The 57,671-nt window shown below is 36.4% G+C and carries 53 protein-coding genes and 1 tRNA gene (2 of these 54 cut by a window edge); 18 read left to right on the forward strand and 36 right to left on the reverse strand.

Annotated elements, in window-relative coordinates:
- The 4 genes from ACMAYS_RS07370 to ACMAYS_RS07385 form a co-directional block, all read right to left on the reverse strand.
- Positions 1 to 634, reverse strand: the 5' end (the start) of a protein-coding gene (locus tag ACMAYS_RS07370; protein WP_412463024.1) for a hypothetical protein. The gene continues 845 nt to the left of window position 1, outside the view; 634 of the gene's 1,479 nt are visible here — the first part of the coding sequence; the start codon lies at positions 632 to 634; its stop codon lies beyond the left edge, outside the window.
- A 93-nt stretch (positions 635 to 727) separates the two neighbouring features.
- Positions 728 to 1,618 carry a hypothetical protein gene (locus ACMAYS_RS07375; protein WP_412463025.1) on the reverse strand — a complete coding sequence of 297 codons (891 nt, stop codon included), beginning with the start codon at positions 1,616 to 1,618 and terminating at the stop codon, positions 728 to 730.
- Positions 1,615 to 2,442, reverse strand: coding sequence for a DUF455 family protein (locus tag ACMAYS_RS07380; RefSeq protein ID WP_103218856.1), 828 nt, complete (start codon positions 2,440 to 2,442; stop codon positions 1,615 to 1,617). Before ACMAYS_RS07380 ends, ACMAYS_RS07375 begins: the two co-directional genes overlap by 4 nt.
- Before the next feature lie 6 nt (positions 2,443 to 2,448).
- Positions 2,449 to 5,115 carry a helicase-related protein gene (locus tag ACMAYS_RS07385; protein ID WP_103218855.1) on the reverse strand — a complete coding sequence of 889 codons (2,667 nt, stop codon included), beginning with the start codon at positions 5,113 to 5,115 and terminating at the stop codon, positions 2,449 to 2,451.
- A 111-nt stretch (positions 5,116 to 5,226) separates the two neighbouring features.
- Between ACMAYS_RS07385 and ACMAYS_RS07390 the strand changes: the two genes are divergently transcribed.
- From ACMAYS_RS07390 to ACMAYS_RS07400, 3 genes are read left to right on the forward strand one after another with little or no spacing between them, the layout of a single operon-like run.
- On the forward strand, positions 5,227 to 6,213 hold the full coding sequence (locus ACMAYS_RS07390) for an NAD(P)H-dependent flavin oxidoreductase (RefSeq protein WP_412463026.1): 987 nt from the start codon (positions 5,227 to 5,229) through the stop codon (positions 6,211 to 6,213).
- Between the two features lie 2 nt (positions 6,214 to 6,215).
- Positions 6,216 to 7,463: an MFS transporter gene (locus tag ACMAYS_RS07395; RefSeq protein WP_103218854.1), complete on the forward strand. Its 1,248-nt coding sequence runs from the start codon at positions 6,216 to 6,218 to the stop codon at positions 7,461 to 7,463.
- A gap of 22 nt (positions 7,464 to 7,485) precedes the next feature.
- A complete protein-coding gene (locus ACMAYS_RS07400; RefSeq protein ID WP_103218853.1) occupies positions 7,486 to 8,541 on the forward strand; it encodes a saccharopine dehydrogenase in 1,056 nt (351 codons plus the stop codon).
- Positions 8,542 to 8,570: 29 nt separating this feature from the next.
- On the opposite strand, the gene ACMAYS_RS07405 is transcribed toward ACMAYS_RS07400, so the two are convergent.
- The 4 genes from ACMAYS_RS07405 to ACMAYS_RS07420 are packed head-to-tail and all read right to left on the reverse strand — an operon-like array spanning position 8,571 to position 12,975.
- Entirely contained in the window at positions 8,571 to 10,604 is a 2,034-nt protein-coding gene (locus ACMAYS_RS07405) for a M3 family metallopeptidase (protein WP_412463027.1), read from the reverse strand.
- A 31-nt stretch (positions 10,605 to 10,635) separates the two neighbouring features.
- Positions 10,636 to 11,853, reverse strand: coding sequence for an Npt1/Npt2 family nucleotide transporter (locus ACMAYS_RS07410; RefSeq protein WP_412463028.1), 1,218 nt, complete (start codon positions 11,851 to 11,853; stop codon positions 10,636 to 10,638).
- Positions 11,853 to 12,440 (reverse strand): hypothetical protein, encoded by a 588-nt coding sequence (locus tag ACMAYS_RS07415; protein ID WP_412463029.1) that lies wholly within the window; start codon positions 12,438 to 12,440, stop codon positions 11,853 to 11,855. The genes ACMAYS_RS07410 and ACMAYS_RS07415 overlap by 1 nt, the downstream gene beginning before the upstream one ends.
- Complete coding sequence (locus ACMAYS_RS07420; protein ID WP_103218849.1) at positions 12,406 to 12,975, reverse strand: metal-dependent transcriptional regulator; 570 nt, start codon at positions 12,973 to 12,975, stop codon at positions 12,406 to 12,408. The genes ACMAYS_RS07415 and ACMAYS_RS07420 overlap by 35 nt, the downstream gene beginning before the upstream one ends.
- Before the next feature lie 274 nt (positions 12,976 to 13,249).
- Between ACMAYS_RS07420 and ACMAYS_RS07425 the strand changes: the two genes are divergently transcribed.
- Both ACMAYS_RS07425 and ACMAYS_RS07430 read left to right on the forward strand, forming a co-directional pair.
- Positions 13,250 to 14,959 (forward strand): hypothetical protein, encoded by a 1,710-nt coding sequence (locus ACMAYS_RS07425; RefSeq protein WP_146037902.1) that lies wholly within the window; start codon positions 13,250 to 13,252, stop codon positions 14,957 to 14,959.
- 16 nt (positions 14,960 to 14,975) lie between these two features.
- Entirely contained in the window at positions 14,976 to 15,362 is a 387-nt protein-coding gene (locus tag ACMAYS_RS07430; protein WP_103218847.1) for a thiol-disulfide oxidoreductase DCC family protein, read from the forward strand.
- Positions 15,363 to 15,374: 12 nt separating this feature from the next.
- On the opposite strand, the gene ACMAYS_RS07435 is transcribed toward ACMAYS_RS07430, so the two are convergent.
- From ACMAYS_RS07435 to ahcY, 3 genes are read right to left on the reverse strand one after another with little or no spacing between them, the layout of a single operon-like run.
- Complete coding sequence (locus tag ACMAYS_RS07435; RefSeq protein WP_146037901.1) at positions 15,375 to 16,055, reverse strand: hypothetical protein; 681 nt, start codon at positions 16,053 to 16,055, stop codon at positions 15,375 to 15,377.
- Between the two features lie 4 nt (positions 16,056 to 16,059).
- Positions 16,060 to 16,500 (reverse strand): ribose 5-phosphate isomerase B, encoded by a 441-nt coding sequence (rpiB, locus tag ACMAYS_RS07440; RefSeq protein WP_103218845.1) that lies wholly within the window; start codon positions 16,498 to 16,500, stop codon positions 16,060 to 16,062.
- Positions 16,501 to 16,555: 55 nt separating this feature from the next.
- Positions 16,556 to 17,851 (reverse strand): adenosylhomocysteinase, encoded by a 1,296-nt coding sequence (gene ahcY / locus ACMAYS_RS07445; RefSeq protein ID WP_103218844.1) that lies wholly within the window; start codon positions 17,849 to 17,851, stop codon positions 16,556 to 16,558.
- 183 nt (positions 17,852 to 18,034) lie between these two features.
- On the opposite strand from ahcY, the gene ACMAYS_RS07450 reads away from it, so the two are divergent.
- Positions 18,035 to 19,270: a THUMP domain-containing class I SAM-dependent RNA methyltransferase gene (locus tag ACMAYS_RS07450; protein ID WP_103218843.1), complete on the forward strand. Its 1,236-nt coding sequence runs from the start codon at positions 18,035 to 18,037 to the stop codon at positions 19,268 to 19,270.
- Between the two features lie 2 nt (positions 19,271 to 19,272).
- On the opposite strand, the gene ACMAYS_RS07455 is transcribed toward ACMAYS_RS07450, so the two are convergent.
- The 3 genes from ACMAYS_RS07455 to ACMAYS_RS07465 all read right to left on the reverse strand — a co-directional run bounded on the left by ACMAYS_RS07455 (position 19,273) and on the right by ACMAYS_RS07465 (position 22,763).
- Positions 19,273 to 20,076, reverse strand: a complete 804-nt coding sequence (locus tag ACMAYS_RS07455) for a hypothetical protein (protein WP_146037900.1) — start codon at positions 20,074 to 20,076, stop codon at positions 19,273 to 19,275.
- A gap of 39 nt (positions 20,077 to 20,115) precedes the next feature.
- A complete protein-coding gene (locus ACMAYS_RS07460; protein ID WP_412463030.1) occupies positions 20,116 to 21,840 on the reverse strand; it encodes an acyl-CoA dehydrogenase in 1,725 nt (574 codons plus the stop codon).
- 167 nt (positions 21,841 to 22,007) lie between these two features.
- Positions 22,008 to 22,763, reverse strand: coding sequence for a hypothetical protein (locus tag ACMAYS_RS07465; protein WP_103218840.1), 756 nt, complete (start codon positions 22,761 to 22,763; stop codon positions 22,008 to 22,010).
- A gap of 202 nt (positions 22,764 to 22,965) precedes the next feature.
- Here ACMAYS_RS07465 and gpmI point away from each other — a divergent pair, with 202 nt between their 5' ends.
- From gpmI to ACMAYS_RS07480, 3 genes are read left to right on the forward strand one after another with little or no spacing between them, the layout of a single operon-like run.
- Positions 22,966 to 24,489 carry a 2,3-bisphosphoglycerate-independent phosphoglycerate mutase gene (gene gpmI / locus ACMAYS_RS07470; protein ID WP_412463031.1) on the forward strand — a complete coding sequence of 508 codons (1,524 nt, stop codon included), beginning with the start codon at positions 22,966 to 22,968 and terminating at the stop codon, positions 24,487 to 24,489.
- Between the two features lie 8 nt (positions 24,490 to 24,497).
- Positions 24,498 to 25,505 (forward strand): 6-phosphofructokinase, encoded by a 1,008-nt coding sequence (gene pfkA, locus ACMAYS_RS07475; protein WP_199177567.1) that lies wholly within the window; start codon positions 24,498 to 24,500, stop codon positions 25,503 to 25,505.
- A gap of 16 nt (positions 25,506 to 25,521) precedes the next feature.
- Positions 25,522 to 27,093, forward strand: coding sequence for an ArnT family glycosyltransferase (locus tag ACMAYS_RS07480; protein WP_392990689.1), 1,572 nt, complete (start codon positions 25,522 to 25,524; stop codon positions 27,091 to 27,093).
- On the opposite strand, the gene ACMAYS_RS07485 is transcribed toward ACMAYS_RS07480, so the two are convergent.
- The 11 genes from ACMAYS_RS07485 to ACMAYS_RS07535 all read right to left on the reverse strand — a co-directional run bounded on the left by ACMAYS_RS07485 (position 27,075) and on the right by ACMAYS_RS07535 (position 36,440).
- Positions 27,075 to 27,827, reverse strand: a complete 753-nt coding sequence (locus ACMAYS_RS07485) for an alpha/beta fold hydrolase (RefSeq protein ID WP_103218837.1) — start codon at positions 27,825 to 27,827, stop codon at positions 27,075 to 27,077. The genes ACMAYS_RS07480 and ACMAYS_RS07485 overlap by 19 nt on opposite strands.
- Positions 27,828 to 27,830: 3 nt before the next feature.
- A complete protein-coding gene (locus tag ACMAYS_RS07490) occupies positions 27,831 to 28,787 on the reverse strand; it encodes a DUF2817 domain-containing protein (RefSeq protein WP_392990685.1) in 957 nt (318 codons plus the stop codon).
- Positions 28,788 to 29,468 carry a hypothetical protein gene (locus ACMAYS_RS07495; RefSeq protein WP_103218835.1) on the reverse strand — a complete coding sequence of 227 codons (681 nt, stop codon included), beginning with the start codon at positions 29,466 to 29,468 and terminating at the stop codon, positions 28,788 to 28,790.
- A 53-nt stretch (positions 29,469 to 29,521) separates the two neighbouring features.
- Positions 29,522 to 30,793 carry a Y-family DNA polymerase gene (locus tag ACMAYS_RS07500; RefSeq protein WP_412463032.1) on the reverse strand — a complete coding sequence of 424 codons (1,272 nt, stop codon included), beginning with the start codon at positions 30,791 to 30,793 and terminating at the stop codon, positions 29,522 to 29,524.
- 9 nt (positions 30,794 to 30,802) lie between these two features.
- Positions 30,803 to 31,198 carry a LexA family protein gene (locus tag ACMAYS_RS07505; RefSeq protein ID WP_103218833.1) on the reverse strand — a complete coding sequence of 132 codons (396 nt, stop codon included), beginning with the start codon at positions 31,196 to 31,198 and terminating at the stop codon, positions 30,803 to 30,805.
- Positions 31,199 to 31,276: 78 nt separating this feature from the next.
- A complete protein-coding gene (locus ACMAYS_RS07510; RefSeq protein ID WP_103218832.1) occupies positions 31,277 to 31,792 on the reverse strand; it encodes a hypothetical protein in 516 nt (171 codons plus the stop codon).
- Between the two features lie 47 nt (positions 31,793 to 31,839).
- Positions 31,840 to 32,325 (reverse strand): hypothetical protein, encoded by a 486-nt coding sequence (locus ACMAYS_RS07515; protein ID WP_103218831.1) that lies wholly within the window; start codon positions 32,323 to 32,325, stop codon positions 31,840 to 31,842.
- A 53-nt stretch (positions 32,326 to 32,378) separates the two neighbouring features.
- Positions 32,379 to 33,641, reverse strand: a complete 1,263-nt coding sequence (locus tag ACMAYS_RS07520; RefSeq protein ID WP_103218830.1) for a Glu/Leu/Phe/Val family dehydrogenase — start codon at positions 33,639 to 33,641, stop codon at positions 32,379 to 32,381.
- A 109-nt stretch (positions 33,642 to 33,750) separates the two neighbouring features.
- Positions 33,751 to 34,497, reverse strand: a complete 747-nt coding sequence (locus ACMAYS_RS07525; RefSeq protein ID WP_146037899.1) for a hypothetical protein — start codon at positions 34,495 to 34,497, stop codon at positions 33,751 to 33,753.
- Positions 34,498 to 34,674: 177 nt separating this feature from the next.
- On the reverse strand, positions 34,675 to 35,556 hold the full coding sequence (locus tag ACMAYS_RS07530; protein WP_103218828.1) for a ParB/RepB/Spo0J family partition protein: 882 nt from the start codon (positions 35,554 to 35,556) through the stop codon (positions 34,675 to 34,677).
- Positions 35,557 to 35,663: 107 nt separating this feature from the next.
- Positions 35,664 to 36,440, reverse strand: coding sequence for a ParA family protein (locus tag ACMAYS_RS07535; RefSeq protein WP_158246927.1), 777 nt, complete (start codon positions 36,438 to 36,440; stop codon positions 35,664 to 35,666).
- A 209-nt stretch (positions 36,441 to 36,649) separates the two neighbouring features.
- Here ACMAYS_RS07535 and ACMAYS_RS07540 point away from each other — a divergent pair, with 209 nt between their 5' ends.
- The 4 genes from ACMAYS_RS07540 to ACMAYS_RS07555 all read left to right on the forward strand — a co-directional run bounded on the left by ACMAYS_RS07540 (position 36,650) and on the right by ACMAYS_RS07555 (position 40,349).
- The gene (locus ACMAYS_RS07540; RefSeq protein WP_103218826.1) at positions 36,650 to 36,967 is read left to right on the forward strand and encodes a rhodanese-like domain-containing protein; all 318 of its coding nucleotides are present in this window, start codon (positions 36,650 to 36,652) and stop codon (positions 36,965 to 36,967) included.
- 28 nt (positions 36,968 to 36,995) lie between these two features.
- Entirely contained in the window at positions 36,996 to 38,102 is a 1,107-nt protein-coding gene (gene nadA, locus ACMAYS_RS07545; RefSeq protein WP_103218825.1) for a quinolinate synthase NadA, read from the forward strand.
- Between the two features lie 36 nt (positions 38,103 to 38,138).
- Complete coding sequence (locus ACMAYS_RS07550; protein ID WP_103218824.1) at positions 38,139 to 39,287, forward strand: cysteine desulfurase family protein; 1,149 nt, start codon at positions 38,139 to 38,141, stop codon at positions 39,285 to 39,287.
- 90 nt (positions 39,288 to 39,377) lie between these two features.
- Positions 39,378 to 40,349, forward strand: a complete 972-nt coding sequence (locus ACMAYS_RS07555; protein WP_412463033.1) for a hypothetical protein — start codon at positions 39,378 to 39,380, stop codon at positions 40,347 to 40,349.
- Here ACMAYS_RS07555 and ACMAYS_RS07560 read toward each other — a convergent pair.
- Positions 40,344 to 41,135 carry a hypothetical protein gene (locus tag ACMAYS_RS07560; protein WP_412463034.1) on the reverse strand — a complete coding sequence of 264 codons (792 nt, stop codon included), beginning with the start codon at positions 41,133 to 41,135 and terminating at the stop codon, positions 40,344 to 40,346. The genes ACMAYS_RS07555 and ACMAYS_RS07560 overlap by 6 nt on opposite strands.
- Positions 41,135 to 42,304, reverse strand: a complete 1,170-nt coding sequence (locus tag ACMAYS_RS07565) for a hypothetical protein (protein ID WP_392990673.1) — start codon at positions 42,302 to 42,304, stop codon at positions 41,135 to 41,137. The genes ACMAYS_RS07560 and ACMAYS_RS07565 overlap by 1 nt, the downstream gene beginning before the upstream one ends.
- 81 nt (positions 42,305 to 42,385) lie before the next feature.
- Here ACMAYS_RS07565 and ACMAYS_RS07570 point away from each other — a divergent pair, with 81 nt between their 5' ends.
- Both ACMAYS_RS07570 and ACMAYS_RS07575 read left to right on the forward strand, forming a co-directional pair.
- Positions 42,386 to 44,584, forward strand: a complete 2,199-nt coding sequence (locus tag ACMAYS_RS07570; RefSeq protein ID WP_103218820.1) for a hypothetical protein — start codon at positions 42,386 to 42,388, stop codon at positions 44,582 to 44,584.
- A gap of 14 nt (positions 44,585 to 44,598) precedes the next feature.
- Positions 44,599 to 45,684: an RluA family pseudouridine synthase gene (locus ACMAYS_RS07575; protein WP_392990671.1), complete on the forward strand. Its 1,086-nt coding sequence runs from the start codon at positions 44,599 to 44,601 to the stop codon at positions 45,682 to 45,684.
- Here ACMAYS_RS07575 and ACMAYS_RS07580 read toward each other — a convergent pair.
- Together ACMAYS_RS07580 and ACMAYS_RS07585 are read right to left on the reverse strand one after the other, a co-directional pair.
- The gene (locus ACMAYS_RS07580) at positions 45,647 to 46,375 is read right to left on the reverse strand and encodes an HAD family hydrolase (RefSeq protein ID WP_412463035.1); all 729 of its coding nucleotides are present in this window, start codon (positions 46,373 to 46,375) and stop codon (positions 45,647 to 45,649) included. The two genes, ACMAYS_RS07575 and ACMAYS_RS07580, sit on opposite strands and share 38 nt — an antisense overlap.
- Before the next feature lie 70 nt (positions 46,376 to 46,445).
- Positions 46,446 to 47,048, reverse strand: coding sequence for a hypothetical protein (locus ACMAYS_RS07585; protein ID WP_103218817.1), 603 nt, complete (start codon positions 47,046 to 47,048; stop codon positions 46,446 to 46,448).
- A 162-nt stretch (positions 47,049 to 47,210) separates the two neighbouring features.
- On the opposite strand from ACMAYS_RS07585, the gene ACMAYS_RS07590 reads away from it, so the two are divergent.
- A tRNA-His gene (locus ACMAYS_RS07590) sits at positions 47,211 to 47,286 on the forward strand.
- 239 nt (positions 47,287 to 47,525) lie between these two features.
- Here ACMAYS_RS07590 and ACMAYS_RS07595 read toward each other — a convergent pair.
- Together ACMAYS_RS07595 and ACMAYS_RS07600 are read right to left on the reverse strand one after the other, a co-directional pair.
- Positions 47,526 to 49,106, reverse strand: coding sequence for a hypothetical protein (locus ACMAYS_RS07595; protein WP_412463036.1), 1,581 nt, complete (start codon positions 49,104 to 49,106; stop codon positions 47,526 to 47,528).
- The gene (locus ACMAYS_RS07600; RefSeq protein WP_412463037.1) at positions 49,099 to 49,845 is read right to left on the reverse strand and encodes a TIGR02147 family protein; all 747 of its coding nucleotides are present in this window, start codon (positions 49,843 to 49,845) and stop codon (positions 49,099 to 49,101) included. Before ACMAYS_RS07600 ends, ACMAYS_RS07595 begins: the two co-directional genes overlap by 8 nt.
- A gap of 616 nt (positions 49,846 to 50,461) precedes the next feature.
- Between ACMAYS_RS07600 and ACMAYS_RS07605 the strand changes: the two genes are divergently transcribed.
- Both ACMAYS_RS07605 and ACMAYS_RS07610 read left to right on the forward strand, forming a co-directional pair.
- Positions 50,462 to 51,022 carry a hypothetical protein gene (locus tag ACMAYS_RS07605; protein WP_412463038.1) on the forward strand — a complete coding sequence of 187 codons (561 nt, stop codon included), beginning with the start codon at positions 50,462 to 50,464 and terminating at the stop codon, positions 51,020 to 51,022.
- A gap of 19 nt (positions 51,023 to 51,041) precedes the next feature.
- Positions 51,042 to 52,613, forward strand: coding sequence for a flotillin family protein (locus ACMAYS_RS07610; protein WP_392990642.1), 1,572 nt, complete (start codon positions 51,042 to 51,044; stop codon positions 52,611 to 52,613).
- Positions 52,614 to 52,671: 58 nt separating this feature from the next.
- On the opposite strand, the gene ACMAYS_RS07615 is transcribed toward ACMAYS_RS07610, so the two are convergent.
- The 5 genes from ACMAYS_RS07615 to ACMAYS_RS07635 all read right to left on the reverse strand — a co-directional run.
- Positions 52,672 to 53,604: a hypothetical protein gene (locus tag ACMAYS_RS07615; protein WP_412463039.1), complete on the reverse strand. Its 933-nt coding sequence runs from the start codon at positions 53,602 to 53,604 to the stop codon at positions 52,672 to 52,674.
- 160 nt (positions 53,605 to 53,764) lie between these two features.
- Complete coding sequence (locus ACMAYS_RS07620) at positions 53,765 to 55,381, reverse strand: methyl-accepting chemotaxis protein (RefSeq protein WP_392990638.1); 1,617 nt, start codon at positions 55,379 to 55,381, stop codon at positions 53,765 to 53,767.
- Between the two features lie 222 nt (positions 55,382 to 55,603).
- On the reverse strand, positions 55,604 to 56,563 hold the full coding sequence (locus ACMAYS_RS07625; RefSeq protein ID WP_412463040.1) for an FAD:protein FMN transferase: 960 nt from the start codon (positions 56,561 to 56,563) through the stop codon (positions 55,604 to 55,606).
- On the reverse strand, positions 56,560 to 56,964 hold the full coding sequence (locus ACMAYS_RS07630) for a TlpA family protein disulfide reductase (protein ID WP_392990633.1): 405 nt from the start codon (positions 56,962 to 56,964) through the stop codon (positions 56,560 to 56,562). Before ACMAYS_RS07630 ends, ACMAYS_RS07625 begins: the two co-directional genes overlap by 4 nt.
- Before the next feature lie 49 nt (positions 56,965 to 57,013).
- Positions 57,014 to 57,671 carry the 3' portion of a DUF3570 domain-containing protein gene (locus tag ACMAYS_RS07635; protein WP_412463041.1) on the reverse strand. 506 nt of this gene lie beyond the right edge of the window, so only the last 658 of its 1,164 coding nucleotides appear in the window; its start codon lies beyond the right edge, outside the window; the stop codon is at positions 57,014 to 57,016.

Here is a 57,671-nt window from a genome sequence, read left to right on the forward strand (position 1 = left end):
CATCTTCATCATCCTCGTCTTCGTCTTCATCTTCATCATCTTCGTCGGCATCATCATCTTCTTCATCGTTATCTTTTTTTGAAGACTTTTTCTTAAGCATTTTAGCCAGGAATGGAAGTTGCTTTTCTAAAAACGACTTTTCTTCTTCATCGTCTTCATCTTCATCTTCATCCTCATCTTCGTCATCACGATCTTCTTCCTCATCTTCTTCCTCATCTTCATCAGAAGATTTTTTCTTAAAGAGCTTTGCTATTGACGGAAAGTTTTTGGATAGAAATGATTCCTCGTCGTCTTCATCATCTTCATCATCTTCATCTTCGTCGTCATCTTCGTCGTCATCTTCGTCGTCGTCATCATCATCATCTTCTTCATCCTCATCAACATTTTGAGGCTCAGACATAACGACTTCATCATCTGATCCAGACTCATACTCATCTTCTTCTAATTCAGTATCGGCCAACTCTTTTGCGCCAGGAATTTTAACATCTGTTGATGTCGCATCATCAAAATCCGAATCATCCTCATCTTCATCAGATTCGAATTCATCTTCTTCAAATTCTTCAAGTAGCTCTTCGTCTTCCTCCGACTTTTTAAGCTTACCTTTCATCTTGTCAAAAAATCCCTTCTTGGCCACAAGTACTCCTAATCTAAACCAAAGAACTCTTCCATTTTACTGTATAATTGAAGATCTACGAAGGAATATTATCTATTTAGCATTCTTGCCCAACTACTTAAGTCGGTTATAGTAGCAAATATTTTTTACGAATGAAGGAGAAAGGATAAGTGAATCTTTATTCAAATACTGTTTATCACCAAAATGAAGAGTTCCCTCTCCAAGTATTTTAGTAACATTGAATATTACTTCACCCATCGTGCGACGATAATTTAATTCAACAAGGGGGCAAAGTTTTAACGTCCCCTCTTCATCTTCATAAATCATATTGTCGAATTGGATCTTAGAAATCTCTGAATTTGGTAGATTAGACTGAATTAAGTCTATCGTTGAATTTAGGTTGAACTTAACATCTAAATCAGAAAGAGATATTAAACGTCCACCTTTAAATTGACCTTTTGAATTCGTAAAATTTTCTACGATGTAATATTCTCTAGTTTTTAGATTATAGGTAACGCCAAAAGTTTTTTTTACATTAACATATTTAGACAACACACCAGGATAACTTACACGCGAAAGATCTTCTTTATTCTGGATTAACCTATTACCTATCCCTGAAAATGTTTGATCCGGCCGATAAAATTTAATCTCATTTAAAACCACATCATCTTTTGAATTAATGATCATATCCTCAAGAGGCCTATGCCAACTGGCAAGCCAACATTTTGAATTTAGAGTTTTTGCTAAATCAAAGTTAGTAAGATCTCCCCACCAATTTTGGTACTCTTTAAGATCATTCGTTATTTCCGATTTAATAAATCCTAGTTTCGATAAATGACTGAGATATTCAGCAGTATAGGCCAATTTTGTACATAATATATTTTCACAGGAATCATTAACGAGAAAAAAAATATATTCTAATTCACTTAGGTATTTATCATTTTTTAGATTAGGATTATTGGCAGCGAGAGCAGCATCAAAGTCGAGATTAACACGATATTTCACTTCCATTCCTTGCGGTTAGTTACAATGAATTCGTCTTTAAAATTTTCAATACGAGAAATGAAGTCATTATCCATTCCTGTTCTCACACGCCCTTCTCTATCAAAGATCATTCCTTTAGCTCGGGCTGGAGATAAAAGATCAGGAAGAGACTGGACGTAAAATTCCCAAAGATTACTTTGATCACGCCATTTGTTTAGCCAATGAACTCCAAAACCAACATGTGAAATCTCATCCTCGTAAACTACATTAAGAATAGCTGCTGATTTCTTATCATCAACACCTTGAAAAATATCTCGATAAAACTTAGCAAAGTCTAAATTGGCCGCTTCAAATGTCAGGGCCATTACCGCAAAGTATTCTTCAAAGCTTGTAATCTTTTGCATCTGTCGCCAAAAGAAGTCATTTACAGGTAGATCGCCAAAGTCGATACCAAAGTCATTCATTCTCTTGCGATAGAGATTGAAATGTTTAATTTCGTCATCAATTGTTTGAAGTAAGCCTGAAGCAATTCTTTTATATTGAGATTTATCTTCGATAGGGATGTACATGAGTGCTGTCGCCATCATTTCAATGGCCAATAGTTCATGATTAGCAAAGAAGTGCAACGCCATGGCCTTCTTTTCATCCAAGTGAAAGCTTCCTCTTTTTGGAAACTTAATCTGCTCAGCAGAAAATGAAATCTTCCCCTCTCTAGATGGATGAAGATCTTTTATACCATCTTTAGTTTTAAAATAATTGAGATCCGTAACAACATCAGAAGTTGTTAACTTATCTTCAAGAAATGGAGATTCCAGCAATAACTTTGCGTATTCGTAAGTATTCATTAAACTCTAACGTTTAGGACTAGTATTTTTTCTCTTACGACTTACATTTCTTTTTCGACTCTGTCCAGGACGCCCATTTCCTTTGAAATTTCTTCCTGTAGACCCCTTAGAAGCTCCTTGCTTACTGCCAGGTTTACCTTTGAATCGCCCACCACCTGGTTTGCGACGGTTAGTCTTGCGTTTCTCAAAGCATTCTTCACAAATTGGAAAGCGTGAGTCTTCAGGTAACTTAACACTACAAGAAGAACATCTAGCAATAATCTTTTGTGAAAGAAGTTCATTTAGTTGGTCGATTGCAAGTTGCTTATTATTAAGAAGTTCAACTTCTGAATAAACGAAGTTCTTATTGTTGAAGTGCCTTGATAACCATTGATAAAGCTCAACACACTTGATTGATGTCTCTAGATAATCAATATCATTAGAGCCATATTCAATTGGCTCACATGGAATTCCTTCCATATTAACGTACTTATGAAGAATCCAGTTGTAGAATTGAACATGATCCATTAACCCAAGGTTTACTGGAGCACAAGCAAATCCGAAGATTTCAGCATCCGTAAGTATTCCATTCGAATCAGCGTCTTCTACCATTTCAGCAAGCTCAATCATCTCCTTCATATCTACGCAGTAGAAAGGAGCCTGGAAAGTCATCGTGTTAAACAGACGAAGAAATTCCGAAAGCTTAAGCTTTGGTAAGTTATTATCGATTAGGGCCTTATTAACCTGATTAAAGATATCAAGGTCAGGTCCAACCATACACTGATCACTTTGTTCAAGAGTCGCACTCAAGGCTTCATTGATTGACTCAATTCCATCTTCTACTTTTCTCAGACAAGTAACTGTTCCGCGTGGGAACCTTTGAAAACGTCCTGCTCGTCCACCAATTTGTTTAATCTCACTAATCGAAATATCATGTTGGTGACCATCAAAGAACTTAGAAAGTGTTGAGAACACTACCCTTTTAATTGGAAGGTTCATTCCCATTGCAATTGCATCAGTTGACACGATTACATCAGTTTCACCTTGATCAAACTTACGTGCTTGTTCACGACGAACTTCTGGAGAAAGCCTTCCATAAACAATCGAAACCTTATAACCTAAGCGTTCAAGATCTCTTTTATGTCTTAGAGCATTCTTTCTAGAAAATACAATAAGAGCGTCATTTTTTTGCATATCAGCTAAAACAATTGGATGTCTTTCTACTGATAACTCAGTCATACGAGTATATTCATTGATGATTAGTTCATCACCACATAGATCAACAATCACTTTAACAAGGTCAAGTGCTGAAGCATCACCACAAAGGTGTACCTCATCGGCCATAATATTAACAAGTGCTCTTGTCCATGCCCAACCACGTGAAGGATCAGTGATCATTTGAATTTCATCAATTACACAACAATCGAAAACCTCTTGTAATCGTGCCATTTCAATTGTCGAAGAGTAATGTGTCGCACCCTCTCTCTCAATAACCTCTTCACCAGTAAGAAGTGTTGTTACAGCACCTTTTGCATTAAGTGTATCGTAAAGTTCTGCAGCTAGAAGTCTAAGAGGTGCTAGATAGCAACCTTTAGGAACTGTCGATAGCTTTTCAATTGCGTGATAAGTTTTCCCCGAGTTAGTCGGCCCCATATGATAGACAATCTTTCTCTTCATCTGTCTTGCTGAAGAGTGAACCCAGAATTCCCCAAGATACTCTTGAAGAATTGTCGAAGAAACGTCTTTCTTTTTTAAAATGATAATTGATTTAACAAATTTCTTAAATTCTCGTTCTAGATATCTTTCATTTCTCCAGTAGTGAGTTGAAAGAGAACGATAAAATTTATCATATTCCGCATTAGTAATAAGATCAGTACTAAGCTCATTGGCTTCAAGGTATTGATCGAATAGCATGCTTACATTTCGACGATGTAATGAAGCGAGCTCTGACGGATAAGCAAATTCCGATTTAAAGTATTGTTTAACCTGATTCTCTAAACGATTTAGAGAAGATCTTTTTATTGTATTTCTTAGTTTATAGAAATTCTTATCTAGTGTTTTTTGTAGATTAAAGACTAGATCTGAAACAACATGGATTCCATTATCAATCTCTTCTTTAATTTGTTCTTTAGTTGATTCAATCAACTCAACACAGCTTTCATAAACTGAGTCTCGTAATAGTGCTCTAAAATCATTAACACATTTAATACACTGACACTTAAGCTCACTGATTTTGTGTTTTGTTAAATCAATATCTGAGCGAATGAAAGTTTGCGTTGCCTCGTGATGATTTAATACTTTCTGTCCCCACTCATAAAATGTCTTTTCATGAAGTGAAAGAATATTTTGCGAGAGTCCACCATCTTGACCAAAGAAGATTGCTTCATTCTCAGGAATCATACAGTCGTCAATAAAAATAAGATCGAGGATATTATCTTGTTTGATTAATAAATTAAAATTAGTGAAGTCTTTGTTAAAGAAATAAACTAAAGATGGATTCTCATCAAAAATAGTCCATAATTTTGTTAACGTTGACTCTAAAAAGCCAAGAACGACGAGTGCATCTTCACTGGCCCTTACATAACTATCGTCATCGGAAAAATTATTGACCTTAATAATTGTTTTACGTTCTGTTTCTATGTTTTCTCGAATTGCTGAGAAGTCAGGTAGCTTATTTATTTCTTGTGAGCTCATTCTCTTAGAGTACGTTGAGGGAAGAAATTGTGCAAGTAATCTTAGGTGTTAAATACAAAAAAATGCATTATAATTGAGCTATAAAAATATATACAGAAAAATGGATTGCATATGATGAAAACATGGCTAACAGAAACTTTTAATATCAAATACCCAATTATTATGGCCCCAATGTTCCTTGTAACTAGTATCGATATGCTGGTTGAGGCTTCTAAGGCAGGTATTATGGGTTGTATCCCTGCTCTTAACTGGCGTACTCCAGAAGAGTTTGAAGAAGGACTAAAAGAATTAAAAGAAAGATGTGAAGGTCCTTTTGGAATCAATATCATTGCAAATCAGTCAAACATCCATATGCACAAGCAAATTGAGCTTTGCGCGAAGTATGCTCCAGACTTCATTATCACATCACTTGGAAATCCAAAAGAAGTTATCGAAAAGTGTCGTCCACAAGGAACTAAGATAATTTGTGATGTCGTTGATCTTAAATATGCACAAAAAGTTCAAGACCAAGGAGCTGATGCAGTAATTGCAGTAAACTCTGGTGCCGGGGGACACGCGGGACCAACACCAGCAAGTATTCTCGTTCCACTACTTAAAAAGAACTTAAATATACCAGTTATTTCAGCTGGAGGTATTGCAACAGGATCGGGCCTCTTTAGTATTATGGCCCTAGGATGCGAAGGTGTTTCAATCGGTTCTCCATTCATTGCGACGAAAGAATCAATCGTATCTGATGCTTATAAAGAAGCAGTCGTTCAATATGGTGCTAAAGATATTGTCATGTCGAATAAAATTTCAGGGACGCCTTGTACAGTTATCAACACTCCTTACGTGCAAAAGATTGGAACTGAACAAAATGTTATTGAAAAGGCCATGAGCAAAAATAAGAAGCTTAAAAAGTATGCGAAAATGCTTACTGGTTACAAAGGAATGAAAGCTGTTGAGAATGCAGCTTTTGGTGCCACATACAAAACAGTTTGGGTTGCCGGACCTTCAATTGAGTTCATTACAAAGATTGAAACTGTTAAAGAAATTGTTGACCGAATTGTTTCTGAATTTGAAACATCTGTTGACGAATTTTTAGCTAAAAGATCCTAATTATGTTCAAGCTTCCTAAGGTTTTACGCTATCAAAATTTTAGAAGGCTTTATATTGCAGGACTAACATCCGAGCTAGGCTCGTTTGTGTCAGAGACTGCACTAATGCTTTTAGTATTTGAATTATCAAATCATAACAAAAGTTATCTTGGTGCAGCTCGAGCAGTATTTCTCTTCTTTTTAACAATCGGAAATTTAATTGGTGGTGTTATTGGAGAAAAATACAATCGAAAGAATGTTCTCCTTTTCACAAATTACATTAGAATTCCAATAATTTTTACGATCATCTTCGCTAAGACTCCAGAAGTTGTCATCCTTTGCGATGGCCTCATTGCTCTCTTCACTGGAATGTATAATCCAACAAGACAAGCTATGGTTAACGACATTGTCCCTCAAAAAGACATGAATCGAGCGAATGCCCTATTCGGTTCTGCCTTTGCAGTACTTCACATGATTGGCCCATTTCTTGGTGCCACTATGTTTACGGCCTTTGGTGGAATCAAGGAAGTTATTGCTCTAGATTTCCTAACATATATTGTTGGTATTTATTTTATTATGAGCCTTACCTATAACCCTCCAAGACAGGAAGGAAATAGTGAAAACTTTCTGTCTGAAATAAAAAATGGAATTAAATATGCCAGAACGCAAAAGGAACTTTTTGCTGTCATTTCAAATGTTATCATCGAAGGACTTGTTCTTGGTTTTATGTTTCCACTAATACTACCTTACCTAACAGAAACACTTGGAGCTACGAAACAAGACTATGGGATAGGGCTTGCTCTCTTTGGTCTAGGCGGACTATTTGGGGGATGGGCAAGCTCGACTATTCTAAAAGAGAAACCAGTTGGAAAGATTATTATTGCGGCCCTCTACATTGAACCACTTCTCATGGCGCTTTGGTTATATGCTGCTTCATATACAGCAACACTGGCAATTTTCTTTGTTTGGGGATTTGTTGTCTTTGTACGTATTACAAATCAACTAAATTATGTTTCATTAAAAGTAGAAACAAAATATCTTGCAAGAATTTTTGCCTTACTAGATTTAGGCTTTGTTGTTCCAAATATTTTAGGAGGGATTATCCTAACATTTATTGGAAATCAATTTGCAACTGAAGAGATTTTAATCGTCGTTTGTATCGCTTTCTGTGCTCTCATTTTTCCTCGAATGCTATTTTCTGATATGAAAGCTCTATTTAACTTAAATAACGAAACTGTCGATAGGGATACATCAATACAAGATCAAATCTAATTTAAAGACAAGGTTATATAGTATGACAACAATATGGTTAAGAGATGAGGATAAAGCATTTGAAAAAAGAACTCCTCTAACACCAGAAAATGCAAAAAAGCTGATCGATGCCGGCTATAAAGTTATCGTTGAGAAATCACAGGATAGAATCTTTCCAATAGAAGAATATGAAAAGCTAGGTTGTGAAATTAAAGAAAGTCACGCATGGATAACAGATGCTCCAATAAGCGATGACGTCTTTATTCTAGGTTTAAAAGAATTGAAAGAAACGGATGAGTTTCCACTAAAGCACAATCATATCTACTTTGCCCATATCTATAAAGGTCAGCATGGAGCTGAGCAAGTTTTTGATCGCTACAGTAAAGGCGGTGGAACATTATTTGATCTTGAATTCTTGCTTAATGAAGACAATAGACGTGTTGCGGCCTTCGGTTACTGGGCCGGATATGTAGGAGCAGCACTTAGTGTTGAAAACTTTTTTTCAGACTCACCTGCACCCTTAAAGCACTATTCCTCTAAAGAAGAGTGGCTTAAAATTATTAACAATAAAAGACAGGGTAAGCGCAACCCTTGTACTTTTATTATTGGCGCCCAAGGGCGTTGTGGAAGCGGAGCAAGAGAGCTACTTTCAGATCTTGAACTAGAGTCAATTAATTGGGACGTAGAAGAAACTAAAGTAGGTGGACCATTCGATGAAATCATTAACGCTGATATTTTCATCAACACAGTTCTTATGACAAAGAAGATTGCTCCTTTTCTTGATAAAGCGATTATGGAGAGGAATGAGAAGCTTTCACTTATTTGTGATGTTAGTTGTGATCCAAATAGTGATCTAAATCCAATCCCAGTTTATAATGTCCATACAACTTGGGATAAACCACTTCACCGTATAGAAAGTTCAATTGATCACGAGTGTAATATTATTGCAATTGATAACCTTCCTTCGGCCTTACCTAAAGAGAGTTCAATTGACTATTCAGATCAATTGATTCCTCACCTCTTAGAGCTTAAGAATGCGAAGGATTACTATACTTGGTATCATGCTAAAGAAATTTTCGAAAATAAAAAAGGCTCCTAAAAAGGAGCCTTTGCTTTATTCGTTAAGGGCTAGATAAGACCACCACGTCTAAGTAGTGCATCAACCTCTGGCTCACGTCCACGGAATCTCTTATAAAGATCCATTGGGTGCTCTGAACCACCTTTTTCTAGGATATTTTCTCTAAAGCGATCAGCAATCGTTGTGTTAAAGATCCCTTCTTCAAGGAATAATTCAAACGCATCTGCATCAAGAACTTCTGCCCATTTGTACGAGTAGTAACCTGCAGAATATCCACCAGCAAAGATGTGCCCAAATGATGTTGAAGTCATCACACCTGGTACTCTTGGAAGAAGATCAACATCTTGAGTTGCAAGTTTTTCAAATTCCTCAACACTTGTAATCGTTGATGGATCACCTGAGTGCCATGCCATATCAAGTAGTCCAAGGCTTAATTGACGAACAGTGTGACGTCCTTCTCCAAAGTTTGAACTATCTTTTAGTTTTTGTACTAATTCTGCTGGAATTAACTCTCCAGTTTCATAGTGCTTAGCAAATAGATCAAGACATTCTTTTTCAAATGCCCAGTTTTCCATAATTTGAGATGGAAGCTCAACGAAGTCCCAGAATACGTTTGGACCAGAAAGCATACGGTACTGACACTTAGTTAAAATACCATGAAGCGCGTGACCAAATTCGTGGAATAGAGTTGTTACTTCATTAAATGTTAGAAGTGATGGCTTCGTTGTTGTTGGCTTTGTAAAGTTACATACGTTTGCAATGTGTGGACGTACATCCTCTCCATTTTGAACATATTGTTCTCTAAAGGCTGTCATCCATGCTCCACCACGCTTTGAAGCACGTGGGAAGTAGTCACCATAAAATAGAGAAATGAAGTTTCCATCACGATCAGTGATTTCATAAGTCATTACATCTTGGTGATACTTTGGAATATTAGAAACTTCTTTAAAGTTAAGTCCATAAAGTTTTGTTGCAACTTCAAAAACACCATTTAAAACATTTTCTAATTTAAAGTATGGCTTAAGCATTTCATCATCAATACTATATCTTTCTTTCTTAAGCTTCTCGTAATAGTACATATAGTCCCAAGAAGCGAAATCTTCGATACCATCTTGTTCTTTTGCATAAGCTTTAACTTCATCCATATGCTCAATCGCAGCAGGCATTGCTTTATCTTTAAGCTGATTTAGAAGATCAAAAACGTTTTGTGCACTCATGGCCATACGCTCTTCAAGAATATAATCGGCGTGGCTTTTGTATCCAAGAATTCCAGCTCTTTCATAACGAAGCTGTGCAATTCTTTTTACATTTTCTTGGTTATCAAGCTCGTCACCCTTGGCACATTTTGTACCAGAAGCGATTGTCATTTTCTTACGTAGCTCACGATTTTCTGAGTAAGTAATGAAGGGACCAAAGCTTGGGTAATCAAGAGTAAATACCCATTTACCCTCATGACCTTTTTCAGTTGCTGTCATCGCAGCAGCTTCAATAAGTCCTTCAGGAAGACCAGCAAGATCTTCTTTATTATCAAGTATCATTTCAAACTTATTAGTTTCTTTTAAAAGGTTATCTGAGAACTCAAGTCCTAGTTTTGAAAGTTCTTCATCGATCTTTCTAACTTTGTTCTTATCTTCTTCACTTAATAAAGCACCGTTTCTAACGAAGCCCTTATAAATCTTTGAAAGAAGTGTCATTTGCTCAGCATTTAAGTCTTCATTTTCTTTGTTATCGAAAACAACTTTTACTTTTGCGAATAGATCAGCGTCAAGATTAACGTCATTTCCGTGAGCTGTTAAAAGAGGAGAGAATTCTTTTGCAATTTCATTCATCTCATCATCTGTGTTTGCAGACTTTAGGTTAAAGAAGATCATTGAAATATCTTCAATTGCACTCCCTGAATTTGCATACGGCTCAATGATATTTGCAAATGTAAGTTCTCCATCAAAGCTTTTAATCGCTTCGATTTCTTCTTTGTGCATTTTAATTGCTTCGCGAATTGCCGGCATGTAATGCTCATTCTTGATTGTATCAAATGGTCTTGCACCATGTGGATTTGTGAATTTTTCTAATAATGGATTAGACATATAAACTCCTAAATGAATTTTATTAAAGACATTACTCTGAACGAAACTTAATGGCCATAAAGGCCGCTAGAACTAGCCAAAGTAACACTGATATTATTAGCATATTTTGGGTAAAAGCCAAACTCGTAAACACTAAGAGTAGAGCTGAAATACCCATTTTTGACGCACGATACACAACCATATCCACGATATACTTGGCCCCGTACTTTTGTTCTTTACTCAAAGGGAAGTAAAGCATCTCCTTGGCGGCCGAAAAGATTGAATAATCAAGTCCTTTAAAGCCTACAAATAATATTGCTGTCCCCAGTAAACCCAAGTACTCCAATCGATCAAGTAAGATTAATACAAGATAAACAAATGGTATGAAAATATGTACAGTAGAAACTTTAAAGTATTTAAAAGCGATTGGAATAATAACAATTTGGACAATTAAGGATATCGCATTAATCGATGAATATATATTTCCAAGATATGCACCTTTTTCGTTAGCATCCTTAAATATCTCTAGACCTAGATTGAACTTATAATTTGCAAGATTAATCACCACTTGAGAAAGAATAATTAGGTCACAAATGAAGAACACATAGAGCTTCTTATCGGCAAGTGATGTTATTGGAGACTTTTCTTTAAGTGCTAAATATTGTTTTTGTGTAAGACTAAATATAACAATAACTAAAGACAAAACTAATAAACCACTTGAAGCCGCATAGTAAACCCCCACGCCCTTCATAAGTTTAGTAGTGAGTAGCCCTCCTAAAATTCCCCCTAAGGAGCCGAGAGCACCAAGTGGCCCATAGACAAGTTTGGCAACTTTGACGTCAATGACAGAATTTAAATAACCAAGTGATAAATGAACGACAAGAATAATATAGACTTCTTTCCAAACAGCGAAAACACCACTTCCAATATGATGACCACTACCATGAACAATTAAGGCTCCTCCCATTAGAACGAGTGAGACTGCCACAATAGAATTAAAAATTTTTGCTATTGAAAAATGCTTTTGAAGTTCATTAATGATACTGACACTAAATCCTAAGAACAACACAGAAGACAGCCAAATCCAAGGCGTACTCTTTGCTCCATAGCTTTGAATAAATAAAGCTGTTGAGCTAGAGCGAATCATTGGATATGAAAAAAACGCTATAAATAAAGTGAATGTTACTAAGAGAATATTTTTCTTCTCAGATGTTGAAAGACCAAAAAGACCCGCATTTATCTCTTTAACGGCCGTTATAATATTTTTCATTATTCAATCACCATAAGAGAATATTCTTTATTCTCAAGCTTTGTAAGTGAAGTTAAATCAACCCATTTACCCAAATTAAAAGTAAGTGAAGTTAGTTGATCTTTATTAGATTTACTTCTTAGATCAAGAAGGTACACACTACCTTTTTTTGAACAAGTAGCGTAATAGTGCTCACCACCAAAATCAATTTCAAAGCGATTCCCTTCGGAACTGATAATATCAGAAATTTGCTCATTAACTTTATCCTTAAGTTTTGTGACCTCTTTCAATCGAAATTTGCACATATCTTGGGTGTATAGGGATAAAGAGCTTCTCTCTAGCTGCTTAGGAAAATACTTATTCACAAGCTTACGAAATAATTCCTGACGGTAAGATTTAATTTCAAGATTTAAGCAATTCTTATGAGAATCAATTTTTATCTTTTCACCATCAATCACATATTTCATAAGATCCATACGAATCGTATGAATTGGTCGACTTCTGTTAAAGCAGTATTCAGTGGCGGATGCTGAAGATAGTTCTAAAATAAAAAGAACTAAAAGAACAAAGAATTTATGCGTCTTTTTCTTCTTGTAAGTACGTATCACCCTTTTGACCTTCCATGAATTCTTCAGCCGTCTTGTAGTCACAAAGACTTAAAGTTGTCTGAAAATTAAACCCTTTAGGAAGTTTACCACTTTTTGCAAGATCGTCACATGAGCAAGAAAGTGTCTTCATGAATTCAAAGAATTTTGTACTAGTTTCCTCACTTAAAAGGTGTTCGATCATGCATGAATCTTTTTCTGCAATCTCTTCTGAAACACCAACAAAGTCTTTAAGGAAATAATAAAGAAGTGTACGAGAAGTTAAAGTCTTGTGAACTTCATCGTGTCCGTTATCTGTTAAAAGAAGAAACTTTGTATCATCTTCTTCTTTTACAAGATTACGTTTTTTAAGATTATTAAGAGCTGTAGAAACAGAACCCTTTGTTAAACCTAAATCTTTGGCAATATCAGTAACTCGAGCATAACCTTTTTCTTCTTTTAGCTTATGAATTGCTAAAAGGTAGTGAACCATAGAGTGAGATAGCTCAGCTTCACGTGGTTTTTTGTCAGTTGTAGTATCTTTTGATGTATTGGCCATGATATTTCTCACTAATTAGGTTATGCCTTTAATCTAGCAATTTCAGGTATTTTTGGCAACCAAAGCTCAATCGAAGATGCCCCAAATAATGTGCATCACTTTTCTCACATTCCCAACTAAGGCAAGCACGTAACCTACTGATTTCACATATTTTTTCATGAGGCATATATTACAGACCTCCCGACTATCACCACAGCGTGTTAAAATCATAAAGAATCTAAATAATTGGGGTTAGCTAATGTTGAGGCCAAAATCAAAAATATTCACAACTCTCGTGGTGCTATTATTAGTAACGTGTTCATTTACGTCATATGGACAAGATTCTAATTACGAAGCGCCATCTGAAGCTGATGTAGCAGCTGGGAATGTCACGGACAGAGAAAAGTATACAATGGATAATTACACTCATGCAGGCTATCAGCAAAGAGAAGCCGACGAGAAGTGGGCCGAAGAATGTGGTAGCTCTCAAGAGTGTGAAAATATAAGAAAGGGTGGCGATGCAACTGACGGTGAGAAATTCATGGGAATGTCACCATCAATGTTTAAGGCCGTAGGTCAAGCCTACTCGATTATTATGCCGGCCATGTCACAAGCTGGTGGTGGCGGAAAATTTAACGAAATAGATGTTGTCACAAAGAAGGATGTTGCCTCTAAATATAAAGAGAAAGGAATCTCATTCAACGAAAATGGCAAGGCCGAAGCAATGGCCGACTCCAAAGCATCACCAGATGATGTAAAAGCTGCACAATCAGAACATGACAAAGCTAGAGAAGAAGAAGGTACTGATTACTGCCAATATATTCCTATGGGGGCTGAAGTTATTGCACGAGTTACTCAACAAAAGAGTGATGAGTTTGCACTAGCAACAGAGCCAGATGTTGAGAATGCTCAAAGCCAGGCCCTTTATAAACAGGCACGCTCTCACCGCGATCGTCAAAAGTCTGTTGATATTCAAAGAAAAGGATGGGGAGCGACGACAGTATGCTATGTTACCTCAATGGCCACAATGGGTGGATTCACAAGTGGTTGGAGTAACTGGGTTAAGCTTGGAGCTTCGACACTTATGACTAGTTACTATATGTGGGAACACAAAATGCACGGCGATGCTGCTGATAAATTAAATAATGTAGCTAATAAACTAAGTGGTAAAGGAAAGTGTAACCCTGTTTCAGATCGTGACTGTTACTGTAGTCAACCAGAGACAATGAATGACGTTAAGTACTGTTATCCGCAAATTAGACAAAGAACTGCTCAAAATAATAACTGGCAAGTTACTTGTGTTGATAACAATGTAAAAGAAGACCTGAACTGTACTTGTCGCCAAACAAATACATGTCTCGATTCTAGAATTTCTGCAAAGATCAATGGAATGCACATTCCAGGTGGCCTAGGAACTAGTCTTGATGATTTCTACAAAATGACAAATGGTATTTCGACTCCAGGAGATAGTTCAAACAACTTTAATGCTACTGCTGGAAAGATCTTTGCTATCGCTAATGACAAGCTTAAAGATGGACTTAGCAAGGTTACTCTTCCTGATAGCTACAAGAAAAAAGACCCGAAGATTGCTGAAGGACTTAGACAACTTGGTTTTGACGGAGCTGTAGCAAATGCGATGTCAGCAACACCAGAAACTAACGAAAGTAAGTCGGCAGAGGCAAAACTTAAATCTCGTGCTTCGGGACTAAGAGGAAAAGTAGGCAAGTATACTGCTTCTTATAAACCAAAAGATAATGGCCTTTACTTTAGAGGCGGAAGCGGTCTCGATAATAAAAAGAAGAAAAAGAAGACTGCGACTAATCCATATGCTCACCTACTTAAGAAGAAAGTGAAAGACAATGCTAATACAAGTGCAGAGATATTAGATTTCTCTCAAAGAGCACAAAAAAATGCAGGTATCACTAAAGATAAATCTAGTAATATTTTTGAGATCATATCAAGAAGATATCGTTACTCAGCAACTAAGAAATTAGGAGCACAATAAATAAAAGGTTGTTTTCATGGAAGAAAATTATAAATTACCGCTTCTCATTTTCGATGATGAATGCCCACTATGTGTTAGGTTCAAGGACTCCCTTGCTCGCTTAGAAGACGCAAAATCAGTTAACTTTGTCAGTGTAAACGATGATAAACTTTATCAAGTACACCCTCAACTCAACAAAGAAGAGTGCCAAGAAGTAGTCCACTATATAACAAGTGATAGTAAGATTCTAAAAGGTGATGAAGTGATCACTCACCTAGCCAAACTCTATCCTCTTGTTAATAAATTTAGCTGGCTAATCGAAAGCAATATGGGACAAAAGGCAACAAGCTACTTTCATAAGACAACAAATGCATATAGAAGAATGCTTAAAAGAAAATGTCCAAGTTGCGTAAAGCACGCTTAGCTAATAGAAAGACTAGCGAACTAAACTTCGACGAGAAAACATACTGCGGTTAAATGGCTCTAATGTTAGGGCCGTTAAAACCCAAGTCAAACAAAACTCAGCAAATTGCACCTTATTCTCGCTTGGAATATAAAGTGTAATCACTAATAGAATCATAAAACTTAAAATATGAGTGGCCTTCGGTACCGGTAGAGCAAATTTATCGATGAATTGCTTGGCCTTCTCAACTTTACAATATGAAAAAGGAACAGCAAAAAGATAGATAAACAGGATTACTCTTAACGATAAGTTCCAAGACTCATGTGAAACTCCACGGGCAATAAGCCAATTTTGAAAGTTAGTTTCAAGAAGGACACTGTTAATATCTCTAAACATCTCAGGTGAGTGCCAACCAAAAACACGTTGCCCCCAACTAACCTCTTCTAGTGCACAGATCACATAGAAGACACCTTGAGTACTTAACATAATAAGAAATTTACGATCTCTAAACTTTGCTAGAACTTTTCTGCGATAGAAGTAGCCAAATGAAATGAGACAAAGCCCTACGAAAGTAAACCACTCGAGTAGTCCATTTTGAGCACTTAGTACTTTATCAAAATAAGCTAAATCAGTTCTTGATATATATAAGCTATAAATACCAACAACTAAGATAACAAAGAATGAGATATATTCAGTCCATTTAACTTTAAACATAAGATTAATTTTCACCGAGGTCAGTGAACATGTCAATGCGGGTTTGATGTCTGCCGCCTTCAAACTCAGTCGCAAGCCATACTTTTGTCATGGCCAGAACTTCTTCACTTGATGAAATACGGCCACCAAAACAAATCACATTTGCATTATTATGCTCACGTGAAAGCCTAGCTAAATCGACACTGTGACAAAGGGCCGCTCGAATTCCTTTAAATTTATTAGCAACCATGCAAACACCAATACCAGATCCACAAAGAAGAATTCCTCTTCCCTCTTTCTGAACTGCTTTTGCCAAAGCAATAGCATATTCTGGATAGTGGCATGAGTCAGTTGAGTGAGTCCCTAGGTCCTCGACCTCATAACCTTCATCGATTAAGAATTTCTTAACTGCTTCCTTTTGTTCGAAAGCACCATGATCAGTAGCTAGAAAAATCTTTTTGCTCATAGTTTTACCTTAAATAAGAAAGCCTCCTTTCGGAGGCTTCATATATAGCAGTTGCTTAGTATCTGTAGTGTTCTGGCTTATATGGACCTTGAACTGGGATGTCTAGGTACTCAGCTTGCTCAGCAGTTAATGTATCGATTTCAACATTAATTCTTTCAAGGTGAAGCATAGCAACTTTTTCATCCAGGTGCTTTGGTAGCATATAAACTTTGTTCTCATACTTACCAGCATTGTCCCAAAGTTCCATTTGAGCAATTACTTGGTTACAGAATGAGTTAGACATTACGAATGATGGGTGACCAGTAGCACATCCAAGGTTAACTAGACGACCTTGAGCAAGAAGGATAATTCTTCTTCCATCTTTTGAAGTATACATATCTACCTGTGGCTTGATGTTATCTTCTTCGTAGTTATTGTGTAGGTGAGAAATTTCGATTTCTGAATCGAAGTGACCAATGTTACATACGATTGCACCGTCTCTCATCTTATCAAGGTGTGAAGCATTGATAACTTTTAGACAACCAGTAGTTGTTACGAAGATATCACCTTCAGAAGCTGCTTTATCCATTTTCATTACTTCGAAACCTTCCATTGCTGCTTGAAGAGCACAGATTGGATCGATTTCAGTAACGATAACTCTTGCTCCTAGACCTTTGAAAGACTGAGCAGAACCCTTACCAACATCACCGTAACCAACAACAACACAAGTTTTACCTGCGATCATTACGTCAGTTGCACGCTTGATACCGTCTACTAGAGACTCTCTACATCCGTAAAGGTTATCAAATTTAGACTTTGTTACAGAGTCATTGATGTTGATTGCTGGCATCTTAAGAGTACCTTTTCTAACTCTTTCATATAGTCTGTGAACACCAGTAGTTGTTTCTTCAGAAAGACCTTTGATTCCTTCGATTAATTCAGGATATTTGTCGTGAACCATATTTGTAAGGTCACCACCATCATCAAGGATCATGTTAAGAGCTGATCCATCTGCCCACTTAAGAGTTTGCTCGATACACCAGTCGAATTCCTCTTCGTTCATACCTTTCCAAGCAAAAACAGGAATTCCAGCAGCAGCGATTGCAGCAGCAGCTTGATCTTGAGTTGAATAAATATTACATGAAGACCATCTTACTTCAGCACCTAGCTCAACTAGAGTCTCAATAAGTACAGCTGTTTGAATAGTCATGTGAAGACAACCAGCGATTTTTGCACCTTTAAGTGGCTTTGCCGCTCCAAACTCTTTTCTTAGAGACATTAGTCCCGGCATTTCAGTTTCAGCGATCTTAATTTCTTTTCTTCCCCAGTCAGCTAGAGAGATGTCTGCTACTTTGTAATCTGTAAAGCTCATGTTTCCTCACTTTATGTATGAATAAATCTTTATATATTTATGTTCGAAACTATATCAGCATATGCTCCAAGTTTGAACCCTATACAAAGGAAATTAGCCTATTTTATTGAGGAAAATGAACGAATTTTTACCAACTTAAGCCTTTTTCTTTGACACATACCTAAATAAATCATAAATCGAGTCATGGAAAAATATCAGAAGTCGAACAAAGTCATTAATGACAAGAGTTTTTATTTTGCCTCTTGCCCAAGAGGTTGCGAACAATATCTAGTAAATGAGCTACGTGCTAACGGTATCGAGGCCAAGGCCGGCCGTGGTGGAGCTTCATTTAAGGCAAGAAATAAGGCCACAGTTGAATATATCTTCAACGCTAGAATTGCTTCTCGTGTCTTTAAAGAAGTTGGCTTCTTCTATATTCGTGACGAAAAACAAATCTACAAAAGAGCAAGTGAGCTTCCATGGGAAGACTATATTACTCCAGAGCAAACTTTTAAAATTAACACTCTTCTAGATGGTGAGAGTAAGGAGCTTTTTAGAAGTTCTATCTTCCTTTCACAAACTCTAAAAGATTCACTTGTTGATTATATGAGAGATAAATTTAACAAGCGTCCAAATGTAGAGACAAATGAACCTAACGTTAGCTTTCTTCAACGTGTTGAAAAGGTTAAAGAAGGCTGTAAGGTAATTGTTTACGCTGACATGGTTGGAACTTCTCTTGATAAGCGTGGCTATCGTGAAAGCGGACACCGTGCGCCACTTCGTGAAAACTTAGCGGCTTCTCTTATTGCAGAAACAAAATGGGACTGCCAAGGTCCATTCTATGATCCAATGGCAGGTTCAGGAACAATTTTAATTGAAGCAATTTTCTACTTCTTGAAATTATCGCCAGCATTTTTAAGACTTAAACAAAATACGACTCCGTATTCTTTTACAGGTCAGCCGTGGTTTCATGATTCGAATCTAGTTGATTGGTACTTTGATAAAGTTCACGAGATCATGAAAGATTCACAGGAAAGAATAGATTCAATTCCAAATGATAAGTTCTATTGCAATGATGCTGATGTTGAAAACTTTAAACTCATGAGAACTCACCTTCTCAACTGTTTTGGCCGTGTTGATTTCGTAAACTTCAACTGCGAAAACTTCATTAATTCACAAGCACCTGCGGGATTTGAAAGAGGTTTAATCCTATTTAACCCTCCTTATGGAGAGCGTATTCAAGCGATTGGTGGTCTTGATATTAACGACTTCTATTTCGAGATGGGTGAAACTCTTAAAAATAACTTCAAGGGTTCTACAGCATTTATTCTTACAGCTCACGGGCCACTAAGAAAAAATATTCGTTTAAAAACAAGTAAGAAAACAGAGTTTTTAAATGGCGACATTGAATGCCGCCTTTTAAAATATGAATTACTATAATCTTAGCTTTCTAAGAATTCTGTTAAATTCATCGCAAGCTTAGGTAAAGCGTATTTAAGAAGAGCATTCTTATTTACGACTTTATCTTTATGCTTCGTTGACTTTGAAAAGAAGTAACCACTAATTTCAGAATCTTTTAGAAAAAGAGTATGTCCCTTTCCTGCAAATTTTCTTAAAACATAATCTGAATCGAGAAGACAGATATCTCGAATCATAAAGTTACGAGCTAGATAAATGATAATAACGCTTGCTGAAAGATCACATAGAGACTTTCTAACTTTTACACCTTTTGGAGATGTTTGATCTCCCCAATGCACAACAACTTCAACTCTCTTATCACCAACGTAGAAATCAAAACCTCGTTGTGATGTCGACTTTTGTTGCATTAGACCGAAGATACATTTTGCGTACCACTCCCCCAACTGAACAGGAAGCTTCTTACCATTAAAAATAATTCGCTCATCGCGAAGAATATCATAAACCTTATTAACTGTTTCAATAGCGTCAAAGATTCTTTTGTTATCCGGTAAGTGAATAATTAGAACCTGCTTAGCATGAGACCTTTTCATCTTTCGAGAAAATTGTTTCTCATACCATTCAGAAAATTCTTTATCACCTACGAGCTCAAGTGAGTCGTAGATAAATCCACGACTAAGTAAGCTTTCCTCATCAAAGCCTTCAACTTTCTTTTTCATGAAACTTAAAGGAGCATACTCTCCTTTCTTTTTCATGATATAAACATTGTCTTTATAGTAGTCTGTACTACCACGAGTCGCCTCATTAAATAGATCGACTCCTTTTTCCATTTCTTGCATCTCTCACATACCCTTGTGCTTAATCTTTAATTAAACATTAATCGAAGTTAAATCTTCCTCGAAGTTTAAAACACTATGTGCGAGTCCAATATTTCTCGTTAATTGGTACTGACAAAAAACTTTAAAATCATCGATTTTAGACTGATAATATTTTTTCTCTTCTTCACCTGTTGCCGTCTTTAATTCATTTTGAGCAATACAAGCATGCTCAAGAAGAAGCCATGAAACGACAAGGTTTCCACAATAACTTAAAAAATCAGTTGCGTGAGCTAGAACTGCGCTTTGATTCTTTGCCGCCATAAACGATCCGAATTTCTTCACAACTTCTTCACTCATCTCCATTGATTTCCCAATCATTGAAACTTCATGAGGGTACGCCTTGGCCTCTTCTCTATTCATTGTCGCTTGAATCTTCTTACCTACATTAAAGAATGTTTCGCCTTTATCCATAAGAATTTTTCTCATAACAAAGTCGATCGCCTGGATACCATTTGTACCTTCATAAATTGTTGCAATCTTTGTATCACGCATAAATTGCTCAATTCCATACTCAGTACAGTATCCGTAACCGCCGTGAACTTGAACACCTTCACTTGCGATATTTACACCCTCATCTGTACAAAATCCCTTACAGATCGGAGTAAATAATGCGATTTCTTTTTCAGCTTCATCATCACCTTTTTCAGCTTTATCAAAAAGGTTTGCTGTATAAAGAGAAAGAGCTCTCAGTCCACGTCCCGTAGATCTCATTTTAAGAAGCATTCTCTTAACATCTGGCATATTGATAATTTCGGTACCAAATTGAGAGCGCTCTCTTGCATATTGCTCAGTAAGCTCAAAGCAAAGATTTGATTGAGCTTCACCTTGAAGGCCACAAAGAAGCCTTGCCTCATTCATCATGATGAACATATTTGCCATTCCATCAAACTCTTTCCCAATCAGTTCTCCAACACACTCACCATCTTGGCCAAATGTTAATTCGCATGTTGCCTGTGCGTGAATCCCCATTTTATGTTCTAGCTTTGTGCACTTAACATTATTTGTCTCACCAGTTTCAACGTTAAAGCGTGGAACGATAAAAAGGGAAAGTCCCTTCGTACCTTCTGGAGCACCAGGAGTTCTTGCTAGAACAAGGTGGATGTTATTTTCGTAAAGATCACTTTCTCCAGAAGAGATAAAAATCTTCACACCATTGATTGCGTATTTCCCGTTATCAAGAGGTTTTGCCGTCGTCTTTGCGTTCCCAACATCAGATCCAGCACCAGGCTCAGTAAGACACATTGTGCCTCCCCACTCTCCTGTCATCATCTTTGTCACAAATAGATCTTTCTGTTCTTGAGAACCAACCTTAAGAATTACATTCATGGCACCTTGAGACAGTCCGTAGTACATTGACCACGCAACATTTGAACCAATTGCCATTGAAGTACATGCAACTTTCATTGCGTGAGGAGCTGGCATTCCACCAACCTCTTCAGGATAACCAAGTGCATACCAACCATTCTCATAGAAGGCTTTATTTGCTTGGTGAAAAACTTCTGGAACAATAACTTTTCCATCAACGTGCTTTACGCCAATCTCATCACTAATTTGACGAGTTGGATAAATTTCATTTTCAACGAATTTATCGAATTGAGTTAGGATATCTTTTAATTCAGCTTCACCATATCCAAGCTCGCTTGCTTCGTCTTGAATTTTGCACGCTTTAAATAGATTGAAATTCACATCCATTAAATCTGTACGATACTTTGCCATATAATAGTCCTTTTTTAATACTAAAACAGTTCTATTATAAATGATGTTCAGATTTCATGCACGTGTAGACACAATTTAGCCGGAGTAAATTAGGTTAAATTTAATAAAAAAGCGCGAACAATGCCGCGCTTTTTAGTCAGGTATAAATTTAAAATCGTTTTTATTTATTAGTGAGCCGAAACTCCTACACTTGTTGCTCTTAAAACTGGTTGTAAAGCAAGTGGTGCATTCATATTAATAAGGGCCCTTTTTCCGTTAATTGTCACAATCCACTCCACTGCATATGTTTGTGCAACTTGAGTACAAAATTGTATCGATCCATTGTAGTAGCTTCTTACCCAATTATAGTCATTACACATTCCATCTTTATATGGAGCATATCCATAACCATATCGTTTAAAAAGTGTACCATTTGCATCAGACTCTTGTACTTTATTGGCCAAGAAAGTAGCTAATTGTGAAATAGTAGATCCAAATGCGCCATCAAGAGACTCATTACTACGTGCAATTCTTCCATCTCTATAGAGACCACGATATCCACCGACAGTATAGCCAGATGAAGACGAAGAAGATGATGAAGTACATATAGTTCCTAAACTCATTCCAAATACTTCAAAATCATCACAATTACCTGAATTATTTGATCCTGATAAATTATCAAAGCTAGAAATTGTATAAATAGGATATTCAGAATCGCCAATACTTCTATTTGCAAAATTATTATTCACAATTGCTTGAGATAATTCATCCGCAGTGCTTAAGCTATTCGGTAAGCCTCTTGCTGTATCAACATACTCACTAGCAGAGCCAGCAGCGTAATTTCCATAAGTGCTTCCATTTCCAGACCCACCGTCAGATCCACACCCGACAAGCGAAGCTAGAACAATAACTGAAAGTAATGTGTTCTTAAGGTTAAGTTTCATAGTATTCTCCAAAATTCTCTGTGTTTGCGTGTGTTTAAACTATTTGCCTATATATATACAAGTTGTGTGCCAAGTTTTAAGATGAGATTACAGTCCTTTACAAAGACCTAGTGTTTAAAAAATGAACACGATAGAGTATTTTGTCTAATCTTTGGGTAGTATTAGAATAAGGATTGAATAAGCTTTTAACGGGAATCAATTTATGTCGATTAAAAATATTGGCCAAAAGGCCCTTCTTGTCATCCTAGATGGCTTTGGGATTAGTGAAAACACAGAAAAGAATGCGATTCGAGATGCAAAAACTCCAGTTTTGGATGAATTGTTTAAAAGTTATCCATTTACAACGATCCAAGCAGGCGGTGTTTTAGTAGGTCTTCCAAAAGGTGTTGTTGGAAATTCGGAAGTTGGCCATATGAACTTAGGTGCGGGACGTGCCATTCGCCAGGATTTAGTTCGTATTAATGAAGCAATTAAGAATCATACTTTTGGTGAACTTCCTAAACTAAAGGAACTCATTGAAGTAGCAAAGCAAAATAATAATCGCATTCACCTCATGGGACTTCTTTCGGACGGTGGAATTCACTCACATATTGAACACACGAAAGAAATCATCAAATGTCTTAAGAAAGAAGGTATTGAAGTTTTCTTACATGCTTTCATGGATGGTAGAGATACACCGCCAGCATGTGGTGAAATGTATTTAAAAGAGATCGTTGATTTTGAAGGATCACACTTTGCTTCAATGCAAGGCCGCTCAATTGGAATGGATCGTGATCGCCGTTGGGAAAAAATTAAATTAGCATATGATATGTTCCTAGGTCATGGTGATGTGACTGACTTATCACCTATTGAATATCTCAATAGTGAGTATGAAGCTGGTCGCACTGATGAGTTCGTATCGCCGACACTCTTTAATAAAGACTACGCTATTAAAGAAGGAGACTGCGTCTTCTTTACAAATTTTAGACCCGATCGCGCAATTCAGTTAACAATGGCATTTAACTATCCAGAGTTTACTGAGTTTGAAAGGCCATTCTTTCCAGCAATGTTTCTATGTATGACGCCATTTATTCCGGATGAAATGGAACTTCCAATTTTATTTGATAAAGAGAAGCTTCAAGGAACAATGACTGAGTACTTAAGTAGTATTGGAAAGAAGCAATTAAAGATTGCTGAGACTGAAAAGTATGCACACGTAACATTCTTTTTTAATGGTGGAGAAAAGAAGCCTTTTCCAAATGAAGAACATTTTCTAATTCCTTCGCCAAAAGAAGTTTCAACTTATGATGAAAAGCCACAAATGAGTGCGCCAGAAGTAACAGAGAATTTAATTTCTAAAATAAGTGACTTTGATTTTAGTGTCGTAAACTTTGCAAACTCAGATATGGTTGGACACACGGGTAAATATGAAGCTGCAGTTCATGCTATTGAAACACTTGATGAGTGCGTAGGAAAACTAGTACAAAAATGTCTTGATGAAAATATAACTATTATTATCACTGCCGATCATGGCAATAGTGACCAAATGGTACATAAGGATGGAACACCACATACAGCTCATACAGGAGCACCGGTACCGTTTTGTGTTATCAATAGCGCATTAAAGGATAAAGCTTTTACTATAGCACCGGGGGATCATTCGCTAATGGATGTCTCACCTACTTGTCTTTATATTATGGGGATTGATCGTCCAGCAAGTTTTACTGGCCATCATATTTTTGAATAGGAAATTTTATGAGTGAAGTTGAAAAAGATGTAAAGTCGATTAAAACAATTGCTGTTCTTTGTAGCGGTGGCGATAGCCCCGGGATGAACTGTGCGATTAGAGCAGTCGTTCGTACTTGTATTGCAAATGATATTGAGATTTATGGAATTCGTCGTGGTTTTGCAGGTCTACTCGAAGGATCGCAACACAAAATGGATGCCGCAAGTGTTGGTAACATTCTTCAAAAAGGTGGAACAATTCTTCAAACTTCTCGTTGTCCTGAATTTATGCAACCAGAGATAAGAAGAGAAGCGGCACATATTCTCAAGAGAAAGAATATTGATGCCTTAATTGTTATTGGTGGTAATGGTTCATTTAATGGTGCTTGGGAGCTTCACAAGGAACATGGTGTTCCAGTAGTTGGAATTCCTGGAACAATTGATAATGATATTGAAGGAACTGATTATTCAATCGGTTTTGATACTGCCGTTCAAACTGCTATTGAGGCCGTGGATAAAATTCGTGACACTGCACACTCACACGATCGTACATTCATTGTTGAAGTAATGGGGCGAAAGTCTCCTGCTATCGCTCTTCACGTAGGACTTTGTACTGGAGCAGAAAATATTATCTTCCCTATTCAAGATGAAAGTAATGTTGATGTTGACACAATTGCGACAGATATTAAACGTGGACTTCAGCGTGGAAAAGGTTCTTCAATCATCATTGCTGCTGAAGGGGAAACTGAAGGTCTGTCTCACTACGTTCACAACAAACTTCTTGAAGATCACAAGATTGATTCACGTGTTTGTATCCTAGGACATATTCAACGCGGAGGAAACCCTACTGGTCGTGATCGCTTTATTGCAACCCAAATGGGACATCTTGCTGTTAAATCACTTCTTGAAGGAAAAACTGCAATTGTTACAGCAGAACAAAATGGTCAAATTGTTGTCGAAAACTTAGAGAAGTGTCTTGGCAAAAAATTTGAAGTTGAAGAGAAATACGTAGATATGGTTAAAACCTTATCAAAATAAAACGAAGTTTATAAATATGACAAAAGTTTCAGATAAGAATTTATTTATTATTTTTACATTCCTATTTTCAATTTTCTACTTTTGGGACATTGGAAATATTAGTGCCCCAAGACAAGGGACAGAATCATTATATGTGCAAATATCACAAGATATGTATGACACAAATAATATTATGACACCCCACTATCGCGGAGAGAGACATTGGTCAAAACCACCAGTTCATTTCTGGCTGCCGTTTCCTATTTATGTACTAATGGGAGAATCTTCTTTAACAGGTGCACGAGCGTCGATGGCATTTCTTACAATCGCTCTCGGTATCTTGACTGCAGTTTGGTTAAAAAGAAGATTTAATATTGAACCACTATTATCTCTGGCCTTCTTTTTAGGAGGTTATGGTGCTATTAAATTTGGTCGAACATTTATGATGGAAACATCTCTATCTCTTCTTCCATTTATTAGCTCACTCTTTCTTTTTGACTACTTAAAGACAAAGGCTAAAAAGTATTTTATTTGGGCGATTCTTTTTGGAGCGGCAGGAGCTCTAATCAAAGGCCCTGTTTCAATTGTTATGAGCTTTCTTGCAATGTCTCTTTATCAAGCTTTCTTATTCAAGAAAGAAAAGCGCTTTATTATTAAAGAGTGCTTTTTCTATTTTCTATCGATTACTATTTTGAGTTGTCTTTGGTACTTCATTAGTTATCTAAACTATGGTGAAGAGTTTTTCAATTACTTCTTCGTAAGAGAAAATGTAGGAAAATTTGATCAAAAGCCAATGCCAATGATTAAGGTATTCCAAGGACTCATTCTCTATTCTCTTCCATGGTTATTAATTCTTCCATTTGCTTGGAAGAAAGTAAGAGAAAACTTTAAGAACTTAAATAATGAAACATATTTTTTCTTTGCACATTTTTTATGTTTCTTTATCACATGGTTAATTCCATCTCAGAGATCACACCACTATGCAATACCATCAATTCCATTCCTAATGGTTTTCATGCTCTTGCAAATTGATATTGAAACTATTCGAGAAAAGGCAAAAGGTATCCTTTTTATCTTCTTGCCAATAAATATCCTATTTTTGGCCATTGGATGCCTACTCCTTTATTTTTCTGATGGAGTAACGATCGTTGCCAATTTACTATTTGTTGCTCTAATTATTGTGACAAATATTTTCATTCTTAAAAGAAAGATGCTCATTGCTTTCAACACGATGGGACTATATTTAATTTTCTTATGGTCAGTTGTTGCATCTCAATTTTACATCTTACCTGTTCCACAAGCCGCTCAAGGTCTTTTCAAAGATAAAAATGTAGCACTAGTTGATCGTCGTTCTTACTTTTACGAGCAAACTCTTGAGATGAATGTTGAGCCAATTAGCTACGCAAATATCTCTTCATTTCTAGAGAAAGAAAACACTGTGGTTATTACTGCAGAATCAAAAACTCCTTTAGAGTATCGTAAGAATTTAAGAATTTTAGCAAAATGGCAAAAATGGAAGAGAAGAGTTAAATGGCCACATATAAAAGCGGCCCTTAATGCACGCTCTTATGGGCCATTAAAAGAAGATGTTTATTTACTATCTAAGTAATGCTCTTCAATCTTTTTAATGATCCATTCAGGATCGTCTAGAGGTAAATCGTGTCCCGCTTGTTCATGTAGTTCAAGCGCGGCACCAAGCCTTTTAGAAATTTCAACACTGCATTTATAATTTGCAAGCTTATCTTGCTTGCCTGCAAGCAACAAGACATCCGTTTTCAATTTCTTAGGTAAACGGTAGTGTGATGCCGCAATTAACTGCCTTACAAAGTTAGCGCGATTAAGAGGTCTTTCCTCAAAATATGCAGCATATGCATCAAGTAAATCATCAGACAACTCTTTCATCTTAACAGTTAAAGATAAGGCCTTTTCTTCTCGTTCGCGGTGATTGTTATTAAAGGCCAGTTTTGAAAAGGTCGTTACTGCCTCAAGAGACATACGATGATAAATTTTCCCTGAGTCACTCGTTGAAGTGTTAAGAAGAACGGCATGTTCAAAGTCATCGCTATGTCGCTCACACCAATCAAGGGCCATCATTCCCCCCATTGAAATTCCGATAACACTCCACGGGCCATCATTTTCTTCTTTAAGTTTTAGCCAATCACTTCTCATATCTTCAACATAATCAGATATCTTTAATGGAGACTTCTCTTCATTCTTGCTACCAACACCCAAGTAATCAATTGCAAAGACATGATTTGTGCCTTTCATTTTTTTTACATAGTCAGGGAATTCATACCAATGTCGACTATCTCTTGCTAAACCCCTAAGAAGCAACCAATTCATAACTTACCTTTTCACCCATGCTTTAGAACTTCCAACAGCTCGAAAGAGAAATTTAATTAGCATAATATGTCTTCTCATCGTTCGATCATATCGATGAGACTTAAGAGGATTAAATAATCCTCCTCTTCTAAATATTTGTAATGGATTCTTTTTAACCCAAATCCAACTTCCCATCTCAAGAGTTAAAGGTAGATAGACTCCCTCTGGATTTTTTTCTAAATACTCATCATATAGATAATCCCAGGCATCACCTTGGATTGTATAACTTTCAGATGTCGGCTCTATTCGATAAATATGATGAGGATGGGTTTCATTTAATAAGTGCTCTAGGTTTTCCATTTCTGTTATATGCTTAAAAGGTGTAAGCGTTCTGGCATAAGGATACCAAAGTCGATCTCTTAGGCCAAAACCAGAATGGAAGTCGACAGAGATAGCACGCTGAGATTCAAATATATGTTCTTTCACATAGTCTACTAGAGTTTGAAGTTCATGCTCCATTTGATCACTATTTCCCTGATACCATGGAAGCTTATCTGATAACTTATGTCCTGATAGTAGAAATTTTGTTTTCTCATGAGTTCGCGATGGTGAGTTTCTCATAAGATCAATATTGTTTGGATTAGAGCGGCGATGATGATACATGCCCCATGGATTGATAAGAGGAATCGATACGATTCTAAACTTCTCTAGGCTTCGTCTTAACTCTTCATCCCAAGATAGTTGTTTAAATAATGAAGAAAGATAAGTAACAACGACTTGTGTCCCTACTTTTTCTAGTCCGTGAATACCACCAAATAAACCTAGAACCGGAGCGCTTGGATCTGAGCTACCAATTTCAAAACTATGAATTGGATAGCTCTCACCTTCATGATTAATACGTGTAATTTCACGACAACGAATGAGTGGGTCTTCGATACAAGTTAATTCGCTTATGGCATTTAACTCATCGAAGTCTTTCATTTATGACCTCTGGAAAGTCTTGTCGTTATAAGGAAATAAGAAAATAACGAAGAACATTGCACACCCAACAAGTTCTACAACTTCTCCTTTTTTACCGTGATCAATTAAGCTTACTAGAATAAACATTAAAAGATAAAAAAGAGAGTGCATTAACTTTGGAACAGGAACTGCAAAGTCATCAACAAGATACTGAATAAAACCAATTGCTCTATAGAGAAATGGAAGAATTAATACATAAACACCAACAATAATTCCGACAATAAGACCAAAGATAATTTTATTAACTTTGAAATCACCGAATTTTAAGTTGTGGAGTGTAATATCATTTTGTGTATTGTATTGCTGAAAAAACTCAGGCGCAGTCACGTTGAAAATTCTTTGGCCCCACGCAATCTCTTCTCCAAATCCAAAAAAGAAAAGTGCTGCAAAACCAAGAAGCGCAAATGAGAATAATTTTGGCTTTGTACCTTTTAACTTAAAGTAGCGCCACAGACAGACAAATGAAACGAGTAGTAGATAGATGGCCTGTTGTATTTCTAAGAATCCATCTTCAACTGTGTAAACATCGCTAAACCATTGAGGATTCGCTTTCGCAAAATACATTCCAAAGAATACCATATGGGCGATTGATGTTAATATTACTGCTTCAAATATATTAATCTTGTCTTTAAATATGCTCATTTCGTCATTATAGTCACGTCATCAACTAATGGCAATATATGTCATCGCTGACACTACGAACATTTTGGCAATTCGCTCCAACCTGTGACATAGCGCAAAGAAACTTTCTCCCTTCGCATTTTCCATGCCTGATTATCGACCCCACAGGCCATTGACCTAACCATGCCACTTCCCTCTCGTCGATTAATTTTATCAATGATTTCCATTAGCTTCACACTTCGTGGATCATCTAATTCTTCAAATAGGCTTTGTTGGATAATCTCTGAATCTGAAAAGTCTCCAAGCTTTACTCCGGCCTTTTTAAAACAAACCCCCATGCGAAAGAGATCATCAAGGGCCGCCCATGCATACTTGATAATTTTTCTGGTATCACTTGTTGGACCAAGAAGCTTAACTTTGTCTTTACCATAATATGGCGTTTGATCGATCTTATGTGGATCACTTAAACAAAAAACTTCAATAGTTGAACACAAGCTCTGCTGATTTCTCATTTTCTCACTGGCATTTGTTACATAATTGGCCACTGATTCTCGCAAGCTTTTTAGATCCACAACACTTGTACTAAAGCTTCGTGAACATAGAATTTCTTTCTTTTTAGGCTGAGCTTCTTCTAACTCAAAACAGGCAATTCCTCGTAACTCATCTTGAGTCATGCGACCTAGCTTAGTTAAAAGTCTTTGTATGACATGAGTATTTTTGAACTTCTTAAAATCATACGCCGTTTTAATTCCAATGCTTTTTAACTTTACGCTATTCTTCCTTCCAATTCCCCACACGTCTTCAATAGGAGTTCTCTGAAGTGCAATATCTTGCAACCTCTCTTCTAGAATACACACGACTCCTTGCGCCTTTTGTGACTTCTTCCCAATATGATTGGCCACTTTTGCGAGAGTCTTTGTTGGTGCAATACCAATACTTACGGGAATCCCCGTCCATTGCAGCACAGTTTTTCGAATATGCTGACAGTACTCATTTAAATCTCCGCTTACACCAGTTAAATCAATAAAGGCTTCATCAACGGAGTAGATCTCTATTGATGGAGCGAAGGTAGCAAGAACATGCATTACCCGATCACTGATATTTGTATACAAAGAAAAATTAGAAGAAAAAACATGAACATCGTGTGACTCACAAAGCCTCCTTACTTTAAAGTACGGGTCCCCCATTTTTACTCCCAAGGCCTTAAGCTCAGGAGTTCGAGAGACAAAGCACCCATCATTATTTGATAAGACACCAACAGGTTTATTTCTTAACTCAGGTCGAAATAGTCTTTCACAAGAACAGAAGAAGGAATTACAATCCACCAACGCATACACTTTCTCCATCGTAAAACCTCATAACTCTTTCATGTCACGGGCCACGGCCACAATTGGCCCCCACACCAAGAAGTCCATTTCTTCTGAAATGATAATGTCTCGATGCAGGGGATTGTGTGAGCGCAAAATGGACTTTCCATCTTGTCTAATGAATCTCTTGCACAAGAACTCTCCGTCCAGATAAACCACGGCAACTCGACCGCTCTTTACTTCTAAAGATCGATCGATAACCAGGACGTCACCGGGCATAATCAATGGTTCCATCGAGTCACCTTGTGCTTCAAAGAAAAATGTCGCAGAACGATTCTGTACAAAACGATCATCTAGAGATTGATAATTCTGTATGTGATCCTCGCTGATTCCAAAGAGTCCACAATTTGCAATCGGTAGTTTTGCTCTAATTTTCTTTTCCATTAAAGTTAGTATAACTTACGCACAACTTACGCACAAGAAAAAGAATTACTTTCCCACTCAAGTAGCAATTACAATAACTTATGATGCATCGGGGAACTTAATAATCTCATCAAGGGGAATAAAGTACGTAAGTCCTCGAAGATCTTGGGTGTAGCTTGCAATCACTTTCAAGTTCATAGCATCCAATCTCTCTAAAAAAGCATGGGATGTTTCATCAAATCGAAAGGGCTCAATCTTTCCTCGTGTTGAGATTCTTCCTGCGCAAAGACAATCATTTAAGTTTTGAATGGGAAGAACCCCGGCCATTGACCAATAGAGAATCAAAAGTGGTAACTCAAGCCAGCGATAAAGTTCTTCTTTAGAGCTTAGAGAGCCTAAAACCATATTGTCATCAATGCACAGAACATAGCGCTTTGGTGAGATTTTCAAGTTGTACTTCTTTGAGAGAAAAATAAACTTCTCTTTTATCGACTTTCCTTTTGTACCAAGACCAACAATTTCAAGTCCGGGAACTCCCTTTGAAGCATAACCATAAATTTCTGTTAAATGTCCCTTCCCCCCAAGAGGTAGAAGACCTAGCATTTGCTTGTGCATAATCCCTCCTATTACTAGGAGTGCAAGAGTCATGAATTTTTTTTTAATTATAAATTACTAGAATTAGGGATCTTAGCTTTTGACTGATAAAAACATTTTAAATGAGGAGGATAAATTTCTAGAATCATCGCAGATGAAACTTCAAGAGAGTGAGCGAAGTCTCCCTTTAAACTTTGACAAGAGCCTTTTGCGTCCTTACAAAATTTTTCGTACTTATCTTTACATGTAAGTTCAAGAATAACAGTATCAGAGAAATGACAAGAGACCTTTCCATCAACAAGGTCAAAGCGAGCTTTTGTGTAATTTAGTTTTTTTGAAAACTTAGATTCACAAAATTTTGCAATCTCAAACTCTTTTCCCATGCAATCGATCTTCGTTGTCGAAGACTTACTCATTAACATTGCATCTTTTACACCAAAAAATTCACACACCTTTGCGTAGCTGAAAATCTTGCGATCAGCGCCAGTAACAAGTTCACTAGTAACACTAGCGAAAATGCAGAATGTAAAAAGAAGTGTTGCAATATATTTCATAATAAAAAAAAAGCGCGCCCATTAAGGACGCGCCTATGATTGTAATATAAATCTTAACCTGGGAAAAGACCTCTAAGTCTCATTGCTCTCTCTAGTCTTCTTAGAGCGGCAACGAAAGCAGCCTTTTTCATATCAATATCATATTTCTGGTGAGCTTCATAAACATTCTCGAAAGCATCTTTTAGGATGTCGTGAAGTTTTTTGTTGATCTCAGAAAGATCCCAGAAGAAGTTCTGAAGACCTTGTACCCACTCAAAGTAAGAAACGATAACACCACCAGCGTTACAAAGAATATCTGGAACTAGGAATGAACCATTCTTAGTTACGATATCAATCGCAGCTTTATTAAGTGGACCGTTTGCACCTTCTGCAATGATCTTAGCTTTAACATTGTGAGCATTCTTTTCAGTGATAACACCATCGATTGCTGCAGGGATTAAGATATCAACTTCAAGAGCGAAAAGTTCTTCGTTAGAAATTTTCTCTACTCCATCCATATCAGCAAGAAGGCGTCCACCTTTTGCCCAAGCAACAGCTTTTTCAATATCAAGGCCATTTGGATCATAAATAGCACCTGAAACATCAGATACAGCAACGATCTTTGCACCTTGTGCTTGAAGGTCCTCAGCAGCAGGAACAGCTACCTTACCAAAACCGTGAATTGCAACTGTTGTATTTGTATCAATTGTCATTCCAAGTTTCTTTGCAGCAAAGTTAACACAGAATGCAACACCTTTACCTGTAGCTTCACTACGACCTAGTGAACCACCAACAGTAATTGGCTTTCCTGTTACTACACCTGGAACAGTGTAACCTTTTAATTGAGAATATGTATCAAGCATCCACGCCATTGTTTGACCGTCAGTACCAATATCTGGTGCTGGAATATCAATCGTTGGACCGATAATCATGTTGATCTCAGTAGTGTATCTTCTAGTTAGAGACTGAAGCTCTTGACGAGAAAGTTTTGTTGGATCAACACAAATACCACCTTTTGCTCCACCTAGAGGCAGACCAACAAGGGCACATTTAAAAGTCATAAGCATAGCAAGACCAGCTGTTTCAGCTAAATCTACGCCTGGGTGAAAACGTACTCCACCTTTTCCAGGCCCAAGAGTCATATTGTGCTGAACTCTGAATCCTTGAAAAGTTTTAACAGTACCATCGTCAAGACGAATAGGAACTGCTACTTGAAGTGCTCTTTTTGGGTGTTTAAGTCTGTCGGCAACGTTTGGATCAAGTCCCATAATTGCTGCAGATTCTTCTAATTGCGCAATGGCATCCTGGTATAGTGGATTATCTAGAAGATTGCTCATTTTTTTAACTCCGTTATACGTAAAATAAGGACTAATTTACTCCTATTGTAACGGAAGCGCTAGCTTTTGCTTAGGGCAAAAGCTGACTTTTTTTGGCGAATTCGGTTAATTAGAAATTGAATGGTGCATGATAATTAATGCGCAGCACATGGTCAGCATTACTTCCCCCTACCATATCAATTGAAGACGCTCTTGCTCTCAAGTTATTTGTGATGGCCTGTTCAACATAGAATTCAACAGTCGTCCCTGCCGGATTGTAATCAACAGAGGCAATAGTACGGTTATCATTAAATTTCTTTTGTAGCTGCATTGTCACGCCATCAGATAAAGAAAGGTGTGTGTTTGCATCGATATAAGGATTGATAAACTTAATTGTTGCAAGACCTTTTAGAACCTTCGCTCTAAACTTCACTTTAAAATTTGGTAGAAGCTCAGCTTCAGAACTAGGTGAAAGAGTATCTTTCATATTTCCAACGGCTTCAAGAGTTGAGCCTTTCTTAGCAGATTTAACAGAGCCCGAAATTCTCTTATCAATATATCTTAGAAATTGCTTATTAAAGTAGCGCTTTCTCTCATCAAGAGTCGAAAGTCGATAGATCGTCGTCGTAGAAAGATCCCAATTTTTTACGTACTCATCGCGTTCTTGTAGCTGATGGTAGTGATTAGACATACGCTGAAGGACGCCGGCCTTATCGTAAACAAAGACGTAATCAAGAAATGTTTTATACTCTTCAGGCTTTGGCGTGTAGTCCACATCTGCATAGAAGCTTTGCGGAGTACGATCTTGAATCTTCACTCTAGGGTTGAAGTTTTTAAACAAAGTTAGGTCAGAAGCAACTGTCTGAATAGTAAACACTACCAGAGTTAGCTGTATAAACCTTGAACAGTGTGTATAAAATTTCTCTCTCTTGTTTGCCTTGTTTAGCATCGTAAGCCCCTCAAATTACATAAGTAATATGTTTAATTACTAATATAATTTGCAAGGACGATGCCAAAGGTGAACTAGTTAAACTAGCTCACCTAAAAGCAGCGATTACATATCTACGATATTTTGTGTTTCTTTAAGAAGTTGATTTAGAAGCGCTTGCGTGTCTTTATCAAGCTTCTTTGATTTAGCTTGAGATTTAAGCGTCTTGATGAATGCGTTAGCAGTAAGTCCCTTTGGAACTGTTGGAGTTTTCTTAACTTTACCAGCTTTTAGGACACCACCATCTTTAATGGCCTTCTTAAGCTCAGCTCTTTTAGTCAACTCACCTTTATAAAGCATCTTTGTAAGTTTAGTTTTAAGAACACCTTTTTCAAGAGCATCAAGTTCAAGAAGAACATACTTCTCAATATTAAATGCTTTTGCCGCTTCTTTAATTTTCTTGCCCATTTTAGCAATCATTAGTGAGCGGTGAACTTCAGACTTAGAGATACCAAGTGCAGCTTGGATCTTTCTTTCACTAGCTTTTGTCGCTTTTTGGTAATTAAGAATACCATCTGCTTTATCAATATAATGAAGCGCTTCTCTTGAAGAGTTTTCAGAGAACTGAATTGCCATAAGCTCTTGTTCTGTTTTCTTATCAAGAATAAAACAAGGACACTTTTCTTTCTTAATAAGTGTCATGGCACGGTAGCGTCTTTCACCACAAATTAGAACTAGTCTGCCTAACTTATCTTTATGAAGAACAAGTGGTTGAATTAGACCGTTTTGCTTAATGTTTTCAGAAAGCTCTTTAAGAGAGCTATCATTAAACTTCGTTCTAACCTGTTCTTTAACTACGATTTCTTTTAAATAAACTTCATCAAGCTTAGCACCTTGAAGAAGGCGATCACCCGATAGTCTTTCAACTACTTTACTATCTAGACCTTCAGTCAGATCGATTGTCTTTCTTTGTCTTTTAGAAACTCTTGGAGCAAAGTCTTTTGCCATAAATTCCTCTTCCCTATGTTGAGACTGTTTTCCTTTAAAGAGGGCCAGTCACACACACATGGCCCCTTTAAAAGCGAAACACATCCGTGTGTCTCAAAAATTATAGATTATAGATTTAATGATTCCCAAAGTGCCGTGTAATCACCGTGACCACGAGACTTTTTCCCCATCTTACAGATAGGTCTTCTTAACGAAATTGATTCTTGCATTTGAACAAGATTTCTAATTGGTGGCGTAATATTGAAAGATTGAGCAAGTTCTTCAAGTCTCTGCCTTTCAATCTTTCTTCTAGTATTAACCATTGATGGAATAATTGAAAATTCAAGTGATGGATTTTCAGTTTCTTTAATAATTTCGAAAGTATCCATTAACTCTTCTAGACCATCAATTGAGTAGTCCTGTGCCTGAGTTGGGATAAGAATTCTATTTGAAGCAACTAGTGCCATAATAAGCTCATCTCCAAGCATTGGAGGAGTATCGATTACAACGTAATCAAACATTCCTTCAGGAACTTGCTCAAGTCTAAGTCTCATCAACCTTTCCTTACGACCTGCTTCTTTTCTAATCTCACCTTCTGAAAGGATGAGAAGTTTAGAAAGATTGGCCATATGACGGCTTGATGGAATAACTGTGATATTCTTATGAAATTTCCCCTTACCTTCTGATGGAACCATAACGTCTTCAATAGTAACGTCACCAATTAACCACTCAGGGATAAGAGTTCTGTGAATTTGTAAATTAAAAGTTGAACTTAGATTGGCCTGTGAATCTAGGTCAATAACAAGTACTTTGTTCCCTTTATTAGCTAAGTGTGTCGCTAATTGGTAGCACTGCATTGTTTTCCCAACACCACCCTTGTTATTTGCAACCGTAATAACTTCCATGTAAGCTCCCTCGGTCATCCCTTTGACCGTAATAAAAGACTATCTATATAAAATGTTAAGAAAACTATCACGCAACGTCAAATACCTGATAAAACATTTTTTTTAACTTAGCGCAACACGAACTGGAACCAATTTTAAGGATGTTCAGATGACAGCTCGTTTCAAATGTTCTATCTTCCAAAACGTCAATTATATAAGGAGATGACACAATGATTAACTTTATGGAAGTTGGTGAATTAAAAGATTTAATGGACAAGAATACAGACCTAGTTTTAGTTGATTGTCGCGAACAAGATGAGTGGGATGCTGGCCATATTGATGGTGCTATCTTTATTCCTCTTTCTGATTTTGCAAATCAATTTGGTAATCACCTAACTGACAAATCAAAGAAGATCGTTGTTCAATGCCGCAGTGGAAAGAGAAGCTTAACTGCTTGTCAATTTCTACTAGAAGAAGGATTTGAGGACCTTTACAACCTTGAAGGCGGAATTCTTGCTTGGGACGAAAGCGGTTACCCAATCAAATAATTAATCTTAAAATCGAGAAGGAAGAAAAATGTTAGATCTATTCGGTAAAGAAGAAGTTCACCGTCCGATAATTTCTCAAGAAGAGTTATCTGATGAAGAAGTACTAGTTGAGTTAAGAAAGATCAAAGAAGAACTTAAAGATCAAGTTGTGGTTCTTGGACATCACTATCAGCAAGACGACGTTATTGAATTTGCAGACTATAAAGGTGACTCACTAAAGCTAGCACAAGATGCAGCCGTTTTAGACAAGCCTTATATTATTTTCTGTGGCGTTCACTTCATGGCAGAAACAGCAGATATGCTAACGAATGAAGATCAACACGTAATCCTTCCCGACATGCAAGCTGGATGCTCGATGGCCGATATGGCAAATCGTGAAGAGATCGATAAAGCATGGGCATTCATGCAAAGATCAACTAATGATAAGATCATCCCAATTACTTATATCAACTGTGCAGCAACTCTTAAGTCATTTGTTGGCGAGAACGATGGAACAATTTGTACTTCATCAAATGCACACAACATTATCAAGTGGTCCTTTACTCAGGGACAAAAACTACTATTCTTCCCTGACCAACACTTAGGACGCAATACTTGTTTTGATCTAGGGATTCCACTAGAAGATATGGTTGTTTACAACCCAAATATGCTTAATGGTGGATTAACAGCAGAACAAATCGATAATGCAAAAGTAATTCTTTGGTACGGATTCTGCTCTGTTCACCAAGGCTTTACTGCAGCTCAAGTTGAACAAATTAAAAAAGATAAACCTGATACAACTGTTATCGTACACCCTGAGTGTAACTTTGATGTTGTACAAGCAGCTCATGACAATGGATCAACTGCATACATCATTAATAAGATTAAAGATGCACCAGCTGGTTCTAAATTTGCCGTTGGAACAGAAATCAACTTGGTTAACAGACTAGCAAATGATTTTCCAGACAAAGAAATCACTTCCCTGTCACCTTACCAGTGTTTGTGTACAACAATGTATCGAGTAAGACCTCGTTGGCTACTTGCCAGCTTTAGAGCAATTAAGGAAAATAAACCTATAAATATAATTAAAGTAGATGAAAAAACAAAAGAGTACTCATTAAAAGCACTTAATAAGATGCTTGAGCTGAGTAAGTAATAGGTTTAATACACAAGATTAAGGAAGAGGGACAACATGCAAGAAATTTACGCGGATTACAATGGTAGTGCTCCAATTTGTAATGAAGTTAAGGAGTATATTATCAACCGACTTAACAAGGGGCCATTTGCTAACCCAAATGCTACTCACCACGTCGGCGCTCGCGTAAAAGTTGCAATGGAGAATGCTCGTTCAGTATGCGCAAAGCTTTTAGGTGCGCATATGAGCCAACTAGTTTTTAACTCAGGCTCAACTGAAGGTATCTCAACTGTTTTCCAATCTGTTTTGTTAAATAACCCAAAAAAGAAAATCATCATCTCGGGTATTGAGCATTCAGCGGTAAGCAATAATGCTCAATTCTATGCAGATAACTTTGGTTGTGAAGTATACACACTTCAAACGAAACCAAATGGTATCGCAGATATTGAAGACCTCATTAATCATATCGATGACAATACTGCTCTTGTTGCAGTAATGGCCGCTAATAATGAAACTGGTGTTATCCAGCCATATAACGACATTGCAAAAATCTGCCAAGAACAAGGCGTACCTTACCTTTGTGATACAACTCAATTTGTAGGTAAAACTTGTTTTAACTTTGAAGAGTCAGGTATTGATTATGCAGTGATCGCTGGACACAAAATTGGCGGAATGACAGGCTCTGGTATTCTCGTAGCTAAAGATCCTACAACATTAAAGCCTCTTATCATTGGTGGTGGTCAAGAAAAAGGCCTACGTGGTGGAACACAAAACTACTTAGGTAACGAAACTCTTGCAGTAGCGCTTACATATTCAATGAATAACCTACAAAAACACGAAGCTATTAATAGCAAACGTGAAGAATTTGAAAAGAATATTAAAGCTAAGTTTCCACAAGTTGTTATCATTGGTGAAGAAGCTCCAAGACTTTCTTCAACAACATATCTTTCATATCCAGGTATCCACGGACAAGCAGTTCAAATGGAGCTTGAGTCGGAAGGTATTTATGTAACAACTTCATCAGCATGTTCTGACAATAATCCTCAGACATCTAAAGTTCTTAAGGCCATGGGAGTAGCTGACGATATTGGTCGCGGCGTAGTGAGAATTTCTTTAGGGCTATGTAACGATCCGGCCCTCTATGATAGAATTGAAAATGCACTTACAATTGCATATGAAAAACTATCTAAAATTAGAAGCTACTAGAACTTGAAAAAAAACAAATTACTAATACCTATATTGATACTTATCGGAGTTATCACTTCATGTAGTGATAACTCTCGAAAGTATAGTTATATGAAAGCCGACAAAAGCTTTCTCTCAAAAAAAGACTCAGACACAATCTACTTCGCTTACACTTCTAGTTTAAATTCAAAAGTTGAATCACACAGTGACGAACTTATTGTTTCTTCTAAAATTGAATTTGGTGGAGATGCACTACTTTATAAGTTCATTTCTGCATTAAAAGAAAAGCTTAGTAATCTTGTTCTGATTGATGGTGGACAGATTTTAGAAAAAGAGTATGACCTTGCTGGCGAGTTGATCCTAAATCAATTGGCCAATTTCAATTATGATGCGATTCTCTTATCTGATCATGAATTAATTAATTTTAAAAATAACCTTCTTCCTCGTGAGCTTCCATTTGTAAATTCTAATCTTATTTCACTAGATACAAATTCAGCATTTAATCAATATGGTAATCAAGAGTATGTCGTTAAAGAAGTTGGTGGAATTAAGGTTGGAATTATTGGATTGACGCCATATAAGCCAAAGTTAAAAAAAGAAGATGGCCTAGAAGGGATCCTTTTTGATGATGTTGTTGCTCGTGTAATTGAAATCAAAAAGGCACTAAAGGGTAAAACTGACCTTAATATTGCACTTCTTCACTCACATACAGAGTGTAGCGATAAGATCGATTATAAATTTAAGAATTGTTCACTTGATAAGCAAGCAACAGAGACTATTCTTAAACGCTTACCCCCAGATACCTTTGACTTAATTTTCACTGGAAATAGTTTTGAACCATATATGCAAGTATCGGGCTATCCAATTATTTCAAATATAGGTCATGGTGAATTTATCACACTTGTAAGCTTTAACAAAAAGACAAAAGAAGTGAAGGCTGAACAAATTAGGGTATGTTCTCATTTTTATCAAGCCGTAGATAGCTGCTATATTGACCCAGAAGATATTGATAGTATCAAGAAAGTAAGAAAATCTCGTATTAAGCTAAAACCTGCTACAGTTTTTGGTAAAGAGATCTTATAAGCAAATAAGAATCCCCTCATCATTACAGAATGTACTAAGTCCAGGAGAGCAAAAACCTGCCGGAGATCCATTAAAACAAAGAGAAGGAAACTTCGTATCTAAAACCTTATAACCACGAGGGCAAGCTGGTTGATTCTTTGTTCCACACTTATCCTTTCCACAAAATTTACTGCCACCTTGTGCACAATTAAAGTCGACGACTTCGTAACTGCCTTCCTCACAAAGATCACACTTATACTTCACCACATCCTTACACTCGATATTCACACCGTGACAAAGAGTTCCACTTTTTAAAGTTTTAGATTTTAAATAATCCAAACCACCATTTACAAATACATTATCAAAATATGATTTCTTAAGTTGATTGTTAAATGGAGAAAACTTTTTAGAAACAGTATGATTTAGAAGAGGATAGTTTACACTCTCCCCATCAATTATAAGATTAAGCTTTATCTTATCCTGTACATGAAGATTCATCTTAAAATCACTAATTCCTTCTTTAGAAAGAATTGCATCATCATTAAAGCTACATTTCCCCGAGGATCTCTTAGTAACTCGGTACTCGCCTAGAGATTTATTAAATGGTGTTTTATAAAAGTAGCAATAGTCATTAAAGGTAAATAGAAGAAGCCATGTATTCTTCGGTTCATAAACCCCTTTACTTCCCTGATAGAGTTCATTAATTTGAAAGTTATTAGTAAAGGCCAACTCTTCTTCCAAAATGAAATTCTTTTGGTTGCAAGAAATGAAATTTAATAGAAGTAATAAACCCATTATAAACTTCATTATAGTGTCCTCATACAACGAAAAGCGATTTTATAATCTGATCCTATCTCGTTAGAAACAAAAGGATCAAAAGCAATATTATTAATGCCAAATCCCTCTCCATCCCAATATCCACGCATTCCGGTCTGATGAGCTTTTTGATGCCAACTAAAATAAAATGAAGCCAATTTTATATTTTCACTTGGATGAATAATATTTCTTAAGTATTCAAGTGGGCCGCCAAAAATTTCATAAACACCGGCCCATGAAACATTGTGACTATTTTTTTGGATATAATTCTGATCCAGACACTCACTAGAATAATCTTTTTTACAAAGTTTAATTCTTTCTTCTTTAGTTATTTCGTCAATATGAAATTCTTTCATGCGCTGAATTTTATTAATTAGAGTTTTGGTATTCTTTCTTTCCCATGGGTAAAAAGGCGCTCTTAAGTACTTTGTTGTCGTATCATTTAGATCTTCTGGATGAATTGATATAGCATCAAAGACACGGGCACTTAAAATTGATTTCCCTTGAAAAGAACAATAAGCATCCATCTCATCAATTGAAAGCCCGTAAGCATAAGAGTACTTATTTCTATCCTGTATTTTCTTTGCCGCTTCTTGAGCAACTTTATCTTTAGAGATCTTTGCCCAATTTAGAACTTCCCAATTTTGCACATGGTATTTATCAACAAAAATATTGCGATTGAAGTTATCCCACGAAATAGTTACATCTCTTTTATTGGCCAAGAACGGATAATATCTTTGAGGAACATAGACTTCCTGACAACTGTCGACAAAGCTAAGTTTAAGTTCTTCATCAAAGCCATCGGCCTTAACTGTATAATCATAGTAGCGGTAGCTAGGCATCTGATGGTAGCTGTAGTTACCCTTCAGCGTAATTGGTACTAATTTCTTATTAATATGGACATTGACAAGCTTCTTTTCCAGTAAACAGGCCATATACTCTGGAAAACATTGGTAATACTGGTCATCTACATAGCTAAGCTTCTTACACATTCCCTCTTTATCGAGGTGTGCGTTCTCCCATTCAAACTTTAATGTTTTAACAATTTCGATAATTTCTTCATTTGAAAGCTTAGGGCCAGAGCTTTTCTTCGTGAAAAGCCAATACCCGAGTCCAACACTCAGAATAAGAATGGAAGTAAAGATTATTTTTTTAAACATTTCTCACTTATATGTAACACCCAATCAATGGTAAAATTATAACTAGAAATCCCCTATGTTAAAAGGTTTCAAAGGAAGATTATGGATTGGTTAGATAGTTTAAATGATTTAGAAGTTAACGGAAATGAGACAATGTCATTTTTTGACTACTACGAGCTCTTCAAAAAATTTCCAGACAGGGAATTAAGACCAACTTCGGCCTATCTTCAAGACATGGTGGACTATTTTGGACGCGATGATCACGGACACCTCAATGTTTTTCAAAAAGATGATCAAGATGCTCCTGCAGTTTTTGGTCAATATAAAATTGAAGAAAAAATAATTGAGCAGTTAAGAAATTTTGCTGAAGAAGGTTTCAATAATAAATTTATTTTACTAGTAGGGCCAAATGGTTCATCTAAGAGCTCACTTGTAAAACGCCTTATGAAAGGTGCTGAAGATTACTCTAAAACTGATGAAGGTGCTCTTTACACTTTTAGCTGGATATTCCCAATCAATACTGTCATTAAGGGAAACCTTGGGCTTAACCAAACTCATTCTTCGGTAAATTTAAATTCTTATGCTTTATTAGAAGATAAAGATATCTCAGCAATTCTCGCTTCGGAGCTTAAGGATCATCCACTTCTTCTCATTCCAAAAGAAGTAAGAAAAGATATTATTCACTCAGCTTTTAACGACCAACCAGAGAAACTAGAAGAAATTGAAAAATCGTACCTTGTGCGCGGTGATCTTTCGAAAAGAAATCGTATGATCTACGATGCACTCTTAAAAAACTACAAGGGTAAACACGAAGAAGTATTAAAACATATCCGTGTTGAGCGCTATACAGTTTCTCGTCGCTATTCTCGTAGTGCCGTTACAATTGAGCCTCAATTACATGTTGATGCAAAAATGCAACAGATTACAATGGATCAAAGACTTGCATCACTGCCACCTTCTCTACAATCACTGAACCTATTTCAAATGTCAGGTGAAACAATTCATGCAAATCGTGGAATCCTAGAATACTCAGATCTTTTAAAGAGACCACTTGATACTTTTAAATATCTACTTATGACAATGGAATCTGGTTCAATTAATCTTGGTGGAATTCTAACTGAGCTTGATATTTTCTTTATTGGAACATCTAACGAAGTTCATTTAACAGCATTTAAACAACATCCAGATTTTAATTCATTTAAAGGACGTTTTACATTTATTCGCGTTCCTTACCTACTGGACTATAAGTGTGAGATGGATATTTATAAGAAGCAAATTGATAGCATTAAGGATCGTACTCGATTTGAACCTGGCTCACTTTCTGCCATTGCAAAATTCTCAGTTATGACGAGAATTCGCTCTTGTATGAGTAAACACTATGAAGACAACAAAAAATTATCTGCAATTGTGACAACTCTTAATCCACTTGAGAAATGCGCGCTTTACTCAAGTGACCGCCAACTTCCAGCCCACCTTAATGTTGAAGAAGCACAGCTTCTAAAACACAATATTGGAAAGGTTGAATCTGAGTTTGAATTCGATAATCTCTATGAAGGTAAGTTTGGTATATCTCCTCGTGATATCAAGAATATGATTTATCGCCTTGCGGACTTAAATAAAGATATTACTTTCATTGAAGTCCTTGAGTATTTCAGAAGAATTATCAACAAAAAGTCTGAGTATGACTTCTTAAACATGTCTGCCCATGGTGACTACCATAATCCAGAAAAGTTCATCCAACTTATTAATGAAGACTGTCTAGATCAATTTGATCGTCAGCTAAGAGGATGTCTTGGACTTGTCGATGATCGTTCATACGAAGAGTACCTAAAGAAGTATATTCAAAATATCAACGCACTTATTAAGGGTGAAAAGATAAAGAATGAAGTGACTGGAAAATATGAGGAAGGCGATGCTTACCAAATTAAAGAATTTGAAAACAATATTTCTTTAAAAGAAGACCCTTCAACTTTCCGTTCACACTTAATCTCTAAACTTGGGGCATGGTCGTTAGATAACCCAGGACAGAAAGTAGATTATATAAAGATCTTTCCTGAGGTTGTTGACCGTCTTAAAGAATCTTTTAGACAAGAGCAAGAGAAGGTCATTAAGAATATTTCTAAGAACTTAGTCTTCTTTGAAGCTGAAAAAAGTGGCAAGGATGTTCAAGGCCACATTCCTTTAAAGGAAGATATTAAGAAAGAAATTCAACAAATTATTGATAATCTTAATACAACTTATGGTTATTCACAGAACGGATCATTTGCGCTAATAAAGTATCTAATTAAAGAAAGATATTAGTACTTTATTAGATTATGGCCATTCTCAATAAGAAATTTACAACACAAGTATATGAAGTCACTTACTATGTTGAGGAAACTCAGCATGGTATGAGACTTGATCAATATATGCAAATCTATCTTGAGACTTGGTCACGTCAAGAAGTAAAGAAACGTATCAAGGCAGGCGATGTTCAAATCATTGGCCGCCCTGGAAAACATCGTCCTTCAACAACTCTCCACTACAAAGAAAGAATCTTCTTTAGAATCGAAAGAACAACTCAAGAAGATGAGTACTGGCGTGGTGAATTAATTGAGTTAGACGAGAAACCAGAGATTATCTTTGAAGACAAAGAGCTTATTGTTATGAATAAGCCTCCTTATATGGCCTGCCACCCTACTGGTCGCCACCTCTTCTACTGTGCAACTGTTATGTTTGAAGAGAAGTATGAAAAAACCATTCACTCTATTCACAGGCTTGATCGTGAAACATCAGGGGTTATGATGTTAGGAAAAGAGCCCCAGATAGCCAACTTAATGGGTGAAGAGTTTATCCACGATCGCGTAAAGAAGTGTTACTTCTTTATCGCCAAGGCAAATGAAGACTACAACGGCGAAATCGAGTTCTATTCAGATGAGCGACTTGGCGCTGGTGAAGAAGGTTTAAAGCGTGTCTATATCGACTCTTACCCTGTTGATTCCCATGAAGGTAAACACGCCTACACAGACTTTAAGGTTTTATTTAAGGAAGGCGACTATGTTATTGGCTTGGCCTTCCCTCAAACAGGACGCCAACATCAGATTAGAGTTCACGCTATGCTTAGAGGACTTCCACTAGTTGGCGATAAGCTCTACCTTGGCTCATTTGAAATGTTTCAAAGATTTAAGGACAATTTAGCGAGCCCAGAAGAATATGATCAAATGGAGCACAATCGCCACTGTCTTCATGCCATAGGACTCAAGCTTCACTATAAGGGTGAAGATCGCATGTATATTTCTTCACTGCCAAAAGATTTCATTCCACTTATTAGTGAGAGATTTACAACTCCAGTTGGAGAAATTGAATCAACAGTAAAAGACGCTGCTAGAGATTATTTTTCAGGTAGTTTAAAACCCCGCTAGGCCCTGCATTCTCGCTTCCTTCAAGAATTACGTGAGGCTTAACTGCAAGCTTATCGAGAACTGATTTAATATTTGAAACACCAATTGATGTTTTTACTTTATCAAACATTGATTGATCATTAAGGCTATCTCCAAAATAGATAGCATCTTCGGCCATATTTAAATTTGGATAGAACTTATTAAAGAGTACTTTCGTTGCATTTGCTTTTGAAAGATTTCCACACCAAAAGTTTAAGTGCACATTAGACGTTGAGTAGTTAATCCCCTCTTCATCCATAAGGTGGCAGATTTCATTTTTAAACTTCTCATCTTCAAGATCACAAAGCTCAATTGCACGATCAGCAACTCGTCCTAGAGAGTCACTTGTTAAATAAAGGTTAGGATATTTTTCTTTAAGCTTTATACAAAAGGCTTCAAGTTTTGCTAACTCACTTTCAGGAACAAGAAATTCATTTTGAATAAGTCCTGCTTTATCACGCCAGCTAATTGCTCCCCCACCCTCAGAGATAACAATTGGAAGTGAAGTAAAGTGAGTGATTAAAAAGTGTGCCCAAGAAATTGAGCGGCCTGTAACAATGACAAAAGGGACTTTCTTCTCATCTGCTATTTTTAAAATATCGAAAAGCTCACTACTCATTTCTGTGTGATGAGTAAGTGTTCCGTCGAAATCTGAGAGAATAATTTTTGTCATTGGATAGTCCTCTTAATTAAAAAGGCGGCACTAGGCCGCCTTCTTAGTTATATATAATTTCTGGAAGATATTATAGTGGAAACGATACACCAGCAAGGAATGCTGTGAATGAATCTTTAAGTCCAACTTGAACTTCCATTGTTCCATTAAGGTGTTTAAAACCTTCGATTGGAAGTTGTCCGTTGATACCAGTGTTAAGACTGATTGTTGTATCGTAAGTTTTAGTGTCACCATTTAGTGAAAGCCCTACTGGTAGTGAAGCATATGGATAAGCTTCTTTACCCCAGAAAGAGAATCCCTTAGTGATAGTTGGTGCCATCGAGATTTTTGTAATCCCTTGGTCAAACTCAGTTGAACGCTCTAAAATCCCTTTCACAGAAACTCTTGGTTGTTGCATATAATCTGGATAGATTTCATAGTCAGCACCAACAAATAGTCTTTGTGAACGCTCACCACCTGAGATACCAATCCCACCGTCTACAATTAATTTTTCATCTAGTTTTTGAGTGTAACGAACTTGCATACCCATTCCGCCCTTATCAGACGTAATTCCAGTAAGTTCCGTTGCAATTTGCTTGCTTCCGCTAAGCATTGGCATCGTTGATTGACCAATCCCATAAGCAAAAATTGAAGCTTGTGAAAGCATCATTAATGATAGAAATACCTTTTTCATATATCCTTCCTAGTTTTTTGGTAACTTCACTAATCATTTTAATGCCTTGGAGCATTTATATGCAAGATATTCCTAGGACGCTTCGCACAAACCTTACACATTATGCAATTAACTGTTGACTCATAAGGCCCAAGCATTTATAAATAATTCCACATTCTTATGGTGACCGTAGTTCAGTTGGTAGAGCGCCAGATTGTGATTCTGGTTGTCGTGGGTTCGAGCCCCATCGGTCACCCCATTTAAAAAAGCCTTCCTTTGCGAAGGCTTTTTTTATTCCTGAAATCAAAAGCTATGAAAACGATGAGGCGAGAAGCGAACGAGCGCGCGATAGCGAAGAGCTGGCCCGGACGGCCAGCGGAAGCGAGTGAGTCGGCGACGATTGCTTGAGCGTGATGCGAAAGCATGAGGAGGAGCCCCTCCGCATACAACATCACTTTGCCACGATGGCCGCAAAGCGGGGTCACCAACTCTACATACCTAGTAACAACCTTCAATAAAATTCTCATTCTCATTAAGACAAAATCTGTAATATGGTTTCCAATTGATTGTTCGGCCATCCACCATCTTGAAGTTAAATGAACCAAAGTTTTCATGGATAGCTGACGCTATTTTACCGTTATCATGAAACTTAATTTCACCATCCAAAACAATTTCCTTCCCTTGTAGAACAGTTTCCATGCTATCAATGCGTCCACTTATTAAATTACCTAAATCATTGAACTCTATTTGCCCGGTAAACTCAAACGATCTGTCTGCTAAGCCTACATTTATAGCAGACTCCGTTATCACTAACTTTGCAATCTCATCCTCGTGAAAAATAACTTCGCTTAAGGTTTCAAATGAAATGCCATTAAACTCAAGATCTCTAGCTTCTCCAAAATTTATTTTTTTAAAACCAAGGTTTGTCTTTAAGCTAAATGAGTTAACGGGGTTCCATTTGTTTTGAAAAAATAAGAGCCCGCCGGCCCAGTCAGAAGAAGATGAGCAAGTGAAATCAACGACGTTCCCCATAGAGACTTCTAGCTTTATTTTTCTTTTTCCAGAACATATTAGATTCGTTGAGGATAAATTTAAATTTACTTCACCATCTGTATCAATATTTTTTAAGTTACCATTTTCATTAAATACAACTCTCAAAATGTCTCCATTCAGTATTACCAAACCAAGATCATTTAATTTAAACTTCAATGGGTTATTTACAGAAAAGTCTCCCACTTCCTTTATCTGTGAGTTCTTGTAGAATGAGATCGTCTGAGCAGGAAAGTCTATCTCATTACTCCCAATCTTTATTTTTTGATTTTCTTTGTAAGACTCTGCATACCCACTTTTTAACTTGGAATCATTATAAAATGTAAAACCATTTTCTCTTCTAGTACCGTTCCTCCATGAAAAGAGCGAGAAAGTTACCCCATGTGCATCGAAGTGACGAAAGTCAATTGACTTAATTAACTCAACGTAATCTCGCAGTGATTGGGATGAGATACTATTCGTACTCAAACGAGCGTTTAAATACCTCGCAGAAATTGAGTTTGTGTGACCAGAAATGTTTACAGCTTCTCGAAGAATTAGCTCGTGCAAGATTGCTGAAGCCTTAGAGGTATTATCCATTAAGTCCCATAATTTTTTATCTATGGTATACCTTTTTTGTCCTGGAAACCTTGGAGTCCTCTGAACAATAACTTGCTCCAAAGAACAAGAGGGAGGTATTCGGCCATCAATAGTATCTGGAACATCAATTAAGTTATCTGAAGTAAATTCGGTTTCAGAAAAAAATAAATCAAACCAATTTTGATACAACTTTTTTCGACTCGGATTAATATCATTAAGTCGATTTAATGCTAGCTCAACTTTTTTTTCAACACTTAATGTCTCAGCACCAAGATCAATATTTAATCCATAAACAGCTTTAGCCTCGTATAGGTCATAGAATTGCACATAGGTCTTTCCATCTGTCTTAGTGCACAGTATTCCATCTCCACCATTTCCTGTCTCATGCCCTGCATACACCGCTCCTGATGTGATAATAGACAAAAATAATAATAAAATCTTTCTATTCATTTTCGATCTCCTTACGCTTCCTACTTAAAGGGAATAATTGAACTGACAATTTATAAACTTCTTTTTTACTTCCAGTTTCCAGTTTCTTAGACAATCGTTTTCTAAACGACTTAATCATCTTTTTTGCTTCATCGATTTTAGAGGGGTCGATGGCCATAGTAACAGTTGAAAAATCCCTCTCTTCAATTGGATCATTGAGAACGGAATTCATAGCGAGTTCTAGAGTTTGAACTGTATGATTCTTTAGTGAAACATTTAAGATATCTGTAGGTGTTTTATATTGGATGCCTGATGCTTCAAAGCTTCCATCTTTGTTTTCCACTAACATTTCAAGTTTTATAAGCCTATCTAGAGCGAACTTTGCTTCTCTCCGTGAAATATTTAATCTCTTGGATATCCATTCAGGCTGTGCTTTAAAATTTGGAATTTCGGCCAAAGATAGAATCGCAAAGTAATACCAATCAGAAATGGCCTTAAAATAGTCCAATGATAAATTAGATTCTTCTTTATCTTTCGAACCTGATAATATTTTCTCCGACTCGATAGGATTAACTCCAAGACCAGACAAAATTTTTTGTCCCATCTTTATTGTAATGGCTCTTTTTCCATTCAATATCTCAGATAAAGCTGAAACTTGAATGCCTAACCGATTAGCATAAGCCCTCAGCGAATAAGATGGATTCTTTGCCCTTGCATTTGCAAATTCATTTGAAAGTCTTTCAATTATCTCGTTTTGCATAAGAAGATTTTTGCAGATAAACAATAGAACAACAACAGGTTTTAGAACAAAGTGTTCTGTTTTACTTTTAGAACACAGAAATATTGTTCAATCATTTTCCATTACACATTATTCCTTGCCACAGCCGGATGTGACACTACGCTCGGGAAAGTTTTGGCCGTAAACGACAAAGTAGTGGGTGGCCCTAACGATGAGGGTCCCCCGCGAGGCCACGACGGCCGCAAAGCGGGGTCACCAACTCTACACTAATACGCACAAAATTCTTGGTAAAATACTTACTATCTTCAATTTTGATATCTTAATTTTTAAATAGGCACTTTATAAGTAAAAACAAATAAGAGAAATTATTTCTAATATACTTGCTCTCTATTTTTTTAAAAAAAATTTAATCAAAGAAAGTGATAAAAAACAAAAATGATCACTTTTAGTGCTCCAAAACAACTGAAACCTCCATAATATAAAATCGAATACTTACAAAACAAACCTATATTTAAAATAAAGAACAAAAACCACCAATTCCCTCTCCCAGAGCCACTCTAGACATTTTTACCCCCTAACTACTAATTCTTTTTTCCATATACTTAAAAATGAACAATATTTAATTTTTGGAGATTGGATGAAAGAGATATTTTCTCAAAACCCAGTTTATGCAGTCATGGCATTTGCGGGAACACTGCTATTTGTTTTAAAAATGCTTCTTCTTTTTGTAACGGGTGATGGAGACACGGACTTCGATGGTGACATTGACATTGAACATACAGATGGTGGCGAAGCTTTCACTCTTGTTTCGACTCAATCAATACTTGCTTTCTTTATGGGCGCAGGGTGGATTGGACTTGCAGCAAAACAAGAATGGGAAATGTCTGATATGTATGGAGTAATTGCGGCCGGTGTTTTTGGTTTTGTGATGATGCTTTTCAGTTCTTTTATAACTTTTCAAATTAAAAAATTTAATAATATTCCAAAAGTAAATATTAAAGAAGCAATTGGAAGAACAGGACGTGCATATACAAATATACCTGCAAAGGGTGAAGGTATTGGACAAGTCGAAATCACTATTGGAAATAAACAACAGATTCTACAGGCTAGTAGCAAGGGTGAAGCGATTAATGCATTTGAGAGCATCAAAGTTCACTATGTTGATGACTCAGGAAACTTAATCGTTAAGAAAGCATAATATTTAAGGGAGATTACTCATGCTATTTAGTACTTTCGGAATAATGGGAATAATTGTTGTTCCTGTTTTAATTCTGCTTTTTGCGGCAATCTTTTTATCAAAACAATATAAAAGATGTCCATCAAATCAAATCTTAGTTATCTACGGAAGTGTAGGTACAGGACAATCTGCAAAATGTATTCATGGAGGAGGTTCGTTTGTTATTCCTCTTTTACAAGATTATACATATCTATCACTTGAGCCGCTTACAATTGAAATCGATTTAAGAAGTGCACTTTCTAAAAAGAATATTAGAGTAAATGTTCCGTCAACATTTACAGTTGGTATTTCAACGACTTCAAATATCATGACGAATGCAGCAGAACGTCTTCTAGGTCTTTCGACGGGTGAGATATCAAATCAGGCCCAAGATATTATTCTAGGACAAATGCGTCTTGTTATTGCAACTCTTGCTATTGAAGAGATCAACCAAGATAGAGAGAAATTCTTAGATCTAGTTAATAAGAACGTAAACCTTGAGCTTAATAAAATTGGTCTTGATGTAATTAACGTTAATATTAGAGATATTACAGATGAATCTGGATATATTGAAGCCATTGGTAAGAAAGCTGCCGCAGAAGCAATTAATAAAGCGAAAGTAGAAGTTGCTGAGCAAGATAAAGATGGTGCTATTGGTGAAGCAAACGCTAACAAAGAAAAAGAAGTTCAAGTCGCCAATCAAGTTGCTGAATCAGAAGCAGGACAAAAAGAAGCTGAGAGAAATAAGAGAATTCGTATCGCAAAATATGAAGCAGAAGGTGTTACTGGAGAAGCAGCAGCACTAAGAGAGCAGGAAGTTGCACAAGCAAAGCAAAGAGCGATTACAGAGCAAGGAAAGAAAGAAGCTTTAAAAGAGCAAAGAGTCTTCGTTGCAATCCAAGAAGCAGAGTCTGTAAAGGGTGAGAATGAGTCAAAAGCAAATATTGCAGAATACGATGCTACCTTAAAAGAAAAGCAAGCCGATGCGGCCAAGCGTGGTGAAGTTGCACTCGCTCAAGCACAGAAAGCAGTACTAGAAGCTCAGAAACTAGAAGAGATTGCAAGACTTGAAAAAACAGAACTTGCACAAGAAGAGATTAATAAGAGAAAAGTTGAAATTACAGCAGAAGCAGAAGCCGAAAGACAAAGAAGAATTGCAAAAGGTGAAGCGGATGCAATTTTAGCGAAATATGAAGCTGAAGCTCAAGGTATCCAAAAAGTACTTGAGGCCAAGGCCCAAGGTTACCATAAACTAGTTGAAATTGTTGGTGATGATAAGAGGCTTGTCCCTACCCTACTTATGGTAGAACAACTTCCAGAAATCATCGCACAACAAGTTAAGGCCGTACAAGATCTTAAGATCGATAAAGTTACTGTTTGGGACGGTGGCGGAAATAGTCACAATGGAAAAAGTGCAACATCAAACTTCTTAAGTGGATTGATAAACTCACTTCCAGCAGTACATGAACTTGCAAAACAAGCAGGTGTTGATCTTCCTGAATTTCTCGGACAATTAACACCACCAGAAAATAATGCCATTGAGAGTGTCCCTCCAACAAGTCACAATCAATAAAATATGGGCCCTCTTAAATAAACTAAGAGGGCCATTTTTCAGATATTGATTTTTAAAATTAATTTATACAGACAAAATTCTCATAGCGAACAGGTTTGCGTCCATTAGACAATGCCGTCCTAAATGAACTTAAATTTGAGTGATCAATTGTTCCCCAAACAAAATCAGTGTCATTTGTATTTTCTACAACAAATTTTCTCTGAATTGCTTTAGCAAGTCCCCTGCCCTTCCAATTTTTATCAATGAAAATTTCATGAAAATAGATACCTTCATGACCTAAGAATGAAGAGCGTTCAGCAGATATTAAACCAATTTGTTCATCTTCTAAGAAGACTAATTGTAGGAGCCCTTGCTTCATAGACACCTCCATCGACTCATGAGTGTTTACACACACTTTCTTAGAAAGCTCTGGAGCATCACGATTAAACTCTTCGTAACCACTTCTATACCAGTTGTAATAAGAGTCATCATTAATAACCTTAAAACTCAACTCTTCCTCTAATGGCCAAGACTTAAGAGATTTCATTTCTCTAGTTGTCGTAACTAAATAAGTTGCAGCGATCATATCTACATCTCTTAACTCCAACGATGAATGAAAACAGATATAAAGTGGTTTAAATTTAACAAACTCATGTTTAACATTCTCGTATAAACTGAGTGCTTCATTTGTCGTTAAATTGAAATTAGCAAGAAATTGGATAAATGGAATATCAACATTACCACCCATATGACGAATTCCATAGATTAGCTTTCTATCATCATCGAACTGAATAACTCTTTCTCTATATTCCTCTGCAAAAACTCCATCAATTGAAAAATAAGAATGCCGTTCTTGCATTACTTCATAAGAATTTAGCTCTTCAAATTCTTCTTTGATTTCAGCGCTAATATTACCAAGTGCTAAACCAGTATCAATTTTAAATTCACTTAGATTAAATGTGTCTAATTGCGCCTGTGCAAAAGAATGCACATCATTTTTATTTAAATTCATTTATTTACCCTTTGTATAATTTGATCATTAAAAGGGCATATTTGAAATTTATTTTTGACTGACTCGCAGAGACAAAACGGTGAGAAATTAATGTCAAGATAGATATATCTCTAAAATACACTTAAGCTTAGATCATAAGCTTAAGTGCATTTGGGGTTATTTAAGCGGCCATCTTGTTAGGAGATGACTCCGAGGAATTTTCTTCACCAAGAATAAGTTTTTGGATATTTACGATTGATCCATTTACAGATCCGACCTGTTGTTGCAATTGTTGTGCAATTCCAGACGTTTCTCTAGCAATACCTGTATTCGACTTAGAAAGTACATCAACTCTAGAAATTGAACTTTGTAGTTGAGAAATACCACTAGACTGTTCTTGAGTCGCTGATGAGATTTCAGCGATAGAAGATGAAACACCTGCAACACTTGTAACAATATTTTCAAGAATATCTTCACACTCTTTTGCGATATTTGTACCACTTGTTACATTGCTTCTTGCTGATTCAACGACACTTGTAATCCTTTCCTGTGATTCACTTACAATATGATTTACTTGATCAACACTTGAAGAGAGCATATCAGTGATCTCAACTGCAGCTACACCACTCATCTGTGCAAGTTTCCCAACTTCCTCAGCTACAACTGCAAATCCTTTACCGGCTTCTCCTGCTCTTGCCGCTTCTACTGAAGCATTAAAAGATAGAAGTTTAGTTTGAAAAACAATGTCATTAATAATTTGAGTCTTTTCATCAATGCTGTTTATTAGTGTAGCAATCTCTTTCATTTTATCATTATTGATATCGAGTTCTTTAACAATAGTATCAATACTTCCATTAATTGAGTCCATTGAGATATTCATATCTCCTACAATGTCCTTCCCCTTAGAAGCTTTATCTAAACTCTCTGTCGCTAGCTCATTTGATCTCTTTGCATTTTCTGCTGTCATTCTAACCATTGAGCTTATCTCTTCTAGTGAAGCACTAGATTCATGTAATGAAGAGTCTTGATTTTCACTTGAAGCTGAAAGTTTTTGAGATGAAGATGAGATATTATCTGCACTGGCAGTAAGAAAGTTAGAGCTATTTGATAGTATGTCTAAAGTATTTCTAATTGATGTTGAGATCTTATTAGCAAAGATAATTCCGATAACAAGACAACTTGAAATACCTGATATTGTTAAGATGATTAGTAATTTATTAATAAATGCGATTGTTTTAGAAGTTTCTTCAGATAATTTAGCGGCTTTAGTAATTTCATCTCGAATACTCTGATTATATTGATCTAGTGCATATTGAAAGTCTGCTGCTGCTTTTGGGCAATGAACTAAAAATATATCTAATAGTTTTGCACGAGACTGAACATCATATACTTTTGCTAGATTGATTGCTTCAACACCAACTTTCTTAAAGCTGGCCCATTGTGCACCTAACTTATTATATAACTCAAGTTCTTCTTTTGTTTTAATCATAGTTTTAAGTTCAGATGCAGCTTCCTCATATTGGCCGACAACTTTTAGAGCTCCTTCAATGGCCGCAAAACGATCCTCTTTACTCAAATTATCTAATCCAAGAGTTCTAACTTGAATTCTCGTTTTTTGATAATTTACATCCATCCTATTTAATAAAGTTGTTCTAGGAATAACACTTTGATTAACTTCATCTGAAACTTCAATAAACTTTTTGAAGCCAAATAAAGCAACACCACCAATAATCAAACTTACTGATGACATGAAAAAACACAATAATAATAATTTCTTTTTAAAACTTGCTCTAAACATTTTTTTACTCTCCGATGAATGCCTAACGCCCCACTCTTTACTCTAGATTCTATACACAGTATTTACGAAGATAATTTATTGAATTCTCTAAATACTTAAGAACACTTCGTCACCTCCTGTATTTTTATTTAGAAAATAAATAAAAAAACTTTCAATCACGCCAAATAAACAAGGCATATTGATCAAGTAAATTACAAATTCAGCTACTTGGGATTTATTGATTTATAGTCCAAAAGAAGAAAGTGCTCTAACCGAAAGATGAGTTTTGCCATTTCTATCAATCACAAAGCCAATAAGTTTCTTATTATCTAAATATCTAATTGCTTCAATGACATCTAAATTCATTAAAATAGTGGCCGTAGTATCGGCCTCAACTGTATTTTCTGCAATAACAGTACAAGCTATTATTTCATCATTACTAAAACCACTTCTTGGATTCACAATATGATGATCACTCTTCCCCTCACTGTTAGGATTGAAGTGAATATAACCGCCAGAAGAAGCAATACTTCCTGTCGAAACTTGTAATACTCCGATAGACTTTGATGAATCTGCTGAAAAAGGATTTTTAATACCGATACGCCAGGCTCTTGGTGCGTTTGGTAGTGAGTGTACACGAATATCACCTGAACCATTTATATAGAAGTTAGAAATACCTTCTTTTAATAATAGTTCATAAACCATATCAATCGCATAACCTTTACCAATACCACCAAGCCCAATTCGCATTTGTTTGAAAGGAAGAAAAATGCATTTAGAAAAATAATTCATCTGAATATTGCGATAATCAATAAAAGCTTTCATCTGTGTTCGCTCAGGTAGACTTAGTGTTCTACCATTCTCTTTAGCTTCACGCCATAAATGGCCGATTGTTGCAAATGAAATATCAAAAACACCATTAGATTCTCTTGATATCCTATTTGCGATCTTAATAATATTCCAAATCTCGTCATCAACCTTAACTGGTCTAATTCCTGCATACTTATTTACTTCATTAAATGGACTCTCTTCAAAGTCTGTAAATTTTGACTGAATACGAAGGACTTCGTTTTCTGCTTTATGAAAAATTTTTAATACATCCTCACGAGATAGAAAGCTTTGTGGAAAGCAAAGAAGTTGAAATTCCCCGCCCATGGCAGAAAACCTATATTCACAAGTTAGTTGATTTTCGTTATGAATCAAAACGATATTTCCTTTGGTGGCCGATCTGAGCTGTATAAAATATTTCGATTCTTATCGATAATAATAGAGCGTGGCAGCTCAGTTACTCCTAGTTGTTTTGAAACTCTTCGGTCACTATCTTCAAGGATAAGGTAAGAGAATATATTCTTTGTTAAAAATCTTTTTATCTTTTTTCTTTTCTCTCCAGCATTGATTGCAATGAAAAGTATTTTTTTATCTACATATTTAGACTTTAGACCTTCTAGCTCATCGATTTCCTGGATACATGCGCTACACCAAGATGCCCAAAAGTTTAAATAAACTCTTTCATAGTTTTTAGAATAATGAGCTAGATTAAATTCTTCTTTTGTGTCGTAAATAGGAAGTGTAAAATTATCAATTTTGTTCGCAAAAATATTCATTCTTATGAAAAAACATATAATTAAAAGTATGGACTTCATCATTGCCTCCTTAGAATAGAAATCCAACAGAGGATTGAATATATGCATATATTAGGCCATTTGAGCGTTTGGCAAATGTGACCCCATTATTCCAAATAATATCTTCAAATTCAGTACCATAAATATTTTTAGAATCGTAATTACTAGAGAGAAAAGCACTTAGCTCATAGGATGAAAAGTCCGCGAGATCGGAGTCACTTGTCATAAAATCCTTAGGAGTCACAAATGAGTCTTGGTAGTACTTAACACTTGTTTGATTATGATAACGAAGCGCAAGCTCGATAAAATCCTCATCATCATTAATTTCTTTAAGCAAAGCAAGTCTTAAAGTGTGTGCACTCAAATCCCATTGATCAAAGTAATAACGATATGAGATATTTGTAGCGACTTCATCACTATAACCATGAACCCATTTAGAAGAGATTGCGTAGCGACTTCGAGTTTCAGGTAATTTCTCTACTTGCCTTATACCACCAACAGAGACTGAACTGGCAGTTGACTCTAAATTCTTACTGGCATGTACAAATGTAAAGTCCATTTGCATAATGTCTTGTCTTGTTAATATTTGCGACGCTGTTAAACTCGCTGCAAAGATATCACGTGGCAGAAAATCTGAGATTTTGGCCGTAGGAGGAGAGCTTAAGTCCTCAAATAACATTACCTCATCA

This window comes from Halobacteriovorax sp. RT-2-6 (genome assembly GCF_047085025.1).
Taxonomy (GTDB): domain Bacteria; phylum Bdellovibrionota; class Bacteriovoracia; order Bacteriovoracales; family Bacteriovoracaceae; genus Halobacteriovorax_A.

Excerpts from the sequence above, each read along its gene's own strand:
- ACMAYS_RS07615 (WP_412463039.1), bottom strand. The coding sequence starts at position 53,604 with ATGAATTTAAATAAAAATGATGTGCATTCTTTTGCACAGGCGCAATTA.
- ahcY (WP_103218844.1), bottom strand. The coding sequence starts at position 17,851 with ATGAGCTTTACAGATTACAAAGTAGCAGACATCTCTCTAGCTGACTGG.
- ACMAYS_RS07540 (WP_103218826.1), top strand. The coding sequence starts at position 36,650 with ATGATTAACTTTATGGAAGTTGGTGAATTAAAAGATTTAATGGACAAG.
- ACMAYS_RS07460 (WP_412463030.1), bottom strand. The coding sequence starts at position 21,840 with ATGGCAAAGTATCGTACAGATTTAATGGATGTGAATTTCAATCTATTT.
- ACMAYS_RS07595 (WP_412463036.1), bottom strand. The coding sequence starts at position 49,106 with ATGAATAGAAAGATTTTATTATTATTTTTGTCTATTATCACATCAGGA.
- ACMAYS_RS07600 (WP_412463037.1), bottom strand. The coding sequence starts at position 49,845 with ATGCAAAACGAGATAATTGAAAGACTTTCAAATGAATTTGCAAATGCA.
- ACMAYS_RS07585 (WP_103218817.1), bottom strand. The coding sequence starts at position 47,048 with ATGAAAAAGGTATTTCTATCATTAATGATGCTTTCACAAGCTTCAATT.
- ACMAYS_RS07570 (WP_103218820.1), top strand. The coding sequence starts at position 42,386 with ATGGATTGGTTAGATAGTTTAAATGATTTAGAAGTTAACGGAAATGAG.
- ACMAYS_RS07610 (WP_392990642.1), top strand. The coding sequence starts at position 51,042 with ATGCTATTTAGTACTTTCGGAATAATGGGAATAATTGTTGTTCCTGTT.
- ACMAYS_RS07515 (WP_103218831.1), bottom strand. The coding sequence starts at position 32,325 with ATGAAATATATTGCAACACTTCTTTTTACATTCTGCATTTTCGCTAGT.
- ACMAYS_RS07410 (WP_412463028.1), bottom strand. The coding sequence starts at position 11,853 with ATGAAAAATATTATAACGGCCGTTAAAGAGATAAATGCGGGTCTTTTT.
- ACMAYS_RS07560 (WP_412463034.1), bottom strand. The coding sequence starts at position 41,135 with ATGAAGTTTATAATGGGTTTATTACTTCTATTAAATTTCATTTCTTGC.
- ACMAYS_RS07400 (WP_103218853.1), top strand. The coding sequence starts at position 7,486 with ATGACAACAATATGGTTAAGAGATGAGGATAAAGCATTTGAAAAAAGA.
- ACMAYS_RS07480 (WP_392990689.1), top strand. The coding sequence starts at position 25,522 with ATGACAAAAGTTTCAGATAAGAATTTATTTATTATTTTTACATTCCTA.
- ACMAYS_RS07495 (WP_103218835.1), bottom strand. The coding sequence starts at position 29,468 with ATGAGCATATTTAAAGACAAGATTAATATATTTGAAGCAGTAATATTA.
- pfkA (WP_199177567.1), top strand. The coding sequence starts at position 24,498 with ATGAGTGAAGTTGAAAAAGATGTAAAGTCGATTAAAACAATTGCTGTT.
- ACMAYS_RS07505 (WP_103218833.1), bottom strand. The coding sequence starts at position 31,198 with ATGGAAAAGAAAATTAGAGCAAAACTACCGATTGCAAATTGTGGACTC.
- ACMAYS_RS07520 (WP_103218830.1), bottom strand. The coding sequence starts at position 33,641 with ATGAGCAATCTTCTAGATAATCCACTATACCAGGATGCCATTGCGCAA.
- ACMAYS_RS07550 (WP_103218824.1), top strand. The coding sequence starts at position 38,139 with ATGCAAGAAATTTACGCGGATTACAATGGTAGTGCTCCAATTTGTAAT.
- ACMAYS_RS07580 (WP_412463035.1), bottom strand. The coding sequence starts at position 46,375 with ATGACAAAAATTATTCTCTCAGATTTCGACGGAACACTTACTCATCAC.
- ACMAYS_RS07485 (WP_103218837.1), bottom strand. The coding sequence starts at position 27,827 with ATGAATTGGTTGCTTCTTAGGGGTTTAGCAAGAGATAGTCGACATTGG.
- ACMAYS_RS07420 (WP_103218849.1), bottom strand. The coding sequence starts at position 12,975 with ATGGCCAATACATCAAAAGATACTACAACTGACAAAAAACCACGTGAA.
- ACMAYS_RS07555 (WP_412463033.1), top strand. The coding sequence starts at position 39,378 with ATGAAAGCCGACAAAAGCTTTCTCTCAAAAAAAGACTCAGACACAATC.
- ACMAYS_RS07565 (WP_392990673.1), bottom strand. The coding sequence starts at position 42,304 with ATGTTTAAAAAAATAATCTTTACTTCCATTCTTATTCTGAGTGTTGGA.
- ACMAYS_RS07620 (WP_392990638.1), bottom strand. The coding sequence starts at position 55,381 with ATGTTTAGAGCAAGTTTTAAAAAGAAATTATTATTATTGTGTTTTTTC.
- ACMAYS_RS07455 (WP_146037900.1), bottom strand. The coding sequence starts at position 20,076 with ATGGAAAAAGGAGTCGATCTATTTAATGAGGCGACTCGTGGTAGTACA.
- ACMAYS_RS07390 (WP_412463026.1), top strand. The coding sequence starts at position 5,227 with ATGATGAAAACATGGCTAACAGAAACTTTTAATATCAAATACCCAATT.
- ACMAYS_RS07465 (WP_103218840.1), bottom strand. The coding sequence starts at position 22,763 with ATGAAACTTAACCTTAAGAACACATTACTTTCAGTTATTGTTCTAGCT.
- ACMAYS_RS07395 (WP_103218854.1), top strand. The coding sequence starts at position 6,216 with ATGTTCAAGCTTCCTAAGGTTTTACGCTATCAAAATTTTAGAAGGCTT.
- gpmI (WP_412463031.1), top strand. The coding sequence starts at position 22,966 with ATGTCGATTAAAAATATTGGCCAAAAGGCCCTTCTTGTCATCCTAGAT.
- ACMAYS_RS07510 (WP_103218832.1), bottom strand. The coding sequence starts at position 31,792 with ATGCACAAGCAAATGCTAGGTCTTCTACCTCTTGGGGGGAAGGGACAT.
- ACMAYS_RS07530 (WP_103218828.1), bottom strand. The coding sequence starts at position 35,556 with ATGGCAAAAGACTTTGCTCCAAGAGTTTCTAAAAGACAAAGAAAGACA.
- ACMAYS_RS07535 (WP_158246927.1), bottom strand. The coding sequence starts at position 36,440 with ATGGAAGTTATTACGGTTGCAAATAACAAGGGTGGTGTTGGGAAAACA.
- ACMAYS_RS07380 (WP_103218856.1), bottom strand. The coding sequence starts at position 2,442 with ATGAATACTTACGAATACGCAAAGTTATTGCTGGAATCTCCATTTCTT.
- ACMAYS_RS07450 (WP_103218843.1), top strand. The coding sequence starts at position 18,035 with ATGGAAAAATATCAGAAGTCGAACAAAGTCATTAATGACAAGAGTTTT.
- ACMAYS_RS07605 (WP_412463038.1), top strand. The coding sequence starts at position 50,462 with ATGAAAGAGATATTTTCTCAAAACCCAGTTTATGCAGTCATGGCATTT.
- rpiB (WP_103218845.1), bottom strand. The coding sequence starts at position 16,500 with ATGAGCAAAAAGATTTTTCTAGCTACTGATCATGGTGCTTTCGAACAA.
- ACMAYS_RS07405 (WP_412463027.1), bottom strand. The coding sequence starts at position 10,604 with ATGTCTAATCCATTATTAGAAAAATTCACAAATCCACATGGTGCAAGA.
- ACMAYS_RS07490 (WP_392990685.1), bottom strand. The coding sequence starts at position 28,787 with ATGAAAGACTTCGATGAGTTAAATGCCATAAGCGAATTAACTTGTATC.
- ACMAYS_RS07435 (WP_146037901.1), bottom strand. The coding sequence starts at position 16,055 with ATGTTTAAAGTTAAATGGACTGAATATATCTCATTCTTTGTTATCTTA.
- ACMAYS_RS07500 (WP_412463032.1), bottom strand. The coding sequence starts at position 30,793 with ATGGAGAAAGTGTATGCGTTGGTGGATTGTAATTCCTTCTTCTGTTCT.
- ACMAYS_RS07385 (WP_103218855.1), bottom strand. The coding sequence starts at position 5,115 with ATGAGCTCACAAGAAATAAATAAGCTACCTGACTTCTCAGCAATTCGA.
- ACMAYS_RS07630 (WP_392990633.1), bottom strand. The coding sequence starts at position 56,964 with ATGAATATTTTTGCGAACAAAATTGATAATTTTACACTTCCTATTTAC.
- nadA (WP_103218825.1), top strand. The coding sequence starts at position 36,996 with ATGTTAGATCTATTCGGTAAAGAAGAAGTTCACCGTCCGATAATTTCT.
- ACMAYS_RS07575 (WP_392990671.1), top strand. The coding sequence starts at position 44,599 with ATGGCCATTCTCAATAAGAAATTTACAACACAAGTATATGAAGTCACT.
- ACMAYS_RS07430 (WP_103218847.1), top strand. The coding sequence starts at position 14,976 with ATGGAAGAAAATTATAAATTACCGCTTCTCATTTTCGATGATGAATGC.